This window comes from Pelagimonas sp., from assembly GCF_050633425.1.
Classification (GTDB): domain Bacteria; phylum Pseudomonadota; class Alphaproteobacteria; order Rhodobacterales; family Rhodobacteraceae; genus Pelagimonas.
Genome location: NZ_JBOEGM010000020.1, coordinates 113221 through 170569 on the forward strand (window position 1 = coordinate 113221; position 57349 = coordinate 170569).

Here is a 57349-nt window from a genome sequence, read left to right on the forward strand (position 1 = left end):
TGGATCCAGATTCAAAAACCGTTTCCAAACAGGATGTTACCCTCGGAAACGCAAGGGGTGATATGATTGAAGTTGCCAGCGGACTAACGGATGGCGACATCGTCATCACAGCCGGTCTTAACAAGCTGCAAGTCGGCATGACCATCCGCCCGATCACAAAGATCGGGGGCTAAGCGCATGGATCTCGCTCGCTTTGCGATTGATAAACGCCTGATCTCGGCGATCGCCACGCTTTTGATCTTGGTGGCGGGCTATTTCGCCTACACCAAACTCCCGCGGTTCGAAGACCCTGAATTTGTCATCCGACAAGCCCAGATCGTTACCCCCTACCCCGGTGCCAGCGCTGCAGAAGTGGCCGATGAAGTCACCGAAGTCATAGAAAATGCGCTTCAACAGCTTCAGGGCATCAAAGAAGTCCGCTCCGTTTCCTCCCCCGGTCTCAGCAACGTCACGGTTGAATTCACCATTCAGTCGACACCAGATTACCCCGAACTCTACGAGCGCTTTGCACAGATGCGCGCCAAAATTGATGACATCGGGTCTGAGTTGCCACCAAACGCGCTGCCTCCGCAGGTTTATGATGATTTCGGCGATGTTTATGCGCTGTATTTTGCGGTGGTGGGCCAAGGCTATTCCATGCCCGACCTGCACGCCTATGCCGAGGAATTGCAGCGCGAGCTGGTCACCGTCAAAGGCGTGTCCAAGGTCATTCTCAACGGCGTTCAGGACGAAGTTATTTACGTCGAATACGCCCCCGCACGCTTGATTGAACTCGGCCTGTCGCCGTCACAAATCGGTCAGGTCCTCGAAGGGCAAAACCTGGTGACACCCGCAGGCTCGGTCAAAGCGGGCACCCGTCGCATCACCATTCGCCCTGAAACGGCCATCAATTCCCTTGATGCCATCAGCAATCTGGTGATCTCCAACGCCCAAACCGGCACGTCCTTTCGTCTCAAAGACATTGCCAGCATATCGCGTGGCCTCGTCGATCCTGCCAAAAGCTTGCTCTATCGCGATGGCCAGCCTGCTGTTGGGATCGGGATTTCCAACACCCTTGGCGGCAATGTCGTCAACATGGGCGAAGCGGTCAAAGCCCGCATGGACGAGCTGATCAAAGATCGCCCTATTGGCATCGAAGTCCTTGCGATCTCTGATCAATCTGACTCGGTCAAGACCTCGGTCAACGATTTTGTCATGAACGTTATTGTGGCGCTGATCATCGTTGTTGGCACATTGCTCCTGTTTATGGGCTTGCGCTCGGGCATCTTGATGGGGGGGATTTTGCTTGTCACTGTCGCCGGGACATTGTTTGGGATGTACCTCTACGGCCTTGATATGCAACGTATTTCCCTTGGCGCGCTGATTATCGCGCTGGGTATGCTTGTCGATAATGCCATTGTGGTCGTCGAAGGAACTCTTGTGCGTGTGCATCGCGGTGAAAACCCCCGAGAGGCGTCGATCGCTGTCGTCAACCAAACGAAATGGCCGCTCTTGGGCGGGACCATCGTTGGCTTTTTGGCTTTCTCGCCCATCGGGTTTTCCCCTGACAATACTGGCGAATATGCGGGCAGCTTGTTTTGGACGATCTCAATCGCCCTGCTGTTTTCATGGCTCGTCGCAATCTGGCTCACCCCTTACTTTTGCACACTTCTGCTCAAATCGGATAGCAATCCGGTCGAGGAAAAAGAGAACATTGTTTTGCGCTGGTACCGCGCAATCTTGGCGCGCGCGATCCGAGTTCGCTTTTTGACCATCGGTGTTGTGATCGCGATGTTTGTCTCAGCAATCGCAAGCTTTAGCCTTGTACCTCCAGGCTTCTTCCCGTCCTCTACCCGTGCGCAGTTTGTGATCGATTACACCTTGCCCGAAGGGAGCGACATTTCGCAGACCCAAAGCGATTTGCTTGAAATTGATCAACACGTCCAGGCGCTTGACGGCGTGACCAGCACCAACTTGATGGTTGGCACCGGTCATACCCGGTTTATGCTGATCTACGAAGCGGCAGACAGCAACCCAGGCTATGGTCAGATTCTTGTTGATGTCGAAGATTACTTGCAAATTGACGAATTGCGGGGCTCGCTTCAGGATTGGATTGATGAAACCTATCCAGCGGCCAATGCCAAAGTCTGGCGCTTTGTGCTTGGTCCCGGTGGCGGATCAAAAATCGAAACGCGCTTCTTTGGTCCTGATCCTGTCGTGTTGCGCAGCTTGGCAGCCGAGGCCAAGGCGATCTTTGCCAACGCAGGTGCCATCGCGATCAAAGACAACTGGCGTGAACAGATCCAAGTCATGCGTCCCGTCATCAACACTGAAAACGCCCGGCGTCTTGGCTTAACCCAAGGCGAGATTTCCAACGCGCTCTATTCCCATTTCAATGGGGCCAATATCGGCGTTTATCGTGAAAATGATAAATTGCTCAACGTCACGATGCGCCCTTTTGAAGGTGACAGAAATGACATTGGCATGTTGCGTGATGTGCAAAACTACAGCCAGGCCATTGGCGGATATATTCCGATAACTCAGGTGGTTGATCGCTTCGATCTTGTCTTCGAAGAAGGCAACCTGCGCCGAATTGATCGCAAGCTCGCGATCACGGCCCAGGCGGACAACGCGCCAGGTGTGCGGTCTGGCGATTTGTTTGAAGAGGTGCGCGGACCGGTCGAAGCCATCCCGCTTCCTCCTGGGTACTCAATGGTTTGGAAGGGTGAATTTGGCAGCAGCACAGAAGCCAATGCCGGTCTTGCTTCGACAATGCCTTTGGGGTTTGGGGCCATGATCCTCGTGGTGCTCTTCTTGTTCAATGCCATTCGCCAGCCCTTGATTATTTGGCTGACAGTGCCTCTGGCGTTGATCGGGGTGATTTGGGGCCTGGCCGCAACGCAAACCCCGATGGAGTTCATGGCGATCCTTGGCATCTTGTCGCTGACCGGGATGTTGATCAAAAACGCCATTGTTTTGATTGACGAAACGGATTCGCAGATTGCGGATGGCAAGGCCCGTATGCAGGCGATTGTCGACTCGGCCGTCAGCCGCGTCAGGCCGGTCTCCTTGGGGGTTTTGACCACAGTTCTTGGGGTTGTGCCTCTGATTTGGGACCCGTTCTTCAAATCGCTGGCCGTGGTGATCATCTGTGGGCTTAGCTTTGCGACCATCCTGACGCTCATCATCGTTCCGACACTCTATGCGGTGTTTTTCCGCGTCCGCAATGATGAGATCACAAGCGACTAAACCCCTATTAAAAATGTAAAAAACGCCCCGCGAAACCTTTTGGTTCGCGGGGCGTTTCTATACCAGGGCATCTGGTCCTGCCCTCTTTGCTCAATTGCGCTTAGCTCAAATCAAACCGGTCCGCGTCCATAACCTTGGCCCATGCTGCAACGAAATCAGCAACAAACTTGCCTTCGTTGTCCGCCTGGCCATACACTTCAGCCAGAGCACGCAATTGCGAGTTTGATCCAAACACAAGATCAACCCGCGTCGCTGTCCAGCGCAGCTCTCCCGACGCAGATTTCCCCTCATAGACACCGTCGCCCGCATCCGACCAACGGGTGCCCATATCCAAGAGATTGGCAAAGAAATCCGCCGACAGCGTACCAACCCGGTCGGTCAAAACACCATGCGCACTGCCGCCGTGATTGGCCCCAAGAACGCGCAAACCACCAACCAGAACCGTCATTTCCGGTGCCGTCAACGTCAGCAATTGCGCCTTGTCGATCAACAACTCCTCCGGCGAAATCGTATAGGCCCGCCGTTGGTAATTGCGAAACCCATCCGCCTCAGGTTCCAGATAGCCGATGCTCTCCACATCCGTTTGTTCCTGGGTCGCATCACCACGCCCCAAAGTCACCGGAACAGTCACATCATGCCCACCGGTTTTTGCAGCCTGCTCAACAGCAGCCGCGCCACCAATCACAATCAGATCGGCCAACGATACCGGCTTGGCAAACTCCGCCTGCACCGTTTTCAAAACCGCCAAAACCCGTGCCAGATTTTCCGGCTCGTTGGCGTCCCAACGGTTCATTGGCTCCAACTGAATCCGTGCCCCATTGGCACCGCCGCGCATATCCGAACCACGGAAGGTCGACGCCGAGGCCCAGGCTGTCTTGATCAGATCAGCGCCAGAAACATCCGCCTCCAAAACCGCAGCTTTCAAAGCGCTCACATCACCGTCTGCCAGATCGGTTTGTGACGCGGGCACCGGGTCTTGCCAAACCAACTCCTCGCTTGGAACCTCGGCCCCCAAATACCGGGCCCGTGGCCCCATATCGCGGTGGGTCAGCTTGAACCAAGCGCGGGCAAAGGCATCGGCGAAGTCCTCAGGGTTTTCATGGAACCGACGCGAGATTGGCCCATAAATTGGGTCCAACCGCATGGCCATATCCGCCGTGGTCATCATGGTTTTGACCTTTTGCGACGCATCATGCGCGGCGGGGGCCATATGCTCTTCGTCCACGCCAACCGGCTCCCAAATCCAGGCACCTGCCGGGCTCTTGGTCAGGTTCCAATCATAGCCAAACAGCAGATCAAAATAACCATTGTCCCATTTCGTCGGGTTTGCGGTCCATGCGCCTTCAATACCGCTTGTCGTGGTGTCGCCTCCTTTGCCGCTGCCATGTTGATTGCGCCAGCCAAAGCCCATTTCCTCGATTCCAGCGGCTTCAGGTTCCGGGCCAACAAGCGCCGGATCACCCGCTCCATGCGCCTTGCCAAATGTATGCCCCCCCGCCACTAGCGCCACGGTCTCTTCGTCATTCATCGCCATGCGCGCAAACGTCTCGCGAATGTCACGCCCTGACGCCAGAATGTCGGGCTGACCATCCGGCCCTTCCGGGTTCACATAAATCAGCCCCATTTGCACCGCAGCCAAAGGGTTTTCCAAGTCGCGATCACCGGAATAGCGGCTGTTGGGGTTGTCGGTTTCGGCCAACCATTCGGTCTCCTCCCCCCAATAGACGTCTTCTTCAGGTTCCCAGACATCGGCCCGCCCCCCGGCAAAGCCAAAGGTGGTGCCCCCCATGCTTTCAATCGCACAGTTGCCTGCCAAAATCATCAGGTCAGCCCAGGAAATCGCATTGCCGTATTTTTGCTTTACCGGCCACAACAAGCGCCGCGCCTTGTCCAAATTTCCGTTATCTGGCCAAGAGTTAAGAGGCGCAAATCGCTGTTGCCCTGTTCCCGCGCCGCCGCGTCCATCGGCTGTCCGGTAGGTGCCTGCGCTGTGCCATGCCATGCGAATAAACAAGCCGCCATAATGGCCATAATCCGCAGGCCACCACTCCTGACTGTCCGTCATAAGCGCCACCAAATCGGCCTTGAGCGCCTTTAGATCCAGCCCCTTGAACGCCTCAGCATAATCGAAATCCGCATCCATTGGATCGGATTTAGCGGTATTCTGGCTCAGAATCCGAAGGTTGAGTTGGTTGGGCCACCAGTCCTTGTTTGACCGCATGCTGACATTCGTCGCCCCGTGTGCAACCGGGCATTTCCCGACACTGTTTCCGTCCATGTGATCTCTCCTCAGCTAAAGTCTACTCTGGGTATGCGCACAGCCTAGAAGGGAATCTTCATAAAAAGAAATTGCATTTTCAGATAGCTTTGATAGCTTTTTCTAATGAGTAACATCACCCTGAAACAACTGCGCTATTTCGATGCTTTGGCCCGGCATGGCCACTTTGGTCAGGCCGCTGACACCTGCGCGATCTCTCAACCTGCGCTGTCGGTCCAAATCAAGGAGCTGGAACATCGGCTTGGCGGGCCGCTTTTTGCGCGTGAACCGCGCCGCGTGCATCTCACACAATTGGGGGCCGAATTGCTCAGCCGCGCGCGTGACATCCTGAAATCCGTTGATGATCTCGAAGACCTCGCTCGCGCCGCGCAGACCCAATTGCAAGGCCAGTTGCGCATAGGCGTGATCCCGACCATTGCGCCCTATTTGCTCCCTGCGATCTTGGGCACGCTGTCCACCGCCTATCCGCAGGCTGACATCCATATACGCGAAACCATGACCCCAACCTTGCTGCGCGAATTGTCCGATGGCGTGATCGACACCGCCATTTTGGCCCTGCCGATTTCGGAATCCTGGCTGACCGAATATCCGCTTTTTGACGAAAACTTCGTCTTGGTCCGCCCGCAGTCCGACGCGAATAATCCGGTGCCTGACCCGACAGACTTGCAACGAATGCGGCTGTTATTGCTCGAAGAGGGGCATTGTTTTCGTGACCAAGCCCTGTCGTTTTGCCACGTACCGGCCACGGCCCGCACCAACACCTTGGACGGGACGACCCTGTCGACACTGGTTCGCATGGTGGATGCGGGCTTTGGGGTCACGCTTTTGCCGCAGATGGCGATTGCGACGGAAACCCAATCCGCCCAAGTCTGTATTTCGCAGTTCCAAGACCCGCAACCAAGCCGAACCATTGGAATGATTTGGCGCAAGTCCAGTCCGCTCACCCCCCATTTCGAAGAGATGGCCAAGTTGATCACCGAAGCGGCGCAGGGCCAGCCCAGCTTGTAATACCTGCCCATTTCGGCAAGAATAGCGACCAAACCGCTCAGTTACCTCATTCAAAAGGCAACCAATTTGGATCGTCGCATCAAGATCAGACATATCCAGTGTTTTGTTGAAATCGCCCGCGAGGGCAGTTTGAAGCGCGCGGCACAAAAGCTGTTCCTCACCCAACCCGCCATTTCAAAAACCCTCAAAGAGCTCGAAGACATTCTCGCGGCGCAGCTGATGACCAGAAACAGGTCGGGCGTGTCGCTGACCCAACAAGGCGAGGTATTTCTGCATTTCGCCCAAATGTCGCTCGCCAGTTTGCAACAGGGGCTCAACGGGCTCGAACAGATCGGCAAGGATGCAAGCCAGCATATCCGTGTTGGCAGTCTACCCAGCGTTGCGGCCTCCCTTATGCCCGATGTTGTCCATGAATTCAGCCAATTGGCCCCGCGCGCCACGCTCTCCATGACCGATGGCCCCCACAGCCATCTCATCGACCGCCTGCGCCTGGGTGAGCTTGACGTCGTCATCGGCCGGCTCGGTGCTCCTGACACGATGCAAGGCGTTAGTTTCACGCAAATTTATACCGAACAGGTCGAGTTTGTCGTGCGCGCCGGGCATCCGTTGCTGGAAGCCCCTGACCTGCAGCGCATTGGCGAATGGCAGGTGCTTTACCCGCCGCGCGGATCGGCGATCCATCCCCTGATCGAACGCTATTTGATCGCCAATGGCGTCGGCGACATTCCTAATCGGATCGAAACCGTGTCCGGGGCGTTTGGCCGGGTCTACACCCGCAACACCGATGCCATCTGGATCATTTCAAGTGGCGTTGTCACCCGTGAAGTCGCCGATGGGGTCTTGGTCAAGCTGCCGTTTGACACGTCCTTGACCCACGGCCCAGTTGGCATCATGGCGCGGCCCGACGCCCCCGAAACTCCGGTCACACAGGTCTTTCACCTCGCGGTGCGCAACGCCCTTGCCAGCCAACACACAACCCCCATGCCCCCTTTGCAGGCGAAATGACCTACCCCCCCATCCGATCATTGGCGAAGGCCCAAATTTCTGTCACATCTCCCTGGCATGGTTGCGAAAACCGGCAGTCAGGGAGAACGGAAAATATGTCAGACTATACGCGTTTCGGTATCTATTACCTGCCGCCTCATGGCGATCTCGCGCGCTTTGGCGCGCAGTGGCTGGGCTGGGATATCGAGACCGGCGCGCCTTGTGCGCAATTTGATGTGCCTGACATCAATACGATCACCGCCACCCCTCGAAAATACGGGTTTCACGGCACACTCAAACCGCCCTTTCGGCTCGCCACAGGCTCAGACCTGACCGGGTTAACCCAAGCGGTGTCCGATCTCGCTGCTGATCTCGCTCCGGTTCAAATTGCCAAATTACAACCGGCAAAACTGGGCCGGTTTTGGGCACTGGTTCCCCATGGCGACACCGATGGCTTGGCTCAGCTCGCGGCGCGTATTGTTCAAGACCTAGACGCCTTTCGCGCCCCCCCAACCGAGGCCGAGCTTGAAAAACGCCGGAAATCCAATCTCTCACCGGCCCAAGAAACGCATTTGCAAACATGGGGTTACCCCTACGTGCTTGATCAGTTCAAGTTTCACATGACCCTGTCGGGCCGTTTATCAGCGGATCACTCTGAAATCGTCCAATCCGCTCTGGCTCAGCACTTGCCGCCCCTGCCCCAGCAACATGACGTGAACCAGATCTCCTTGGTGGGGGAACGCATCGACGGGCGTTTTGAAACGATCAAGCGCTTTGATCTGACGGGCTAAACCTCGTTTTCGGAAAGGCGGCATGTCCCCGCAATGGCTCATCGCTTGCTTGCCATGCAAACCTTTCCGAAAGCCCGTGACCCGTCACAAGTGACCGGTATCAATCGCAACCAAATGGTTGTCAAAAGCCAGATCCCGATGCGTCGCCACCATGTGGTCATCACGCCAAAGCGTGCCGTGGCCGGTCGTCGTCACTATATGCGGGCCAAGCGCTGCAACGCCGCAAACATCGGCTTGGTCGCGGCGCAGGCCCAGCACCAGATCAGATGCACCAAGCTGCACAACGCGCCCGCCGCGCGGCGATGTCACCACAATGTTTTGGCCATTTTGGCTAAAACTAACGCTGCCCACATAGCCCTTCATGTCGCGCCACACCGGGTTTTCCCCTGCCACAACAATGTCCTGACCACGCATATGCGCCCCAACAAGAGGCGGTGTTCGATCTGTATCGCCTTGCCATTGCATCCCAAACGCAACCAACCCATCCGCGCGAACATCCAAATGGCGGATCGAGTTGCGGCGAAATTCTTTTGGCAACTCCTGTGTTTCAAGAGACCCGCCCCCAAGGTCAAAATAGCTTAGATTGGGGCGCATCTCGGGAATGTTCAGCTTGGCACGGCCGCTATCAGGATGGGTGTCGATCCCGCCATTCGCAACGACAAGTGTCTGCCCATCCGGCATAAGAGCCAGCTCATGCGGACCAACACCACCTGACGAAAACTCCCCGATCCGCGCATAATCGCGTGTCGCATCCCAGACACCGATCACACCACGCCCGGCCTCATAGTCGTTTTCCGAGGTAAACAGCCGCGTGCCATCGCCGGAAAACGCCCCGTGACCGTAAAAATGCCGCTCGCTTGGGGCTTGCATCTGCGCCAGCACATCGCCGTTTCGACAATCAAGCACAAGCGCATAGGTTCCCGGCCGTCTGGCAAAGGCCACCGCTTCGGGGCGCGACGGATGTGCCGCGGCGGCATGGCCCCGGCTGGGCAATGGCAGACGAAACAGCGCCTCCAAATCCGCGTTCAGGCCGACCAGAACATAGGCCCCCTGCGCGGTTTTGGCGGCGGTTATAAGGGCGGGCGAACCGACGTCAGCCCAGCTTGGCACCGGGAAAAGGCTTGCCGACAATAACCCGGTTAAAAACCCGCGCCGACCGGTCATCTTAGTCCCCATCCAGCGCGTTAAATCCTGTGCCAACACCCAAGGCGGGGCCAAGTTCGGCCAGCAAAAGATCGCGCACTTCGTTGATTTGAATCTGGATGATCTCAATATGCAATCGGCCCTGGATGCCACCCACCCCAGCAAAGCTTGTGTCTTCAAGATTATCAATCAAATCATCAACTTGGTCATAGGCCTTCACGATCCGTGCTTGCATCGCCGGGTTGACCTGCGCCAAAATCAAAACCAATTCCCTGGTGCCATCCACCGACATTTGCACTTGCCGCAAGGGGCGTCCCGAGCGGCGCAGCTCGGCCCGTTTGGGGCGTGGGCGATCAAAGGTTCCAAGCGGGCGACCAAGCCGCGTGTCGGCCGTGAATTGCAGACCGGTTATGGCCGCCTTAAACAGCTCCTGCACCGCTTCGGACGTGTGGTGAAACGCTTTTTCCGGTCCCGGCTCTGTCAGCTCGGTGGCATAGTTGCCCTGCCAATCCGCCGCAATCGCACCCGCGTTATAGGCAATGTCATCTGCGACCGCAGCAATCACCGCGCACCTCCGCGGGGCATCCCCAACAGCCTGTGTTGGCGCATCAAACAGCAAGAATTCCATCGCATAAAGCCCGCGCCCCGCGATTGACACCTCGCGAAAAGTCTCAGCCTCCAACCCGCCCTCAGAGCCAAGCAAACGCGCCAAAACCTTTGGTGTTTTTCCGCGCCCGTCTGGCCAAAACGCCAGGGCAAAGGCCCGATCATCCGCTTCCGTCGGGCCAAATCGTAGATGGCTCATCGCCGTCCAGTCATCCATCGCGTGATGAAACCCGGCTTCAAGCGTCGACTGGCCCGCGACGCAATCGCCCTGCGCGGCCTCCGACAACGCTTGGGCCGACATCGCAAAGGCCTGAACACGCGGCACAATATGATCGCTGACAGCCTGCGCAACCAGGGGGGCAATCACCTCCTCAGACGGGCCATCCGCCCAAACCGGTTGCACGCTCGTCACAGCGGCCAAAACCAACGATAAAATGCGTGTCATCACAGGCTCTCCAGAAATGCGATCAGGGCATCGCGGTCAACGCGCGGCATCTGAGCGACGTTATCACGGGCCGCTTGCCCTTCGCCACCATGCCACAGCACCGCCTCTAACAGGCTGCGCGCCCGCCCGTCATGCAGAAAATAGCTATGACCGCTGACTTGCTGGGTCAAACCGATCCCCCAAAGCGGTGGTGTGCGCCATTCGCGCCCATTTGCCACAGCTTCGGGCCGCTCATCCGCCAACCCCTCACCCATGTCATGCAGCAATAAATCGGAATAAGGCCAAATCAGCTGGAAGCTTTGTTCCGGCTGATCCACCAGGCGATGCGTTACAAATTTGGGCTGATGGCAGGCCGGGCACCCCGCCTGATAAAACATCTCTTTGCCGCGCAACACCTGCGCATCATCCACATTGCGCCGTGACGGAACCGCCAGATTGCGACTGTAAAACGTCACCAAATCCATCGCAGTTTGATCAACTTCAAACCCATCCCGCTCCGGGTCTTCTCCATCTGGAGCCGCCAGACATCCGACCTGCAACGCCGTGCAATCCCCACTCTCGGCTGGGAACAACGGTGTCGAAATCCCGATATCGCCTGAAAAGGCCGCCGCCGATTGTTCATGGACCGTCGGCATCCCGGCCTTTAACCCAAATCGCCCCAACATCGCGCGGGCAAACTCACGCGACCAAACCACATTTGGCCGCCCTGAAATCCCGTCGCCATCCGCATCCTCCGGGTCCGCCAGCGCCAAGATATCCGCCGCCGGGATCGCTTCGAGCAAGCCAAGGCCAATCATTTGCGGGGCAACACGCGGACTAAACATCGCCTCGCCCCCAAAGGGCCCATAACCGGGGTTTGCCGCCTCATAGCTGGGTGCGCGGAGCTCAACCCTCTCTCCATCGGCTAGAAAGGTCTCAATCTCTTGATAACTGACCTTCAACCGATACTCAGACGGCAGGCCTGCAATGGTGAAATCTTGCAATTGCCCGCCATAGGAAGGATGCGGCTGTGTGGCGTGAAACCCTTCAATATCAGGGACATCCCCGCCGGGCACCGAAATCCGCAAAAACATCGAAATCGCATTTTCGTCATTGGCTTCGGGTGGATGCCCGCGCCCATCCTTAATGTGACAGCGCTGGCATGAGCGCGCATTATAGAGCGGCCCAAGCCCATCAGATGCCCGTGTCGACGATGGCGATGACACCCAAATTTTCTTGAACAAACCATTGCCGACCCGAAAATTGAGCTGCTTGTCAAACTCCATGTTTTCAGAGGGTTGCGAAAACGCATCACGATTGCGCCGCACCCGGACCGTCGCTTTTCCAGCGCTCAGGGTTTCAAAGGCTTCCGGTTTTGAAAAATCCACCGCAAGGGCTGTGACATCAGCAATCCGCGCATGCTCTTCGACGGTGCGCGGGATCGTGTCCAAATGCACATCTTCAAGCGTCGAAATCCGCGTTTCAGCCTGCGCAACGGCGGCCGCGAAAACAAAAACACTTGCAAGCGGCAAGTGTATCATATCGGCCAAGTCGGCCCGATGAAACGTCATCATATCAGTACCTTCGCCCGAAAGTAGGAGCGTGGGTTGGTGCCGGAGAACCCCCGGCACCAAGAGAAGTTATTCGAACACTGCGCTCGGGTCATCCAAGCTGTCTGAACCTTCAAACGCAACGTTTTCGAGGCCCAATGCGGTCACTGCGCGCTCAATTGATTTGGTCTGATCAACCAGGCCATTCACGCCGCCCATGATCAAGGCTTCGCCCTTTTCATTGCCTGCCTCAAGCATTTGGTCATAGGCAAAACCGCCGTCCGCTGCCGCTTTCAATGCGCCAAGCGCGGCCATGGTTGTGGCCAGTTTTCCGGTCAGCTCGGCGTCCAAATCCGCGTCCGACGCGGCAACCAGCGACGACAAAGAGGCGCCTGAAATTTTGGTGCCGTCGACGCGGGTGTAGCTGCCCAAATAGACGTTTTGGATGCCCTGTCCGTCGTAGAAATGGCTGTTATGAGTGTTGTCAGAGAAGCAATCATGCTCTTCTTCAGGATCATTCAGCATCAGGCCAAGACGCATGCGCTCACCCGCTTGCTCGCCATAAGACAGCGACCCCATCCCGGTTAGAATGGTGACAATGCCCTTGTCCTCATCCGCCAGAACGCCGGCGCGCGCGGCACCACCTTCGGCCCACTGTGCCGTCATCCAATCCAGATCCGACACCAGCAAATCCGTCGCCGCCTGCAAATACTGACCACGGCGATCACAATTGCCCCCGGTACAGCCCTCACCAGCCGCAAAATCAGTCGCCGGACGTGCGCCAGCGCCCGCACCGTGACCGTTCAAATCCTGCCCCCAAAGGAGGAATTCAATCGCGTGATACCCAGTGGCGACGTTGGCTTCGACACCATCCGCCTCATGCAGGGTTTCCGCCAGCAACTCAGGTGTGATTGTCGTTGCATCGACCTCAGTGCCGCCAATGGTAAACGTGGGATTGGCCACGATATTCAGCACTGCCAGCTCGTTTTCATCGGTCGCGCCGCCATATGAGGCGTCGACATAATCGATCAATCCTTCGTCGAGCGGCCAAGCGTTCACTTTGCCTTCCCAGTCATCCACAATCGCGTTGCCAAAGCGGTAAACTTCGGTCTGCTGATAGGGCACGCGCGAGGCCAGCCAAGCGTCTTTAGCGGCCTGCAAATTGGCTTCTGTTGGATCGGCAATAAGCGCCGCAACGGCGGTTTGCAAAGCCTGTGCGGTGCTCAGGCTGTCACCGAATTTGGCCGCAGCGATGTCGGCGTAATTGGTCAAAACATCGGTTTTGGTGTTGGCAAATGCCGATGTTCCCAAAACGACCAAGGCTGTGGTCAGGAATGCGCGTTTCATGTGGTCATGTCTCCGTAGAGTATTAAAATTCGGTTACGATTTCGGGGCAAAACCAATGGGTTTGCACGCCCTGACTCGCGTCTCGCGCAACCTGAGTGATTTACTCAACAAAGTCAATCAGAGTATTTTACTCAACTTACAAAGGGTTAATAACCAACAATAAAAAGGCCGCGCACCCAGGATGCACGGCCTCTTGACCACTGCTGCAATCGCCTGTTTTACAAGCTCGCTTCAAAAAGCGCTCGCAAGTTGACAGCTGTCAACTTTACCGGGTTCCCACCACAGGATGGATCCTCCAATGCCATCGCAACCAGATCGTCCATCCGATCGCCGGTCACCCCCAATTCGGTCAGGGTGCGGGGGATGGCAAAGCTGTCATTGAACTCCTGCACAAAGGCGCGGAAACCATCATAGCCGCCCGCGATCCCAAGATAGCCCGCCGCCTGGTCAAACCGGTCGCGAATAAGCGCTTCGTTCAAGTCCAAAACCGCCGGCATGCAGACCGCATTTGTCGTGCCGTGATGGGTGTTGAAAACTGCGCCAATCGGGTGGCTCATTGCGTGAATGGCACCCAGCCCCTTTTGGAAACCCGTCGCCCCCATCGCCGCTGCGCTCATCATATTGGCGCGCGCCTCAATGTCTGTGCCGTCGGCATAGGCGCGTGGCAAATTGTCGATCACCAGCTTCATGCCTTCAAGGGCGATGCCTTGGCTCATCGGATGGTAATGCGGGCTGGAAAACGCCTCGACGCAATGGGCAAAGGCATCAAGCCCGGTGCCCGCCGTGATGAATTTGGGCATGCCAACCGTCAGTTCTGGGTCACAAATCACCACCGAAGGCAAAACCTTGGGGTGGAATATGATCTTTTTGACGTGGGTTTCTGAATTGGTGATGACGCTGGCGCGCCCGACCTCTGATCCGGTGCCCGCCGTCGTTGGCACGGCCACAATCGGGGCAATCGCATCCGCATCGGCGCGCGTCCACCAATCGCCAACATCTTCAAAATCCCAGATCGGGCGGGTTTGACCGGCCATGAAGGCAACCATTTTGCCAAGATCCAAACCCGAGCCACCGCCAAAGGCAATCACACCGTCATGCCCCCCGGCCTTATAGACCTCAACGCCTGCGTCCAGGTTCTTTTCATTCGGGTTGGGATCAACCTCGGAAAACACCCCGCGACCAAGGCCTGCGGCCTCCAGGATATCCAGCGCCTGCGCCGTGATCGGCAGATTGGCGAGGCCTTTGTCTGTCACCAAAAGCGGTTTCGTCATACCCGCCGCCGCACAGGCTTCGGGCAATTCCTTGATCCGGCCTGCGCCGAATTTGATGGCGGTCGGATAGGACCAGTTTCCAACAAGGCTCATGATGTCACCTTTTTCAGATGGTAAGATTTCGGACGTGTGAGGTTGTGAAAGCCAATCACCGATAGGCCCCCGCCCCGTCCTGTGTTTTTGCACCCCGTCCAGCACAGACCCGGATCAAGGTAATCGGCCCGGTTCATAAACACGGTCCCGGTTTCGAGCTGATCACCAATGTGCGCAGCCCGGTCCAAATCCTGTGTCCACAGGCTTGCGGTCAGGCCAAATTCGCTGTCATTCATCAGCGCGATCGCCTCGTCGTCCGACGACACTTTCATAATGCCAACCACGGGACCAAAGCTTTCGTCGCGCATCACACGCATGTCATGGGTGACATTGGTGAGGATTTGCGGCGTGAGATATGCCCCGCCATCATCCTGCGCAAAGCTCTCTATATGCGTGGTCGCGCCCGCGGCCACCGCTTCGGCAATTTGCAATCGCACTTCCGTGGCAAACCGTTCATGCGCCATCGGGCCAAGGGTTGTTTCAGGGTCCAGAGGATCGCCGAGTTTATAGCCCTTCACAATCGCCACGGCCTTTTCGACAAAGCTGTCAAACAGGCTCTCGTGCACATAGATGCGTTCGATCCCACAACAGCATTGCCCGGAATTGAACATCGCGCCGTCAATCAACGTGTCGACAGCGGCATCCAGATCGGCATCCTCCATGACATAGCCCGGATCTTTGCCACCAAGCTCGGTGCCGACACCGATAAACGTGCCCGCCGCCGCGCGTTCCATCGCCTGACCGCCGCCAACTGACCCGGTGAAATTCACAAAATCAAAGGCCTTTTCCGCGATCAACTTTGACGTCACATCATGATCCAGGAACAGGTTCACAAACACATCCGCAGGCACCCCGGCCGACGTGAAGGCCTCGACCATACGTTCGCCCACCAACAGGGTTTGCGTGGCATGTTTCAGCGCCACCACATTGCCCGCGATCAAAGCCGGGGCAACGGTGTTAATCGCTGTCATATAGGGATAATTCCAAGGCGCGACCACAAAGACCACCCCGTGCGGAACCCGCTTGATGTAACGCTTGAACGTCTCATCCTCACCAACGGAAATGTCCGCCAAAGACTCCGCCGCGATAGACGCCATATGGCCTGCGCGTTCTTCGAAGCCGCCAAATTCGCCACCATAGCGCACCGGGCGGCCCATCATATGGGCCAGCTCTGGTACGATTTCGTCATTCATCGACCCAACGGCTGCGACACCGGCCATGACAAGCTCAACCCGCTCTGCCAAAGGCCGCGCCGCCCAAGCCGCCTGCGCCGCCCGCAACCCTGCGACCTCGGCCCTTGCGGCCTCCAATGACAACACGTCACGTTCGGCAAAAACCGATCCGTCAATCGGCGAAATGCACTTCAATGTCTGGCCCATCGCCAAACCTCCATCCTGCTCAACCAGACCCCTGGTTTCTTCTTTCCAAAAATATCCCGGAGAGCGAGAGGCTGGCCTCTCGCTCTCCAACCGTTAAACGCGCTCAAACCCGCGGGCAATTTCCCAATCGGTCACAACGCGATCAAATTCTTCAATCTCGACTTCGGCGGCACGGGCGTAATGTGTGACCACATCTTCGCCAAAAGCGGCGCTGAGCATGTCGGAACTCAGCAAGGCTTCGCGCGCCTGCCGCAGGTTCACCGGGATCATGCCGGTGTCACCAGAATAGGCGTCGCCGATGGTCGGCGGATCAAGCTCAAGCCCCTCTTCAATCCCGGCAATCCCAGCCGCCAACAGCGCCGCCATCGCAAGATACGGATTGATATCCGACCCACCAATCCGGCATTCCATCCGCACCGCTTTGGTGCCATCCCCACACAAACGGAAGCCCGCCGTGCGATTGTCGACCGACCAAATGATCCGCGTCGGAGCGAACGTTCCCTTCATGAAGCGTTTATAGCTGTTGATATAAGGGGCCAGGAAGTATGTGTAATCGCTTGCATATTTCAACATGCCCGCCACATAGTTCTTCATCAAAACGCTCATCCCCAATTTGTCACTGGGGTCATAAAACGCATTCTGCCCGTCTTTCCAAAGCGACTGATGCACATGAGACGACGAGCCAACCTTGTCATGGCTCCACTTGGGCAGGAAGCTGGCGGCGTGCCCCTGTTGCCAGGCGATCTCTTTGATCGCGTGTTTGGCAATGGTGTGATATTCTGCCGTGTCCATCGCAGCGGCGTATTTGATATTCAGCTCTTCCTGACCGGCCTCGGCTTCCCCCTTGGAATTCTCAATCGGGATGCCAGCGTTCCACAGATGGTTGCGCACCGGGCGCATCACATGCTCTTCCTTGGTGGTCTGAAAGATGTGGTAATCTTCGTTATATCCTGAAATCGGTTCAAGGTCGCGGAAACCGGATTTGCGGATTTCATCAAGGCTTTTCTCGAAAAGGAAGAACTCCAATTCGGTCGCCATCATCGGCGTCAGGCCCATATGCTCAAGCCGCTGAACCTGCTTTTTCAGGATCGCACGCGGCGAATGGGTGACTTCTTCGTGGGTGTGGTGATCAAGGATGTCACACAAGACCATGACGGTCCCCTCAAGCCAGGGAACCGGGCGCAGCGTGGCAAGGTCAGGCTTCATGACATAATCGCCATAGCCGCTTTCCCAGCTGGTCGAAGCAAAGCCTTCGGGCGTGGCCATCTCAAGATCGGTGGCCAGCAGGTAATTGCAGCAATGGGTTTCAGCGTAAGCCCCGGCAACAAAATGCCCGGCATGAAACCGCTTGCCCATCAGGCGGCCCTGCATGTCCACCAAACACACAAGGACGGTGTCGACCGACCCGTCCGCAACCTGGCTCTTGAGAGCCTCAAAGCTCAAAACCTGACTCATATCCGTGATCCCAATCCTGAAGGTGCTGCGCCTTGAAATCGCTCCAAGAAATCGCCCCAAGGCGCAGCAAAGTTATTTAGCCGTAGCGGTAAGGGCGTCCAGCCTTTTGCATGTCGGCGTTGTACTTTTTGATGATTTCAACAACCTTGGCCTTGGTGGGGCTTTCGGCGGCGATTTCATCCCAGAACTCCATGGCCGCGCTTTCGACAGTGGCCCATTCTTCGTCTGGAATCGTGGTCAGTTCCATCTTGGTGCCATCGACACGCAAGGAGGCTTCGCCGCCCCAATACCACCACTGACGGTAGTAATGCGACTGATCACAGCAGACGCGGAACAGGGTCTGAAGGTCTTCTGGCAGCTCATTCCAGCGGTCTTGGTTGGCAAAGAACGACCCGGCCCATGCGCCCGAAATGTTGTTGGTGAGGAAGTAGTTTGTCACATCGGCCCAACCAACGGTGTAGTCTTCGGTGATGCCCGACCAGGCGATGCCGTCAAGTTCGCCGGTTTGGACCGCGACTTCGATGTCTTCCCACGGCAGGGTCACAGGAACCACGCCGAATTGGGTCAGGAAACGACCCGCAGTTGGGAAGGTGAAGATGCGCTTGCCCTTCAGATCAGCGAGCGAGTTGATCGGATCTTTGGTGGCGAAATGGCACGGATCCCAGGCACCGGCGCTGATGTGTTTGACGCCGACTTTGGAATATTCTTCGTCCCAGATTTCGTTCAGGCCATATTGGTTGAACAGCACTGGCACATCGAGAGAGTAGCGCGAGGCAAAGGGGAAGTAGCCGCCAAACACGGTGACATCGGTGGGCGAGGCCATCGAGTCATCATCGGACTGCACCGCATCAATGGTGCCGCGCTGCATGGCGCGGAACAGCTCGCCCGTGGGCACCAGCTGATCGGCAAAGAACAGCTCGATCTGCATGCGGTCGCCCGCAATTTTGTTAAACATATCAATGGCAGGCTTGACCACATGCTCGGCCAATGCGGGCCCCGCATAGGTTTGCATGCGCCATTTGATCGTGCTTTGTGCCAAGGCCGGTGTCGCCAGCGGAGCCGCCGCGAGACCCGCGCCAGCGGTGGTGATAAACTTACGTCTTGTGGTCATGTTAAGTCCTCCAAGTGGGTTTATAGGGTCACCCGTTAACCGGGTCTTTTGTTGTTAATTTCCATACACATAGTTCGGGAGCCACAGGGCAATCTGTGGAAAGAAGATCACCAGACTAAGGGCCAGCACCATCACCAGGACAAAGGGAAGGATCGAGCCATAAATGTCTTTGAGCGTGATTTCCGGCGGGGCCATGGCGCGCATCAAAAACAGGTTATAGCCAAAGGGCGGCGTCATATAGGCAATTTGTGTGGTGATCGTGTAGAGCACGCCGTACCAGATCAGATCAAAGCCAAGCGCCTTGACCAGTGGCACATAAAGCGGCGCAACGATGACCAGCATGGCGGTGTCGTCCAGAAACGTACCCATGATGATGAAGCTGAGTTGCATCAGGATCAGCACCACCCATGGATCAAGATCGAGCTGATCGGTGAAGAGATCCTTGATCGCATTGACCGCACCAAGCCCGTCAAACACCGCCCCAAAGGCCAGCGCAGCAAGAATGATCCACATGAACATGCAAGAAATGCCGAGGGTCATGCGCACTGAGTTTTCAAAGACTTGGCGGGTCATTCGGCCTTTTAGGACAGCCGCGACAAAGGCGGTGATGGCCCCAATCGCCGAGCTTTCAACAAGGGAGGTCCAGCCGTTCACAAAGGGCACCATCATCGTAGCAAAGATCACGACGGGCAGCAGGCCCGCGCGCAACAGTGCCAGCTTTTCGGCGCGCGGCATGGCCCGTTCTTCTGCGCTCAGCGCCGGGCCAAGCGATGGGTTAAAGTGGCACCGCACCACGATATACAGGATGAACAAGGCCGCCATCATCAGGCCCGGAACAACCCCGGCCAGCCATAGCTGCCCCACCGGTTGGCGCGCAATCATCGCATATAGGACCAAAACGACCGATGGCGGCACAAGGATGCCAAGCGACGATCCGGCCTGGATCACGCCTGTCACCATCTTCTTATCGTAGTTGCGCTTGAGCAATTCCGGCAACGCAATGGTCGCCCCAATTGCCATCCCCGCCACCGACAAGCCGTTCATCGCCGAAATCAACACCATCAGGCCAATCGTGCCAATGGCAAGGCCGCCGCGCAGCCCCCCCATCCAGACGTGAAACATCTTGTACAAGTCGTCGGCAATCTTGGATTCCGACAGGACGTAGCCCATAAAAATGAACATCGGCAGCGTCAAAAGCGGATACCATTTCATCAGCTTCATCGCGCTGGAAAAGGCGATGTCATAGCCGCCCCGATCGCCCCAAAGCACAAGGGCCGCGATCACGGCAACAAAGCCAATCGCACCAAAAACACGCTGCCCGGTCAGCAGCATCGCCATCATCGTGGCGAACATAAAGATGGCGATCATCTCATATGACATGCGGAATTTCCTCTCCGCGCAGACGCAGAATATCTTTGGCAAGTTCGGACAGGGCCTGCAAAAGCATCAGAGTAATGCCGGTGCACATGATCACTTTGATCGGCCATAAATAGGGGCGCCACGCGGTTGGGCTCCGCTCGCCTCCGTATTGGAATGCGTACATGGTACTGTCGATGCCGCCCCAGAGCAGAACGACCAGATAGAAGATCAGGAACATCACTGTAACGATATCTACAGCGGCCTTGCGGCGGGGTGACCACGCGCCATACAGAAGGTCCATTCGGACGTTTGAGCCCATCTGGATCGAATAGGGCCCGCCCAGAATATAGTACGCGACCATGGCAAATTGCGCCATTTCCAGCGTCCAGAGCGAAGGATTAAAGAAAGTTTTTGAGATCGAGGACCACAGCAAAATCGCCATCATCACGAAGATCCCATACATCGTGACCCGCCCGATGCGGTAATTGATGGCGTCGACGACGCGGATAAACTTGTGCAGCACGCTCACTCCAGCACCTCTTTTTTGGCCGCAATCAGCGTGGCGGCAAGGTGATCGCCAACAGCCTGAGCCTTGTGGGCGGTGTTGATCAAATCATTGCGCACTTCGATCATCACATTCAAAAGGCCGTGCGCCTCGCCGTGTTTTTGCAAACTATAGGTCACACCATCTGTCGCAGAATAGGGTTCATCCAAAGCCGCTTTCATACGGCCGCGCTTGTGTTCCTGTGACAAGCAGGCCTTGGCCATGCGGTCATCCGAATGGCTTAGATACCCGATCTCTGTCACCCGCGGAAACCCGTTGTAAACCGGCGTAAAGCTATGAATTGTCGCCAAAATCACATTCGGACGCGCCGCTTTTATCACCTGAGAAACGGTCTCGTGAAACGGATTGTGGATTTGCTCAAACCGGTCGCGCCGGCAATCGTCGCTTATCTCGGCATTGCCGGGCACGTTATAGATTTCGCTGCGGGTCGGAATACAATCATGGGCCTCAAGCGGGCGATTGCAGTCGTAGACAAGGCGCGAAATCTGTCCGGCAATCAAAGGCGAATTGAGCCGTGCGCTCAGACGTTTGGCCAAATCAAGCGCGCCGATATCCCAAGCCGCATGCGAACGCTTGGCCTCGGGTGACAGGCCAAGCCCATCCGCATAGGGCGGAATAAAATCAGAGGCATGTTCGCAAACCAACACGAAATCACCCTGCCCCGGCGTGCCAAACACGGCAGCAGCGGGCCAACCCCAAGTATCTATATGTTGTTCAGCGAGCGTCATCGTGTAATGATCACTACAGCACCCCCCTCTGTGTCAAGGGCATTTCTGTAACATTCTCTACAAACAGAGAGACAATGAATAAGAAACCATCAAATCCAGCGCCGCAACGCCTCGTGCTTGACCGAATTCGCGACAAACAATCGGAGCTGACCGCCGCCGAACGCCGGCTGACCGCTGTGCTGATGGACGATTCTTTGGTCGCCGGATTGCAATCCATCACCAAACTGGCCGAAAGCGCCGATGTATCGACGCCGACCGTGATCCGATTGGCGCGCAAACTGGGCTATGACGGGTTTCCGGTGTTTCAAGCCGCGATCCGCGAAGAAATCGCCGCCCGGATGAAAGAGCCATTGGCCAAGCTTGATGAACCTTCGACCACCGACAACAAGGATCACATCGTCAGCCGGTTTGCCATGGCGGTGTCGCAAAATATCAATGCCACGATTGACCGGCTGGATCCGGCCGAGTTTGACACAGTGGCCCGGCTAATGGCCGATCCGGCCCGTGCGCTTTATGTGTTGGGCGGGCGGATCACCCGATCAAATGCGCACTATTTTTTCAACCATCTGCAAATTATTCGACCGGCTGTGCAATTGCTCGACAGCTCTCCCTCGGTCTGGCCGCAATCGCTTTTGGATATGAATGAAAACGCGACGCTGATCGTGTTCGACATCCGGCGCTATGAAAAAGAGCTGCTGAGATTGGCGAGTTTAGTGGTGGGGCAAGGCGCGAATATTGTGCTGTTCACCGATCAATGGGGATCGCCGATTGAGAAATACGCGGCCCACACATTCCGCACGTTGGTTGAAGTGCCCTCAAGCTGGGACAGCACGCTGGCGATCAACTTTTTGATCGAAGCGCTGGTGGCGGAAATCCAATCACTACATTCGAGTTCTGATCGGATTGCAGCGCTGGAAGAGATGATCGGCGAGAGCCGGATTTTCCGCAGCAATTGACGCCGATTTAGGCGAGATGGTGGCCGGGTGCCCCCCCGCCCGCTCGGATCGAGAGGTTAAGGGGGGCGACCAATGGTTTAGGCCGGGGTTTGGGCCGGATTAAAAGGCCTTGAAGGTCAGCGTGGTGAAGGTGCGCTCAATGCCGTCAATATCCATCAATTTGGCGTTGATGTATTTGCCAACATCCTCATCTTCGGGAACATAAAGCTTCATCAAAAGCTCATATTGGCCGCTGGTGGAATAGAGTTCGGAGTGAAATTCACGCAGGGCGATTTCATCGGCGACCTTGTAAGTGGTGCCCGGGCGGCATTGGATTTGAACAAAGAGGCAGGTCATCGGCTGTCCTTAGGTTACGCGCGAAACGGTCTGATATTTGGCGTCGCGCCAGAGTTCGTTGTTGATCACATCTTCGATGATTTCGGCGGCGGCGACCACGTCTTTTTCATCCAAGTAAAGCGGGGTAAAGCCAAAACGCATGATATTTGGCGCGCGAAAATCGCCGATGACACCGCGATCGATCAAGGCTTGCATGGCCGCGTAGCCGTGCTCAAAGCCGAACGACACCTGAGAGCCACGGCTTTGCGGATCCCGTGGGCTGGCAAGGGAAAGCTGCGGACAGCGTCTCTCGACCTCGGCGATGAAGGTTTCAGAGAGGGTGATAGAGGCGGCGCGCAGATCGGCCATCTGGACACCGTCCCAAGCCTTAAGCGCTTGTTCTAAAACAGCCAATTGCAAGATTGGCGGGGTGCCAACACGCATGCGTTCGGTGGACATGGCCGGGCGATAGGCGAGTTCCATGGCGAATGGTGCGTCATGTCCGAGCCAACCAGAGAGCGCCGGTTTGATGGAGTCAACGATGTCGGGCCGCACATAGATAAAGGCCGGGGCACCGGGGCCTCCATTGAGGTATTTGTAGCTGCAACCGACGGCAAACTCGGCGTTGGACGCGGTGAGATCAACCGGAACCGCCCCTGCAGAATGGGCCAAATCCCAGATCATCACAGCGCCCATCGCGTGGGCCTTTTCGGTGATGGCTTTTATGTCATGCATGCGGCCAGAGCGATAATCGACCTGGGTGATCATCACCACTGCGACCTCTTCGGTGATGGCACCGGCGACGTCTTCGGGGGCCGGGGTGCGCAGCTCGTACCCTTTGTCGATGGTATCAATCAGCCCCTGCGCCATATACAGATCGCTGGGAAAGTTGCCGTTGTCCGACAGGATAACCCGGCGATCAGGACGCATTTTCAACGCCGCCGCAAGGGCTTGGTAGACTTTGATCGACAAGGTGTCGCCGGTCGCAACGGAACCGGCGGGCGCGCCAAGCAAGCCCGCAATCGTATCACCAACCACCTGCGGCAGCGCCATCCAACCGGCGGTGTTCCACGCCTTGATCAACTGGCCGCCCCATTCGTTTTCGATCACCTGCGTGGCACGGGCGGCGGCCCCTTTGGGCAAAACTCCGAGCGAATTCCCATCAAGGTAAATCACCCCCTCGGGGATATCGAAAAGCTCTTTGCGGGGCAGTGTCACACCGGTCATTGTTGCGCTCCAGTTGTGGTCGGGGGCGTGATATGGGCTGTGGCTTCGATCTCAAGCAGGGCCTCGTCTTCGATGAGATCCGCGACCACCAACATCGACATGGCCGGAAAATTGCGGCCCAGAACTTTGCGGTAGGTCTGACCGACTTCGGCCTGATGGGCGAGATAGGTTTTCTTGGATTTGACGAACCACGTCAGGCGGGTGATGTCGGCTGCGGTGCCGCCTGCGGTCTCAACCACCGCCAGAATATTACGAAGGGTTTGTTCCATTTGCCCAATGAAATCATGTGCTTCGAACTTTTGCTCTGCGGTCCAACCGATCTGGCCGCCGACATATAAGACCCCATCAGATGAGAGCACGCCATTGGCATACCCCTTGGCCGGGGCCCATCCTGCAGGGTGAATGATCTGATTGCTCATGTGCTCTCTCCGGTGAAGGCGTCGAGTTTGGATTTCAGCGCTGCGGTCCATGGCTGTGACCGGCCCTGCGCATCGGTGTAAACAAGGGTCGATTGTGCGGTGAAGCGCGGTGAGCCCGCGCAAGTTGCTTCGATCGACAAGGTGAAACTTTTGGTGCCAGAGCGCTGCCCCTTTAGGGTCAAGACAAGAGCGTCGCCGTGGCGGCTTGGGGCGTGAAACCGGGTCTGGATTTCCGCGGTCGGAACGCCTGCTGTCTGCAAAAGCACTTCAAACGGGCAGTCCAGAACTTGGTCGAAAAACGCCTCAACACAATCGTTGATCATCTCAAAATAACGCGGGTAAAAAACGATCCCGGCCGGGTCGCAATGTTTGAACAGCACTTTTTGAGGATAGTTGAACGCCATAACCTAAACCCCCAAAAACCGGTTGGTAACATCGTCATTGAGATCGGTCATAGCACCGGTCCAGACATCTTCTCCGCGTTGCAAAATCGTAGCGCGATCAGCAACTTGACCGAGTTCGCGCAGGGATTTATCGACCACCAGAATTGACATACCCGTGTCGCGTTTCAACTTGGCAATGGCCGTCCAGATTTCCTGTCTGACAAGCGGGGCGAGGCCTTCGGTGGCTTCATCCAATATCAGCAGGCGCGGGTTTGTCATCAGCGCGCGGCCAATCGCCAGCATTTGTTGTTCCCCCCCGGACAGCGACACGGCTGCCTGATCCCGGCGCTCGCGCAGTCGTGGAAAGAGTTCGGCCACGCGGGCTTCATCCCAATGGCCTGCACGCGCGGCGGCCAAGAGGTTTTCGGCCACGGTTAAGCTGGCAAAACAACGCCGCCCTTCTGGCACCAGACCAACCCCCAGCCGCGCCACTTTGTGGGCGGCAAGCCCCGCCAGGTTTTGCCCCGACAACGTGACCTTGCCAGACGACACCGGAAGCAGTTTGCAGATCGTTTTGACGGTGGTGGATTTGCCCATGCCATTGCGGCCCATCAGGGCCAGGACTTCGCCCTCTTGCAAGGTGAGCGAGACACCAAAAAGGGCCTGCGTTGCGCCATAGGACGCGGTGATATTATCGACCGTGAGAAGGCTCATTCTTCGTCCCCCAAATAGGCGGCGCGGACATCGCTGTTGCGGCGAATTTCCTCGACTGTGCCAGTGGCGATCACCGCGCCATAGACCAAAACCGAAATACGATCGGCCAAGGCAAAAACCGCGTCCATGTCATGTTCCACAAGCAAAATCGGGGCTTGGGCCCGCAAACCATCAAGGAAACCGGTTAGGCGTTTTGAGCCTTCCGTCCCGAGGCCAGCCATTGGCTCATCCATGACAAAAGCCTTTGGTTTCAGTGTCAAAGCAACGGCGACTTCGAGTTGTCGGCGTTGACCATGCGACAGTTCTGCGGTGCGTTTGTTGGCATAATCTTGCAGCCCAACTCGGGCAATTGCCTCTTGTGCTGTGGCGCGCAACCCTGCGTCTTTTAACGCGGATCGCCAAAACCGGAACGGCGAGCCCCCTGCCCCAAGCGCCCCCAACACGGCGTTTTGCAGGACGGTGTCTTCCATCGCCAAAGCAGAAATCTGGAAGGTTCGGCCAAGGCCGAGACGCGCCCGCGCGGCGGTGTTGAGATCAGTGACATTTTTCCCTTCAAGCAAGACCTGCCCTGCATCGGGGCGTAGCCCGCCGGCGATCTGTTTGATCAGGGTCGATTTTCCGGCTCCATTGGGGCCAATCAACGCGTGGATTTCACCGGGGCGGAGGTCAAGCGAGACATCCTTGCTGGCCTGCAACGCACCAAAGGATTTGGAGATATTGCGGACCTCAAGAACGGGGGTGGGTGTGGCATTAGTCATGGCCTGCCTCCTTGCCGACCAACGTGCCGATGACACCACCGCGCGCGAACAGCACAATCAGAAGCAGTAACACGCCGAGATAGATGTGCCAGTACTCCGACAGCCCGCCAAGAACATGTTCGAGCACGATAAAAAGCACCGCGCCAACGACCGGCCCAAAGAGCCGCGCCACACCGCCCAGAATGATAAACACCATGATCTCTCCGCTGGTTTGCCAGCTGAACATGGTCGGGCTGACAAATCGGTTGAGATCAGCAAAAAGCGCCCCGGCCAACCCAGTGATCATGCCGGAAATGGTGAAGGCAACGAGGCGGAGTTTGTAGGGCGAAATACCAACGGTTTCAACGCGCTCAGCGGTTTGGCGTGCCGCATTGAGCGCAAGCCCAAAGGGAGATTTGGCAAGGCGAGCGCTAAAGATCAAAACCAGCGTCAGGATTGCGAAACACAGTCCGTAGAACTGGATCGGATCTAGTGTGTTGAGGCCCGGAAAACTGTTGCGCACATAGATCGACAGCCCGTCTTCGCCGCCATAGGCAGGCCAGCTTATCGAGAAAAAGAACAGCATTTGCCCAAAGGCCAGCGTGATCATGATGAAATACACCCCGGTTGTGCGCAGGCTCAGCGCGCCGATGGCCAGCGCCGCGAGGCCCGAGCTGAGGATCGACAGCAGCCAGATAACCGGCATGGATTTGGTGCCTTCGATCAGAAACGGGGCTTCGAAGATCGGGCTATAACTTTGGGCGTGGCTGGCGAGAATGCCCATGGCATAGCCGCCGATGCCAAAAAACGCGGCATGTCCAAGGCTCACCAAGCCGCCGAGACCCAGCGCAATGTTCAGACCGACACCGGCCAATGCCAGGATAACCGCTTTGGTTGCAAGGGTGATCATAAACGGCTCATCCGAGAGCCAAGCCCAAAGGGGAAAGAGAAGAAGCGCCGCCATCATGGCAAAGTTGAACAACGTTTCACGAGACATGTGGCGGGTCATGAGCGTGCTCCGAACAGGCCGGTCGGGCGCACGATCAAAACGCAGGCCATCAGGATGTAGATCAGCATGGACGAGAGGGAGGAGCCGACGGATGTCGCGGCTGACGCCTCCATGATGTGTTTGAACAATGCAGGCAGCAAAACGCCCCCCAGCGTGTCGGTCAGCCCTACCAGAATGGCCGCGACCAGCGCACCCTTGATTGAGCCGATACCCCCGATCACGATCACCACAAAGGCAAGGATCAAGACGGGTTCGCCCATGCCAACCTGAACAGATTGGATCGCCCCAACAAGCGCGCCTGCAAGGCCGGCCAGACCTGCGCCAATGGCAAACACAATTGTATAGAGTTTGGAAATATCGACGCCCAGAGCCGCGATCATTTCACGGTCGTTTTCACCGGCGCGGATTTGGATACCAAGGCGGGTTCGGTTGATCAGCACATACAACCCAAGCGCAATGAACAAGCCAACGGCGATTAACATCAGCCGATAGAGCGGATATTCAATGCCGCCTGGCAAAGAAACCGGCCCTGCAAGATAGGGCGGGATGTTGAGAAAGAGAGGGAAGGACCCAAAGAGCCAACGGGTGCCTTCGGAAAAGATCAGGATCAGGGCAAAGGTCGCCAAGACCTGATCCAGGTGGTCGCGGTTATAAAGCCGTCGAATGACGATGACTTCAACCAAGGCCCCCACCGCCGCCGCCGCACTGAGCGCGGCGATCAAGGCAAGCAGGAAAGACCCAGTCGCGCCCGCCACCGCGGCGGCCGCAAACGCCCCGATCATAAACAGCGATCCATGGGCGAGATTGATCAGGCCCATGACGCCGAAAACCAGCGTCAGGCCAGCAGCCATGACAAAAAGCATGACCCCAAGTTGCAGGCCATTCAGGACCTGTTCCGCAAGTAAGATCAAAGACATGAGGGGATTTTCCGTGAATGGTGATCCGGGCACCCATGCGCCCGGATCAATGTCAGTTCAGAGTTTGCATTCAGCGGCATAAACGTCGCTGTGTTCGGTCAGGGCGGTGCCGATGATCTTGTTGGTGTAAACGTCACCTTCCTTGATCACTTCCCGCACATAGATGTCTTGGACCGGGTGGTTGTTTGAGCCGAATTTGAACGCTCCACGGGTGCTGTCAAAATCCGCAGCTTGCAGCGCTGTACGGAAGGCATCGGCGTCGTTGACATCCGCCACATCCATCGCGCTCATCAACAGGTTGGCCGTGTCAAATCCTTGCGACGCATAGAGCGATGGCAGGCGGCCATATTCGGCCTGAAAGGTTTCGACAAACATCGCATTGGTGTCGTTTTCGATGTCTTTGTTCCACTGCGACGTGTTCACAACACCGACCGCCGCGTCACCGACCGCTTGCAAAATGCCCTGGTCAAAGCTGAAGGCGGGGCCAACGACGGGAATGTCGAGACCGCTATCGGCATATTGCTTGAGGAAGGAAATCCCCATGCCGCCGGGCAGGAAGAAGTAAACGCTATCGGCACCCGAGGCCCGGATTTGGGCAATCTCAGACGCGTAATCGGTCTGGCCGAGTTTGGTGAACAATTCGCCCGCCAATTCGCCGTCATACATGCGTTTGTAGCCCGTCAACGCATCCTGACCCGCCGGGTAATTCGGCGCGAGGATGAAGGAGTTTTTGTAGCCTGCGGTGTTGGCATAGGCCCCACCCGCTTCGTGCAAATTATCGTTCTGCCATGCGACGTTAAAGTAGTTCTGATTACAGCCCTTACCGGCCAAAACCGAGGGGCCAGCGTTGGGCGACAGATAGAATTTCCCCTGCGCCACAGCGCCTGGCACCACGGCCATGGCAAGGTTGGACCAGATGATGCCGGTCAAGACGTCGACCTTTTCAGATTGGATCATCTTGTCGGCCAGCTGCACGGCGATGTCGGGCTTGCGCTGATCGTCTTCGATGACAACTTCGATGTCCTTGCGATCCGCTTGGGACACGGCCAGCATAAAGCCGTCGCGCACGTCGATGCCAAGGCCAGCGCCGCCGCCAGACAGGGTGGTGATCATGCCAACCTTGAGGCTGTGTCCATCGGCCAAAGCGGCCATGGGCACCGCCGCCATACAGGACGCGAGTGCGAGTGATTTCAATTTCATGTGTCTTCCTCCGTGTTGATCCACGTCTGCCCTCTTGGTGGGGTGTGTTGTGGTTTTCGTCAGGTTCGGTTCAAATCTTACGATGATTGCCAAGTGCGCATTCATCTATGCGCAGGCGTGAGCGTCAACATAAAAATCGTTTTTCGTCTTGGGCTTCTGGGGCATTTGCGCCTCATGCGGCACCTCCTGGCTTCAATTGAAACCGTTGGATTTTGCCGGTTTGGGTTTTGGGAAGCGCATCGCAATACACAATAGAGCGCGGGTATTTAAACGGTGCGATCGTGGCTTTGACATGGGTTTGCAGATCTTTGGTCAGCGTGTCGCTTGGATGCCCAGCCTCCAACACAACATGCGCTTCTACGATCATGCCCCGCGCCACATCCGGGGCACCAATGACGGCGCATTCTTTGATTGACGGATGTGACAGCAGGGCCGCTTCGACCTCAGGACCGGCAATATTATAGCCCGAGGAAACGATCATATCATCATTGCGGGCGGCAAAATGCAGATAGCCATCGGCGTCCATTGAAAACGCATCACCAGTGATGTTCCAGCCGTCTTGCACATAGGCCTGTTGGCGGTCGTCATCCAGGTATCGACAGCCCGTTGGCCCGCGCACGGCCAATCGACCGACCTCTCCGGCAGGCAGGGTGCCCCCATCTGGGCCGATTATTTTGACCTCATATCCGGTGACAGGTTTGCCGGTACAGGCCGGGCGATGATCGTCAAATCGGTTCGAAATGAAGATATGCAACATCTCGGTCGCGCCGATCCCGTCCAGCATCGGTTTGCCGGTTTTGGCCTTCCACTCATCATAGACGGGAGCCGGGAGCGTTTCGCCCGCAGACACCGCTGCGCGCAGGGAGGAGAGATCGGCCCCTTGCTCCATCGCCGAGAGCATGGCGCGATAGGCCGTCGGGGCGGTAAAGCACACCGTGGCTTTGTATTTTTGAATGATTTCAATCATCTGGGGCGGGGATGCATTTTCCAAAAGCGTCGCCGCAGCACCAAAGCGCAACGGGAAAATCGCCAAACCGCCAAGCCCAAAGGTAAAGGCCAGCGGGGGCGATCCGACAAACACATCGTCGGGCGTGACACCCAAAACCTCGCGCGCATATCCGTCGGCTATGATCAACAGATCGCGGTGGAAATGCATCGTGGCCTTGGGCGAACCCGTGGTGCCAGACGTGAAGCCGAGCAGAGCAACATCATCGCGCCCGGTCGGCACAGCGTCAAACTGCACCGGTTTTTCCAAGGCCAAACGATCAAGATCGGCATCATGGTTGGAGGTGCCGTCAAACCCGGTGAGCGAGGTCAGGAAATCAGAGGTCTTGGCGCAGGTTTCCAGCTCGTCCAGCAGGCGGGTGTCACACAAAGCGTGGCTGATTTTGGCCTTGTCGACAATGGCCGTCAGCTCCCCTGCGCGCAGCATCGGCATGGAGTTAACGACAACCGCCCCGGCCTTTGTTGCCGCCAGCCAACAGGCCACCATCGCCGGGTTGTTCGCAGATCGGATCAGCACCCGATTGCCCGGTTTGATGCCCAGATCGTCAACCATCACATGGGCCAAACGATTGGTCCAATCGCTGAGCTCTTTGTAGGTGCGCCGGCGCCCGTTGCCGATCAGCGCCGTATGGTCACCAAATCCACGCTGGACCATTTTGTCGGTCAGTTCTTGGGCGACATTGATCTGGTCGGGATAGTCAAACCCGCCCAAAAGAAAATCTGGCTGATGCTCGGGCGACGGCAAGTTATCCCGGCAAAACGTATCGATATGCGCGCTATGTCCTAACATGAGATCCCCCTACAGCTCGGTCCGAACGTGCCACAGCTCAGGGAAGAGCTCGACCGATAGCATCTTCTTGAGATAATCGACCCCGCCTGTGCCGCCGGTGCCGCGTTTGAAACCGATCACCCGCTCGACCGTGGTCACATGGTTGAATCGCCAGCGACGGAAATAGTCTTCAAGATCAACGAGCTTTTCGCCCATTTCATAGAGAGTCCAGTGGGTTGCCGGGTCGTTGTAAACCGTCGCCCACATCGCCCGCACCGCATCATTGGCTTGGTGGGGGGCATTGGCCGGGGCGGCGATCAAATCACCGGGCACGTCATGCCCTTGGCCCGCCGCAAGCGTCAGAACCGTTTGGTACAGTGACATTTCCGAGAGCTCAGCCTGCAATCGCGCGCTGGCTGTAACGTCATGCGCATGCGGCTTGAGCATCGCCAGATTACGGTTGCCAAGCGCGTATTCGATCAACCGATATTGCAGGGATTGAAAGCCCGAGCTCATCCCCAATTGGTCGCGAAAGGTGGTGTAATCGCTGGGTGTCATGGTGCGCAAAACGTCCCACGCATTGTTGAGCTGCTCCATAATCCGCGACACGCGGGCCAGTTTCTTGAACGCCTCAGGCAGGTGGTTGGCCGCAATATTGGCACGGGCCGCGGCCAATTCATGCAGCATCAGATGCATCCACAGCTCAGACGTTTGATGCTGGATGATGAACAGCATTTCATCATGGGCATCCGACAGCGGATGCTGGGCCGACAGGATCGTGTCGATGTCCAGATAATCACCATAGGACATCTTCTTGGCGAAATCGGTCTGCGCGCCATGTTTTTCCGGATCGGTTGTCATAGATTGGACTCCAATTGCGCCAAAGTCTGGCGTGCGATGATGACGCGTTGGACGTCAGATGCGCCTTCATAGATACGCAACGCTCTGATTTCTCGGTATAAACGTTCAACAGTTTCGCCCGAGCGCACCCCATCGCCGCCATGCAATTGCACGGCTTTGTCGATGATGTTTTGGGCGTGATCCGTGGCGAAAAGTTTGGCCATAGCCGCTTCTCGGGTGATGCGCGGCGCACCGCTGTCCTTGGTCCAGGCCGCACGGTAAATCAGCAGGGCGGCGGCGTCGATATCAAGTGCCATATCGGCGATATGGCCCTGCACCATCTGCAAATCCGCCAGGGGCGCGCCTTGGACATGACGGGTGGTAACGCGGGCGACGGCCTCATCCAGCGCCCGACGGGCAAAGCCCAATGCGGCCGCGCCGACGGTGGCGCGAAATACATCCAGGACCGACATGGCGATTTTGAAGCCCTCCCCCGAGGCACCGATCAAGGCGCTGGCCGGAATGCGGCAGTTTTGGAAGGAGAGTGTCGCCAAAGGATGCGGCGCGATGGTGTCGAGCCGCTCTGCTACGGTCAAACCCGCAGTATCGGCCGGGACGACAAAGGCGGACAGGCCCTTGGCCCCAGCGGCGTCTCCGGTTCTGGCGAAAACGGTGTATACATCAGCGATGCCACCGTTGGAAATCCACGTTTTTTCACCGTCCAACACATAGTCATCGCCGTCCCACGTTGCGGTCATCGTGGAATTGGCGACATCCGATCCCGATTGCGGCTCGGTCAAAGCAAAGCCGGAAATGGCCGATCCATTGCGGGTCTTTGTCAACCAGTAGGACTTTTGCTCATCCGTTCCAAAAAGTGAGATCGCGCCAGTTCCAAGCCCCTGCATAGCAAAGGAAAAATCTGCAAGCCCATCATGGCGCGCCAGTGTTTCGCGGATCAAACACAGGGTTCGGACATCCAGGCGCCCGTCGAAAGCACCGCTATGGGCCAGCCAGCCGCCCTTGCCCAAGGACGCGACCAAATCACGGCAGGTTTGATCGGTGTCGTCGTGATTAAGCTGCGCGAGCTGCGCCTTGGCCCAAACCTCCAAGTCCTGCGCCAAGACGCGATGGTGGTCTTCAAAAAACGGCCAAGATAGAAAGCTGCGATCCGCCATCAGTTGCCCTCAAACTCTGGTTTTGACTTGGCAACAAAGGCGCGGTATGCCCGTTCAAAATCAGCGGTTTGCATACAAATCGCCTGGGCTTGGGCTTCGGCTTCAATCGCTTGTTCAATCGACATTGACCATTCTTGAGCCAGCATGGTTTTGGTCATCATGTGACCGAAATTCGGGCCTGAAGCGATGCGACTGGCCAAATTTTCGGCCGCTTGATCCAGCTCTTCCGCAGGAACGACCGAATTGTAAAACCCCCATGCGGAGCCTTCGTCTGCTGACATGGATCGGCCGGTGTAAAGCAACTCAGCCGCGCGTCCCTGCCCGATGATGCGGGGCAATATCGCGCAGGCCCCCATATCGCATCCCGCCAGACCAACGCGGGTAAACAAGAACGCGCATTTGGCTTGGGGCGTGGCGATGCGCAGGTCAGAGGCCATGGCGATGATCGCGCCAGCCCCAACACAGACCCCGTCAATCGCCGCAATCACCGGCTTGCCGCAATTGACGATGGCCTTGACCAAATCGCCCGTCATGCGGGTAAAGGCCAACAATTCCTTCATCGACATCTTGGTCAGCGGGCCGATAATGTCATGCACATCGCCCCCCGAACTAAAGTTCCCACCGTTTGAGCCAAACACAACCGCATGCACGTCATCGGCATAGGCCAAGTCGCGAAACCAGTCGCGCAATTCTGCGTAACTGTCGAAAGTCAGAGGGTTTTTACGGTCGGGCCGATCAAGCGACACAAAGGCAATGCCGTCCCGAATGTCGCATCGAAAATGGGTTACATCCGTTCGCATCATGGTGCGTCCCCTTCTGTGAGTGAGCCGACCAATTCATCCAATCGACCGGCCAGTTGAACCGCTTCGTCCTGCTCAAAACTGGCAAGCATGTGATCGACCCAAGTTTCATGCGCCGCGGCCTGGCGGGCAAATTCGGCGCGCCCTGTCTCGGTCAAGCGCACAAGCGAGGCACGTCGATCACCGGGCACGGGCACCCGCACCACATGGCCTTCGTCAGTCAACCGGTCGATAATGCCGGTGACATTGCCGTTTGAAACCCGCAGAACGCCGGACAAGGCGCTCATTTTCAGGCCCTCATCATAGCGTGACAGCGCCGCCATCACATCAAAGCGCGGCAGGGTCGCGCCAAATTCGCGACGTAGATTTTCGCGCAATTCAGCCTCAACCAAACGGCTGGTTTTCAACAATCGCAGCCACAATCGCAGCCGATCCTTGGAAGCAGGTTCGCGAGTCATATCTCGCCCCCGGTGAGGCTTAGCGTGTGGCCGTTGACCGAGCGCGCCGCATCAGAGCATAGCCACAGAACCGCGCCGGCGACCTCATCCGTTTCGATGAAACGCTTTTGTGGATTGCCGCGTTTCAAGGATTTGGCCGCGTCCTGTGCGCTCATCCCGGTCTTGTCGCTGATCGTCGCGATGGAGCGTTCCAGCATCGGTGTATCGACAAAACCGGGGCAAATGGCGTTGACGGTAATACCGGTGCTGGCCAACTCCTGGGCCAAGGACCGTGTCAGGCCAACGACGCCATGTTTTGCTGCGCAATAGCCTGCCACATAGGGGTATCCTTTGAGGCCTGCTGAGGAAGCGATCGAGATGAAATGCCCCGTTCCGGCGCGTTCCAGATCGTCCAGCGCTGCCTGAAAGCTGTTGAAAACGCCGTTCAAATTGACGTCGAGCATGGCTTGGAAAGCCTCAGGCGTGGTTTTTGAAAACGGCATGCTTTGCGCGGACCCGGCATTGGCGATCACGCCGGAAATCGGGCCGTTCAATGCGCGCGCTTGGGCATAGGCCGCCTTTACGCTGGCGGCGTCGGTGACATCACAAATAACCCAACCAATGAACTTATGCTGTTTGGCAACCTCGCGGAGGGGCGCTTCTTGTCGGCCCAAAATCGTCACTTTGGCCCCAGCATGCGCCAATGCCTGAGCCACCGCAGCCCCGACCCCAGAGCCGCCGCCCGTGACAATAAAGTGGCGATCTAAAACGCTCATACGCGGCCCGCCGTTTCCGTTTCTTTGTCCGCCAATCGCCACGCCTGATCCCGTCCGGCCTCATAGGGTTGGGGCCAGATTTCGCGCCGGTCGCCCAAATCGGTTGCCGCATGCAGCGTCCAATAGGGATCCGCCAAATGCGGGCGACCAAGGCAGACCAAATCGGCCCGGCCTGCCATCAGGATCGAGTTGACATGATCGGCTTCATAGATGTTGCCGACCGCCATGGTTTTGATCCCAGCCTCGTTGCGAATCCGATCTGAAAACGGCGTTTGGAACATGCGCCCATAAACGGGCTGTGCCTCGGTTGAGGTTTGTCCGGCGGACACATCAATAATATCTGCGCCTGCAGTTTGGAAGGCCTGCGCAATCCGCACCGCCTCTTGAGGGGTGACACCCCCATCGCCAAGCCAATCATTGGCCGAAATGCGCACGGACATCGGTTTCTCAACCGGCCAAACCGCCCGCATGGCCTCAAAAACCTCCAATGGGAACCGCAGACGGTTGTCGAGGCTGCCGCCATAATCGTCGGTACGTGTGTTGGACACCGGCGTGATAAAGGAGGAGATCAGATAGCCATGGGCCGCATGAAGTTCGATCATGTCAAACCCGGCTCGATCCGCCATTTGTGCGGCCGCTACAAATTGATCCCGCACCAGATCCATATCGGCCCGCGTCATCGCCTTGGGCATCGCATTCCCGTCGGACCAAGGGATCGCCGACGCGTTAAGCAAGGGCCAGTTCCCAGTTTCCAGCGGGACATCCATCCCCTCCCAGCCCAGACGGGTCGAACCTTTGCGCCCCGCATGACCAAGTTGGCAACAGGTTTTGGCACCGGTTTCGCGATGCACAAATTCATTCAACCGCGCCCATGCAGTTTGGTGTTCGGGCGCATAAAGTCCCGGACAACCCGGCGTAATTCGCCCATCTGCGGATACACAGGTCATTTCGGTATAGATAAGCCCAGCCCCGCCCTTGGCGCGTTCGCCGTAGTGGATCAAATGCCAATCAGTGGGGCAGCCATCCTCGGCTTTGTATTGCGCCATGGGTGACAAAACGATCCTATTTTTCAAGGACATATCGCGCAGTTTGAACGGCGCAAACATCGGCGCGCGGGGGGCTGTGCTGCTTGGGGCACCTGCCTGAACCTGAAACCAATCTTCGGCCTGAGCCAACCAGTTTGGGTCACGTTCCCGCAGGTTTTCATGGCTGATACGCTGGCTTCGGGTGAGCAGGGAGTAATTGAGTTGTACCGGATCGAGATCCAAATACCGTTCGACATCTTCGAACCATTCCACCGAATTGCGCGCCGCCGATTGCAGACGCAACACTTCGAGCCGCCGTTGGGTTTGGTACTTTTCAAACGCATCGGCAAGCGTTGGCTCTTTGTCGATGTATTCGGCCAAGGCCATAGCGCTTTCGAGGGCCAGTTTGGTTCCCGAACCGATAGAGAAATGGGCCGTAGCCGACGCATCTCCGAGCAAGACAATATTGTCAGCGCTCCAGTTTTGGCAAAGCACCCGAGGGAACTGTAACCACGCCGATCCGCGAATATGATTGGCGTTGGTCATCAGACTATGACCCCCCAAATGATCCCGGAAAATATCCTCGCAAACGGCGATGCACTCTTGTTGGCTCATGTCTCCAAAGCCATAGGCATCAAAGGTTTCTTGCGTGCATTCAACGATAAAGGTCGCTGTGTTATCGTCGAATTGATAGGCATGCGCCCAGAGCCAGCCCTTGTCCGTTTCTTCGAAGATAAAGGTGAAGGCATTGTCGAATTTCTGCCGCGTTCCAAGCCAGACAAATTGACATTTCCGCGTATCAATCTCGGGCTTGAAGACATCCGCCAGCTCACTGCGTGTTCGGGAATTCAAACCATCGCTGGCGATCACAACATCATAGTCTTTCGCATATTCAGACGCGGGCCGAGCCTCCTGTTCGAACTTTAGTTCGACACCCAGGGTCCGGGCTCTTTCTTGCAGGATCAAGAGGAGCTGCTTGCGGCCAATTCCGCAAAACCCATGCCCCGTCGAAAGCATCTTTTGGCCTTGGTGATGCACGGCGATATCATCCCAATAGGCGAAATTCTGACGGATATCAGCAGCGCTGTGTTGGTCGTTTTCAGCCAGATTATCCAATGTCTCATCAGATAAAACGACACCCCATCCAAAGGTGTCATCCGCCTTGTTGCGTTCAATCACAACCACTTCAGAGCTTGGCTGACGCAACTTTATTGAGATCGCAAAATAGAGACCAGCCGGACCGCCACCGAGACAGACATAACGCATTTTCAGCTCCTGAATACTGTCGATAGATGAAAGCCTAGCCATGGTTCAAATCTATTTCAAGTAAAAATATTTTATACCTAAAGTAATTTCTTAGTACTTGTTTTAAAATGAAAAACGGGAGGGCATCCTGTCAAAAGCTGCAAAATCTAACTTTTGAAAGGCTGAACCAGAGAACAGTTTAGCGCGCTCATCCGTGCCAAAATGGCCACGGACAGAACCTGCGCCTTCCATAGGGCGAAGGCATGTAGCGAAGATTCCCCCCAAGGGTGCCTGCGGGTTTGTGCGGTAACGGCCAAAAACCGGGGTGAGCAAGGTCGCGCCAGCTAGGCGTCCGTTTTGGGCCACCTTGGATGCGCATCATCAATGACGAATTTGTGCTGGTGACGGTAGCCGCCGGTATCGCCAAGAATGGCATTGAGACCTGAATGCGCCGCCGACACCTGATGATCGGTGTGACTGTGCTCCAGAATCTCAGGATCGACCCTAGGCCATAGCCGCGCCGCGCAAAGGGTTGCCACCAAAGAGAGGGCCGTCATGGTGGCGAAAGCAATCGCCATGCCGGCCCAACTCCCCACACTTCCTGCCAACGGATAGGCCAGCAACCATGCAGCGTGCGACAAAGCAAATTGGGCTGCAAACACCGCCGGGCGGTCGGCCTCGTGGCAAGATCTTATCAGCAAAAGCCCCGTTGGCGTTTGGATCAGGGACGCCCCTGCGCCGATCACAAACCATAAGGCCAAACCGACGCCGAGATGGAAATCGCCCCCAGTCATGCCATACGCCGCGAGGCCCAAGCCGGTCGTCAAAAGCCCCCCACCCGCAAGCATGACAGAGCGGGGCGACGCTTCTCCCAGCAGTTTGGGCAGCGAGACGGCAACCAACATGGACCCCAGACCGCTGGCGGCAAAAAAGAGTGCCACGACACCATCGCCTTGGCCCATCCCCTCTTTGACAATGACAACCGTGTTGACGATGACCATGCCCGTTGCTGCCGCGACCGCGACATAGAGGCTCAGAACTCCTCGTAATCGTGGTGTTGCGAGATAAATCCAGATGCCCCGCGTGATCCGTTTTGAAAACCGGACTGACGACGATTTAAGCGCGCGCACCGGGAGTGTGACGCTCATCACCAAGAATGCGGATGCCAAGAAGCCAAGCGCCGTCCCTACAAACAGGCTGTTAAAAGAAAACACGGCCAACAAGGCCCCCGCCAGCAGTGGCCCCAACAGCGCCTCGAGATCGTAAGTCAGCCGAGAGAGTGACAGCGCTTGGGCATAGTCCTTTTTCCGCGTCAAAACATCCGGGATAATCGCCTGAAAACTCGGGGTGAACGCAGCCGAAAACGCCTGAAACCCAAAAACCAACACGTAGATGTGCCAAACCTCGGTGACGAAGGGCAACAACAAGACCAACAGGGCCCGCGCCAAATCCAAGCTGATCAGAAACGTTTTGCGTGGAAGTCGTTCCGCCAAGGCAGTCGCAATTGGGGCGATGCTGACATAGGCGACCATTTTGATCGCCAAGGCAAAGCCCAAGACCGCGCCGGCATTGCCGCCTGCCAACTCAAACGCCAATAGACCCAATGCGATAGTTGTGAGCCCCGATCCCAGAACAGACAAAATCTGGGCCAACAACAGGCGGCGATAAACCGCGCTATTTAAGGCAGCTTTCATCCCCCAAGACTACTGTCATGTCCAAGACAATCAACCCGCAAACCAATCGGGCCACCACCCTAATCACGCAACGTGAAAAAGTGGTCGGTCGGCCCAACCCCGCCCCCAACACAGAGGTGACGCCCCCCCGAAATGGCGTGGTTTGTATAAGTCTTGGCCGCCTCAATCGCCTCAGCAAAACTGGCCCCATGCGCCAGATGTGTCGCCAAAGCCGCCGCCAAAGTGCACCCTGTGCCATGGGTTTGGCCCAGATCCAAACGGTCAGCCTCAAACCATGTTTCATCCTGAGCACTGACCAGAAGATCAGGGCATTGCGCGCCTGGCAAATGCCCGCCTTTGATCAGAACCGCCGGGCCCAGCCTGTCTAACGCGCAGGCCTGTTTCAGCATGCCATCGCGTGTTTGCGCCTCTTGTTCCCCAAGCAGTGTCGCGGCTTCGGGCAGGTTTGGGGTTAAAATCGTTGCAAGTGGCAGAATGCAGCGGCGAAAGCTGTCTAACGCATCGGATCCGGTGAGGATACGGCCGCTTGTCGATGACAACACCGGGTCCACAATGATCGGACATTCGCGCTCTTGCAGGGCCGCGGCCACCGCTTCACAAATGGGCCCCGACCCTAGCATTCCGAGTTTTACGGCATCAACGCGGATGTCCGCAAAAATCGCGTCAATCTGATCGCGCACCAGTTGGGGATCAACCCCCGTGACCGATTGAACGCCTTGGGTGTTTTGCACGGTAAGGGCCGTTATCACGGCCATTGCATAGCCGCCATTGGCGCTTATCGCTTTGATATCGGCCTGAATTCCCGCCCCACCCGATGGATCGGACCCGGCTATAGAGAGGATGTTGGGGATCATTGTATCGCCTCATCGAACTGCCCTGATCTGGCCTTACCGAAGGAGCGTAACACTGTCCAGAAATGCCTATCCAGGGTTTGAACCTATTCTTCAGTCAGGCTTAGTGGTGCGCCGTCCTAACCATGACAGGTGTCGTGACTTCGGACAGCAAACCACTGAACTCGTACAGGTCGCTTTGCCCTGTGGGCGGCGTGGAATTATTCGGTTGAGACCCTAGATTGCCCAAGGCTTCGGCACATGTTAGGGTGAACGCAAACAGAGGCAGAGCAGCCCAGATGACAGCACTCAAGCAATTCGACCGGCTCGAAGCGACCGGGCTATGGCGCCCCAATACGGCGGAGCAACGACGAGAAGTTGTTGTATCGTTAGGAGACGCGACGCTAACCATAACCGACATTCCCGGTCGGGTTTTGGCACATTGGTCTTTGGCGGCGGTTGTTCGGTCCAACGGCACCGCCCTGCCCGCAATTTTTCATCCCGATGGCGACCCGGACGAAACGCTGGAACTCGCTGAAGATGAAGCCGAAATGATCAACGGTATTGACCGATTGCTCAAGGCGATCGAACGCCGACGTCCGCATCCCGGAAAACTGCGACTGTTGTTCGGGGTGACTGCCATTGGTGCCACGATAGCAGCCGCAGTCTTTTGGGCCCCCGGCGCGCTTCGCAGCTATACCGTAAAGGTGGTTCCGCCGGTGAAACGCGCGGAAATCGGCGTTGAGCTTCTTAAGCATATGTCCCGCGTCACCGGCCAGCCTTGTATGACGGCTGAGGCGCGCCCTGCCCTGCAAACGCTGGCCAAACGCGTTCTTGGACCCAAGCGTGATGACACTGTCATAGTGGTGCGCGATGGTGTGATCGACAGCACGCATTTGCCAGGGGGGATCGTCGTGCTGAACAAATCCATTCTCGAGGATCACGAAGACCCAGACGTGCCTGCCGGGTATATTCTGGCCGAGGAAACAATAGCCAAATCCCATGACCCGCTCGAACGGGTATTGGACCATGTCGGCATTGTCGCCAACGTGCAATTGGTCACAACCGGGCAGCTTCCTGCAGACGCCCTGTCTGCTTATGCCGAATACCTTTTGACGCAGCCCAAACCGGAGATCGATCCCGATCGTTTGCTTTTGGCCTTTGAAGAAGCCAAATTACACAGCTCGCCTTATGCCTACGCCCGAGACCTCACGGGTGAAAGCACATTGGCCCTGATTGAGGCAGACCCGATGTCAGGCCAACCAAGCCAAGACATTCTGAGCGATGGAAACTGGCTTCGGCTTCAAGGCATTTGCAGCGGCACATAAAAAAGGCCTGTCTGAAAGATCAAACAGGCCTTTTTATGAAATGATGTCTGGTATTTAGCGCGTATAGGCGCGGGTATAGCCAGCGGCTTTTACTGAATTCAGCGCGACGGTCAGCGCCCTTGGTGAGGCATATGGGCCAACCATCACACTGCGCATTTTCTGTCCACCGCGGGTATAGGTACCGTATTTGACCGGCAGACCAGAGCGGCTCAAACGCGCCGCAGCGGCACGCGCTTTGGCTTCGGTCGTGAACACACCGATCTCCACATAGCGCGCGTCGGTTTTGACGCTACGCGGTTGCGAACGTGTCGAAATCACCGGGGCCTTGGCAACTGGGCCATTGCGGGTTGAGACAACGGGACGAGAGCCCTTGGCCGAATAGGCAATAACCGGGGCTTTGATTTTATGCCTTGGGTTCTGAACGGCCAATTCGCGCGGAACCGTGTTCGTCCAAACGCGCTGAGTATCCATATAACCCGCAACGGTCTGATAGGCGCGGCGGGTGTTCAGACGATCATCTTCCCAAGCAGGACGATACCCTTCGGGCACCGCAGCCACAGCCGTATCGCGTTTTTCGTAAACATGGCGTGGAACAATCACAGTATTGCCGCGTAACTCGCTGCCCTGCCAACCGCGATTGTGATACACTTTTTTACCAGGTCCAGGTGCTTCTCCCCGGCGGATCACCGTGACATGCGGTGCTTTTTGCGGGCCACAGCGCAATGCGACAGTCACACCATCCACAACCTTGGTTCTATGACCGTTTGCGCAGGCATCGTAACTTGGAATGACGCGACGCACTGTTGTTGTTGGGGCTTGCGTTCTTGGGGCGGCGCGCGGAACTTGACGCACAACACGTGGTGGCTGAGCGGCCACCGGCTTGGAGGCAGGCGTTCGGACAACTTGTGTTCCTGAACGCTGAGCGGCCCGTGCCTTGGGTTTCGGGGCGGGTGCAACCGCGACTGGAACCGGCTTGCGCTTGGGTTTAGGCGCGGCGGTAACGACCGGTTTTGGCGCGGGTCTTGCGGCGGGTTTGGGCTTTGGTGCAGGCGCAGCAGCCACTGGTTTGGGCGCGGGCTTGGGTGCTGGTTTGGCCGCAGGCGCAGCCACAACCGAGCCGAAAGTCGGCTTCTGACCACAGATTTGCGTGCGTTGCCGCGAGACACGCGGCACCCAGTTTACAGCCCCGTCAAACCCGGCTCGTACAAAGACGCAACCACGGTTGTCAACGAATTGCTTTCCAGAGAACGAAGCCGGTGGAAAGTTGGCCGGAACGTTGTTGATCTTGGATTGAGCCATGGCCGGATCGGATGCAAATCCGAATCCCGCTGCCAAAACCGCAAAAATAGTTAAAGATTTCAATGTCATGTCTGCCCCCACAGATGTGAAGGCCAGAATGCCAAATCAACAACGCTCTGTAAAGCTTTGAAATCGTTTATTTCGTTCCAAACATGCGGTCACCCGCATCTCCTAGCCCCGGAACGATGTAGCCGAGTTCATTGAGTTTTTCGTCAAGAGACGCCGTTACGATCGGAACATCGGGATGCGCCTCTTTCATCCGAGCCACACCTTCGGGGGCCGCGAGCAGGCACAAGAACCGAATATCTTTGGCTCCAGATTGCTTAACCAAGTCAATCGCCGCAGCCGATGAATTGCCGGTCGCAAGCATCGGATCAACCACAATTGCGGTGCGTTCTTCCATGCGTTTGGGCAGTTTGTTGTAATACTGAACCGGTTGCAGGGTTTCTTCGTCCCGATAGAGCCCAACAAAGCCGACCCGCGCCGCCGGGATCAGCTCTAATATGCCGTCCATAAGACCATTCCCGGCCCGCAAGATCGACACCAAAGCCAGTTTCTTGCCTTCGATCACCGGTTTTTGGGTGGTGCAGAGCGGCGTTTCGATTTCGCGCTGTGTCACCGGCAATTCACGTGTGACCTCATAGGCCAACAACAGGCTGATTTCGCGCAGAAGCTGGCGGAACGAAGCGGTTGAGGTATCCTTTTCGCGCATCAACGTCAGCTTGTGCTGCACCAAGGGGTGATCAACGATGGTCAGATGTTGGGTCATGACGTCTCCAATGCTTTGCGAATCCGGGTCTTTGTATCTGCGTCACAGAAGGCCGCGTCCATCGCATTTTCGTCTATTTGGTCAAAGATTTCCGCATCCCAGCCAAAAACCCGCGCCAAATTGGCATATTCTTTGCGCATGGTGGTGTGAAAAAACGGTGGGTCATCGGTCGACACCGTGACTTTGACACCGCGATCACGCAGTTTTTCAATCGGATGCTGATCAAGCCGGTCGTACACGCCTAGAAAAACATTCGATCCCGGACAAACTTCCAGCGTGATGCCCCGTTCAATCAACATATCCACGACGGCCAGATCTTCGCTCGCGCGGACGCCGTGACCAATACGCTCAACACCCAGATCTTCGATCGCCTCGCGCACCTCTTGTGGGCCGCGCCATTCCCCCGCATGAGAGGTCAGATGTAACCCCGCCTCGCGGGCCATATCAAAACTATAGGCAAAGTCCTTTTGTTTGCCTTGGTTTTCATCCCCTCCCATGCCAAGACCGACGACAAAACTGCCCGCCGTTTCAGCAGCACAACGCGCGGCTGGCTTGGCCTTTTCAGGGCCGAAATGACGGATCGGCGTTGCGATTCCGCGCAGGGTGATGCCCAAATCCCGTTCAGCCTCATCGGCGGCGGATTGGATTGCATGCAGGTATTCCTGCCAGGCCGACAGATCGCTGTTCCCACAAAAATCAGGGCTGATAAAGCTCTCGATATAAACGACATCGCTGGCCGCTGCCTGTTCGAGAACCGCGCGCGTCATGCGGGCAAAATCCTCAGGTCCGGTCAAAACGGACGTGGCCGCTTCGTAGACGGAAAGGAAATGCACAAAGTCGCGATAATCATAGGAACCGTCTTCGCGAAAAATCTTGGACAGGTCGACATTCTTTTCCTGTGCCAGCCCGCGAATGAACGCCGGAGGAGCCATGCCTTCGAGATGAGTGTGCAGCTCAATTTTCGGCCGTGTCACAAGGGCATGCAGCCCTTCTTCGTCGATCATAGAAAACTCCTTCCCGGACCCTGTGCCGGGATATTCAGGTGCTTGGCGATGCTGGCGGCAACATCCGCAAAAGCGATTTGACCAATTTCGCCAACGCCTTTGCCCGCGACCAATACCGGAACGCGTTCGCGGGTGTGATCGGTGCCCGGCCAACTGGGATCATTGCCATGATCGGCGGTGATCACGACCATGTCACCGGGGCGCAATTTCGCCAACACATGACCTAGTTCAATATCAAACCATTCAAGGTGGCGCGCATATCCTGCGATGTCGCGGCGGTGGCCATATTCGGAATCAAAGTCGACAAAATTGGCAAAAGTGAAACTGCCATCCTTGGCCGTTTCAACCAAATCTGACAGCTGTGTCATCAACACCTCGTCAGGGCCTTTGCGCACCTCATCTATGCCGGTCATGGAAAAGATATCCCCAATCTTTCCAACGGCGTAAACCGCGCGCCCGGCATCCTGTGCCCAATTGGTCAGAACCGGTTTCGGCGGTGTTATCGCAAAATCCTTGCGATGTGACGTGCGCTGAAAACCACCGGGGGTCCCCACAAAGGGGCGTGCAATCACACGACCAACTTTGAGCTTATGCAGCATCGGGGCCAACCCTTCGCACAGCGCGTATAGGCGGTCCAATCCAAAGGTGTCTTCATGTGCGGCGATCTGGAACACACTATCCGCGGATGTGTAACAAATGGGGTGCCCAGTCGCGATATGCTCGGCACCAAAGCGATCAATCATCACCGTGCCCGAGCCATGACAATCGCCCAGAATCCCGTCGGTTTGCGCCAGTTCACAGACTTTGGCGGTCACGTCTGCCGGAAACGCAGGCGTTGCATCAGGGAAATAGTGCCAATCCCATGGCACCGGCAAGCCAGCAAGTTCCCAATGACCGGAGGGGGTGTCTTTGCCTTTCGACACTTCGGTCGCGGCGGCGTATTTACCTTGCAAATCAACAGGATCGGAGCGGGTTCCGCTCGCTAAATCCATGGCATGAAACAAACCCAATGACGCCAGATGTGGGACAGCGAGCGGCCCGCTGCGCCCCACCTCCGCCTCTCCGGCAGCGCAGGCCTGAACGATGTGGCCCAAAGTGTTGGCTCCGGTGTCCGGCAGCCCCCTGTTGAAATAGCGTGCCGCATCAGGGGCCCCGCCAATGCCCACAGAATCCATGACCACCAAAAAGGCCCGCATCACGCCACCCGTTCGATTGTCAAAGGTTGGTCTTTTGGCGCTTCGGCCCCAAACGTCATCGCGCCTTGGACCATCTTCGCAGCCGCATCCGCCTGTTCTTCGCGGGCAGCATGGACCACGGCAATGGGTTGACCCTTGGCCACTTGCTCGCCCAATCGCACCACATCCGTGAGGCCGACGGCGGGGTTGACCTGATCTGTTTCAACCCGGCGCCCGCCCCCCAAATCGACAACAGCCAGGCCCAAGGTCTCGCCATTTATGGCGGTGACACATCCGGCTTGTTCCGCGACCACTTCCCGGATCACCGGGGCTTCGGGAAGGAAACGTCGCCAATCGTCAACAAAGCTCAGCGGCCCGCCAAGCGCATAGACCATCTTGCCAAACCGTTCAGCAGCTTGCCCCGATGAGATCGCCGCGCGCAGTTTCGGCTCACCATCCTCAATACCGGCGGCTTTCAACAGCTCAACCCCGAGGTCAACGCTCAACTCCAACAGCGGCCCTTTGAGCTTACCGGTCAGCACCCGCATGCACAGATCAACCTCAAGCGCATTGCCAAGCGAGGGGACCAAAGGTTGGTTCATATCGGTGATTAAGGCCGTGGTCGGACACCCGGCCGCATTGGCCGTCGACACCAGTGACTGGGCCAAAGCCCGCGCATCTTCGGGGGTTTTCATAAAGGCACCCGATCCGGTTTTCACATCAAGAACAAGCGATTGCAGCCCAGCCGCCAATTTCTTGGACAGGATCGACGCAGTGATCAAATCGAGGCTTTCGACCGTCCCGGTCACATCCCGGATCGCATAAAGCCGCTTATCCGCCGGAGCGATATTGGCCGAGGCGCTGACAATCGCACAGCCCGCGTCGCGCACAATGTCACGAAAGCGCGTTTCATCCGGTGTCACCGAATAGCCGGGGATCGCTTCTAATTTGTCCAGCGTGCCGCCGGTATGGCCAAGGCCCCGCCCCGAAATCATCGGGTTGTACACACCGCAGGATGCCAGCATCGGCGCGAGAACCAAGCTTACACAGTCGCCAACACCACCGGTAGAATGCTTATCGACCACCGGCGCATCCAGGTCCCAATCCAGCACATGCCCCGAATCGCGCATCGCAAGCGTCAACGCGACACGACTGCTTTCGGACAGGCCTTGCAGGCAAACTCCCATCGCAAAGGCCCCCGCTTGGGCATCACTGACCCGTCCATCCGCTAAACCATGGGCAAACCAAGACAATTCCGATCGGGTTGGGTCTTCGCCTTTGCGCAATGAGGCGTTAATTGCGCGGGCATCCATTATGATTTTTCCATGTGATCACGACCAAAAGCGCCGGGCAAAAGATCGCCAACCAGAACGCTTTGCTCGGCCCCATCAATGGTGGCCAAGGTCACAGTCACGCCTGACTTTGCAAATTCCGCCAGTTTTTGACGGCAGCCACCGCAGGGCGGAACGGGATGCCGGCTGTCTGCGATCACATACGCCTCGGTGATTTCGGTTTCACCGGCGGCGACCATGGCCGCAATCGCCCCCGCTTCAGCGCAGGTACCCTCGGGGTAGGCAACGTTTTCTACATTACATCCGGTATAGATAGCACCAGACGGAGTGCGCAATGCGGCCCCGACTTTGAAATGTGAATAGGGGGTATAGGCGTTCTCGCGCACGGCGCGGGCCATATCAGACAACGACTCAGGTCGGGACATCATACTCTCCGGTGATCAAGGCGGCAGTTTGCGAAGCGGTCCACCAGAATGCAAGTCCCTCGCCCCTGCGTCAATTCAGTTTTCAATTAATGCGCGAAACTGATAAGTCACATGTAACCGGCGAACCAAAATGCAATTTGGTTTAACGCTAAACCATATTGAAAATCAGGACCTAAGCATGCCCGACTCAGCCAAGGAAACGTTGCGCCAAGCCGCACTTTTTTACCATGAAAACCCCAAGCCAGGTAAATTGGAGATCCGCGCGACCAAACCTTTGGCGAACGGCCGCGACCTCAGCCGGGCATATTCCCCCGGTGTGGCCGAAGCGTGCCTAGAGATCAAAGACGACGAAGCAAACGCCGCGCGCTACACATCTCGGGGCAATCTCGTCGCAGTTGTTTCCAACGGAACCGCTGTCTTAGGCCTTGGAAACATTGGGGCTTTGGCGTCAAAACCGGTGATGGAAGGCAAGGCCGTCCTGTTCAAAAAATTCGCCGATATTGATTGTTTTGACATTGAAGTTGATCAATCTGACCCAGAAAAGCTTGCTGAGATTGTTTGCGCGCTTGAGCCAACATTTGGCGCGATCAACCTCGAAGACATTAAGGCACCAGATTGTTTTATCGTTGAACGAATTTGCCGTGAGCGGATGAATATCCCGGTGTTCCATGATGACCAGCACGGCACGGCCATTGTTGTTGGGGCCGCCGCCACCAATGCGCTGCATGTGGCGGGCAAGAGCTTCGAAGATATTAAAATCGTCTCAACCGGTGGCGGCGCTGCGGGCATTGCCTGCCTCAACATGTTGCTGAAACTGGGCGTGAAACGCGAGAATGTCTGGCTGTGTGACATCCACGGGTTGGTCTATGAAGGCCGCACCGAAGACATGAACCCGCAAAAGGCCGCCTTTGCACAAAAATCCGATCTGCGGACATTGGATGACGTCATTGATGGTGCTGATCTTTTCCTCGGCCTGTCTGGTCCACGTGTTTTGAAACCGGAACATGTCGCCAAAATGTCCAAACGCCCGATTGTTTTTGCCTTGGCCAACCCGACCCCGGAAATCATGCCCGACCTCGCGCGGGAGGTTGCCCCGGACGCCATCATCGCCACAGGTCGCAGCGATTTCCCCAACCAAGTCAATAACGTGCTTTGCTTCCCCTTTATCTTCCGCGGGGCATTGGATGTCGGGGCCACGGAAATCAACGACGAGATGCAAGTGGCCTGTGTCGAAGGGATTGCCGCCCTCGCGCGCGCCACAACCAGCGCCGAAGCCGCCGCCGCCTATCGCGGTGAACAGCTCACATTTGGCGAAGATTACCTGATCCCCAAGCCGTTTGACCCGCGCCTATCCGGCGTTGTTTCGACTGCTGTGGCCAAGGCTGCGATGGCAACCGGTGTCGCCCAACGCCCTGTTGCCGATCTTGAGGTCTATAAGCAAAAGCTAGACGCCAGTGTTTATAAATCCGCCCTGCTGATGCGCCCGGTTTTTCAGGCTGCTGCAACGGCCTCGCGGCGCATCGTCTTTGCCGAAGGTGAAGATGAACGTGTTTTGCGATCCGCCCAGGCGATCCTGGAAGAAACCACGGAAACACCGATCCTGATTGGCCGCCCCGAAGTGATTGCCAATCGATGTGAAAAACTTGGCCTTGAAATCCGGCCAGAGCGGGATTTCAACATCGTGAACCCGGAAAATGACCCGCGGTATCGTGATTATTGGGAGGCCTATCATCAACTCATGTGCCGTCGCGGTGTCACCCCCGAAACCGCCCGCGCCATCATGCGCACCAACTCGACCGCCATTGGTGCGATCATGGTGCATCGAGGTGAGGCAGACAGTTTGATTTGCGGCACCTTTGGGGAATTCCGCTGGCATTTGAATTATGTAAATCAAGTGCTTGGCAGTGAAACCATGCGTCCGCACGGGGCCTTGTCGATGATGATCCTTGAGGATGGGCCACTGTTCATTGCCGACACTCATGTTCGGTCCCTCCCCTCGCCCGAGGAACTTGCCGAAAGCGCAATTGGCGCGGCGCGGCATGTGAAACGCTTTGGTCTTGAGCCCAAAATCGCCTTTTGCTCGCAATCGCAATTTGGCAACCAGGCCGAAGGCTCCGGCAAGCGTCTGCGCGAGGCGATGGCCATTCTCGACAAGAAACAACATGATTTCTGCTACGAGGGTGAGATGAACGTCGACGCCGCCCTTGATGAAAATTACCGCGAGATCGTCTTGCCCGGAAACCGCATGAAAGGCAGCGCCAATGTGTTGATCTTTGCTCATGCTGATGCGGCCTCGGGTGTGCGTAACATCTTGAAAATGAAGGCCGACGGGCTTGAGGTTGGCCCGATCCTGATGGGCATGGGTAACCGCGCGCATATCGTCACGCCCTCAATCACTGCGCGCGGCTTGCTCAACATGGCCGCCATCGCTGGCACCCCGGTCAAAGCCTATTCCTAAGCAAGGTTGGGCGGGTGTCCCCCGCCCACCTCATTATTCAAGCGGCACCAGATCGTTGTTCTCAACCGTAAAGCTTTTGCGGCACCCGGCCGCTCCGATTTTGCCACAGGCGGAACCGTGCAAGTTCAAGGTGATCACCGGTTTCACCGTGACCTGATAGCCATACATATGGCCGCCACCGATACGTACAAAACCACCATCTTGCTGTTGGCGATAGAACTCCATCGGGCACCCCGCACTGCCACAAAATAGCGACGCCGCCTTGTCGCAGGTGATCTGAGCGTAATCAATCACCTCATCCACCAGCCCGTCATGATCAAAATCCTCTTTGATTACGGCCCCGTCTTCCACTGTCACCGTCCCATCAAGGGTCTGGCAATCTTTCTCCACCCTTGCCTTGGCCAAAGCCAGCGGTTCCTGAACCGGTGGAGGCGGTGGCAGGGAGCACTGCCGCACCGCGCTATCCAGCGCCTTGGACGACCCGCGCAACGACATCGCCGTCCTATTCACAACCTCGCCACTCGTGCCATCCATCAAAACCAATTCCGCCCGCGTGCCAGATTTCAAGGCTGCAATAAGCGCTCCATGGGCTGCAAGGTCATAGGGCGCGTGGTAATCCTCGTAATCCGTTTGCCCCGTATGGGAAAACGTCATGTGCCCTGCGTCTCTTCCATCGACCAAAACACGGGCCTGAATGGATTTTGGCAACACCCCACCGTGGAAAAAGACACGATGCGCCAGTGGCTTTTGGTTTTGACAGCCGACCATGTAGCAAAAATAATTTGCTTGCTCCTTGTCATCGACGGGGCAAACAACCGCGCCTTTGAACCCGGTGTTGGCGTTGTTAAACGCCTCCCATCGCCCCTGCGCTGCTGCTGAGTTGCTGATAAATAAAACCGTCAACAGTGCAATCATCGACGCTTGTGTCAAACGCATTTTCACCCCCTCAAAACACCCATCAATCAACCTAAAGATGCCGGGTTTTGCCATTTCTGGCAACGGGTTTGAGATTCGCATCTTAGACAGTGACAAATTCGCAGTCTAAGTTTGCAACTTTGCATTTCCATCGGAAATTTGCAGCCAAAGGGCTAGAACACAGGGCTTTGCAAAAATTTGCAAGGGTCATTCTGAAAAACCACATATTCATCTGCGGTAATCTGTCCACATCACGCCCTAGACACTTGCCCGGATCAAGGCGCGCCGCTTATGCCTTTGCCAGAGGATGGAATTTGTGGAGGACACCATGGGCTACCAAGAGGTTTACGACAGCTGGAAATCCGATCCCGAAGGGTTCTGGATGGACGCCGCCAACGCAATCGACTGGGACAAGAAACCCAGCAAAGCGCTCAGCGATCTCGGCGGTGACATGTATGAATGGTTCGCCGATGGCATGGTCAACACCTGCTATAACGCCGTTGACCGTCATGTCGAAAATGGCCGGGGCGAGCAAACCGCGATCATTTATGACAGCCCGATCACCCACACAAAACGCGAAATCACCTATGTTGAGCTGCGCAACCGCGTTGCCAATCTTGCCGGTGCTTTGCGTGCCAAGGGCGTCGAAAAAGGCGACCGCGTCATTATTTACATGCCGATGATCCCCGAGGCGCTTGAGGCTATGTTGGCCTGCGCCCGCCTAGGTGCAATCCATTCGGTTGTGTTTGGGGGCTTTGCCGCCAACGAATTGGCGGTGCGTATTGACGATGCCAAGCCCAAGGCGATCATCGCCGCCTCTTGCGGGTTGGAGCCGGGCCGCGTGGTTCACTACAAGCCGCTCTTGGATGGTGCGATTGACCTTGCCGATCACAAGCCAGATTTCACCGTCATTTTCCAGCGCGAACAAGAGGTTGCCGACCTAAAAGAGGGTCGCGACTTTAACTGGCATGGCTTTCAATACGGTGTTGAGCCGGCCGAATGTGTTCCGGTTGAGGGCAATCACCCGGCCTATATCCTCTATACCTCTGGCACCACGGGCGCACCCAAGGGCGTGATCCGCCACACCGGCGGGCAGCTCGTGGCGCTGAACTGGACGATGAAAAACATCTATAACGTCGATCCCGGCGATGTGTTTTGGGCCGCCTCCGATGTGGGCTGGGTCGTTGGTCACAGCTATATCTGTTATGGTCCGCTGATCCATGGCAACACCACCATCGTGTTTGAGGGCAAGCCCGTCGGCACCCCCGATCCCGGCACCTTCTGGCGGGTGATCGAAGAGCACAAGGTCAAAACCTTCTTCACCGCGCCGACCGCCTTCCGCGCGGTGAAACGCGAAGATCCGACCGGTGAATACGTTAAGAAATACGATCTCAGCTGTCTTGATCAGGTGTTCTTGGCCGGTGAGCGCGCCGACCCCGACACCATCGTTTGGGCGCAGGATCAGTTGAAAAAGCCGATCATCGACCATTGGTGGCAGACCGAACTTGGCTATCCCGGCGTGTGTAACCCAGTTGGCATCGAACTTTTGCCGGTCAAGCTTGGCTCGCCTTCTGTACCGCTCCCTGGGTATGAAATGAAAATCCTCGATGATGCGGGCAACGAATTGCCGCCCGGCGAATTGGGGGCCATTGTCACGCCGCTGCCCCTGCCGCCCGGCACATTCCCGAACCTTTGGAATGCCGAAGATCGTTTTAAGAAAAGCTATCTGACCAATTTCCCCGGTTACTATGAAACCGGCGATGCGGGGATGATCGACGAAGACGGTTATCTATACATCATGGCGCGCACCGATGACGTGATCAACGTCGCCGGTCACCGTCTTTCGACCGGCGGCATGGAAGAAGTGCTGGCCGATCACCCCGATGTTGCCGAATGTGCGGTGATTGGTGTGGCAGATCAGCTCAAGGGCCAGATGCCTCTTGGCTTCTTGTGCCTCAATGCCGGAACGACCAAGCCCGATGACGATATCGTCAAAGAGGTGGTCAAGCTGGTGCGCGAAAAGATCGGCCCGGTTGCGGCGTTCAAACTGTGCTGCGTTGTGGATCGCCTGCCCAAAACCCGGTCGGGTAAAATCCTGCGTGGCACCATGGTGTCGATTGCCGATAGCAAAGAGTACAAGATGCCCGCCACCATCGACGATCCGGTTATTCTGGATGAAATCAAGGTTGCGCTTCAGGGGCTTGGCTACGCCAAGGGGTAAACCGCCTGTCCCAAATACCAAAAGGCCCGGCGCTATCTCCGGGCCTTTTGCACCTTTGCCAATCTGACACCGTCAGATCAGCGGATCATACGACCATTGCAACAGGCCTTGGCGCTGTCGCGGTCTGCAAAAGATATCGCCGGAATGGCAATTGGCGCGGATTTGCCCGGCATGTCGCGCAAACGCCCGCCAACGTTTAACCTGAATCGCGTCGATCTCAGGCAAGCGGCGGCCCATAAAATAGCGGCAATACCACTGAAACCAGCCGCGCAGGTCCGGCCCGTAAATCCAGCCTTTCTCACGCCAAGTGCTCAGCGGCTGTCGGCTTTTGATCCCGAAATAATTTAGCGAAACATCCGGCTTTTCGCTGATTTTGGCGTTTTCAAACCAATCACTTGGAAGCTCGTCTGTGCAGTCATTGCAATACTTGCCCTCAAAGACCCCCATCTCAAGCATCTGCTTGGGGCTGTAAAATGGGGCAAAGCCATCGGCGAACTCCTCGCCCATGGGGGCTGATAGCTGATAGCGATACCCCGACTGCATTTTGTCCGACACATCTATTACCTGACCAACGTCCATTCCCGCTCCTTGTATTGAACCACGTGTCGCACCGTCTTACACATCGCGCCTCCGTGGATTTCTACCCCGTGGGTTCTTAATGGGGCCGCGACGCTCCCACGCATCCGATATGCGCAGGGCTTTTTCGAATTTCCGCTTTTTGCGTTCCCGAAAGAAGACCCAGACCGACGACAGCAGAGAATAGAGCAGACCAAGTAAAACCAAGCCGCCCAAAAACGCCATTGCGGGATCTGAAACCATGACACCCTCTTAGACAAATTGCTCCCGGATCAGCCGCTCTTCCAAGCCGTGCCCCGGATCAAACAACACACGATGTTCGATCTGTGGCTCGGATTTGATATGAACCTGCAATACATCACGCACACTGTCGCCGTCCGCTTCGGCCATCACAGGCCGCTTTTCAGGGTCCAAAACCTCCATCGACACTTCGGCGGATTTTGGCAGCAAAGCCCCCCGCCACCGCCGTGGTCGAAAGGGGGCAACGGCGGTTAAGGCCAAAACATCCGACCCTATCGGCAAGATGGGACCGTGGGCAGAATAGTTATAGGCCGTCGATCCCGCAGGCGTTGCAACCAGCGCCCCGTCGCAAACAAGCTCTGACATCCGCACCTGGCCATCGACGCTAATACGCAACCGCGCCGCTTGGGGCCCGGCGCGCAGGATCGACACCTCGTTGATCGCCAGAGCCCGATGTTCAGCGCCATCCGCACAGGTTGCGCGCATCACCAAGGGGTTGATCACCGTCTGCTCTGCTGCTTTCAGGCGTTCTTCCAGCCCATGCTCCGAATATTCGTTCATCAGAAAACCGACCGTGCCCCGGTTCATCCCATAAACAGGGGCCGGATTTGCTTCGGTCCGATGCAGGGTTTGCAACATAAACCCATCGCCGCCAAGGGCGACAACAACGTCCGCCCCCTGTTCGGCATGATCGCCATAGCGCCGCGTGAGCCCGGCCAAAGCCGCCTGTGCAATCGGCGCGCGCGAGGCGCAAAATGCAATTCGAAGGGACATGGCTGTTTCCTGTCTGTCGCTTTTGTCTCCGAAACAATCACAAGTTCACCCGGCGCACCAGTGATGCCGCAAGAATATTGCGTTTCGTCGCTTTACTCTCTTTGCCTTATGTGCCGTTTCCGATAGGAAACATCGCAATTCGAATCCCTTTCCATCCCGCTACCCATCAAGGAGCAGCCCAAATGACTGCATCTCGTGATTTCTTTTCTCAGCCTCTGGCCGACCGTGACCCCGAACTCTTCGGCTCGATCACCAGCGAACTCGGTCGCCAGCGCGATGAGATCGAACTGATCGCTTCGGAAAACATTGTGTCCCGTGCGGTGATGGAAGCCCAAGGGTCGGTGATGACCAACAAATATGCCGAAGGCTATCCCGGCCGTCGCTATTACGGTGGGTGCCAATTCGTTGATGTGGCTGAAAATCTCGCCATTGATCGCGCCAAAGAGCTGTTCAACTGCGATTTCGCCAACGTTCAGCCGAACTCAGGTTCGCAAGCCAACCAAGGTGTGTTTCAAGCGCTGATCCAACCTGGCGACACCATCCTTGGCATGTCGCTTGATGCCGGTGGTCACCTGACCCACGGCGCGCGTCCCAACCAGTCGGGTAAGTGGTTCAACGCCGTTCAATATGGTGTGCGCAAGCAAGACAACATGCTCGACTATGATCAGGTTGAAGAGCTCGCCAAAGAGCATCAGCCCAAGATGATCATCGCCGGTGGCTCTGCCATTCCGCGCCAGATTGATTTCAAACGCATGCGCGAAATCGCCGACATGGTTGGCGCTTACCTGCATGTGGACATGGCGCATTTCGCCGGTTTGGTTGCGGCGGGTGAACACCCCTCGCCCTTCCCCCATGCGCATGTGGCGACAACAACCACCCATAAAACCCTGCGCGGTCCACGTGGCGGCATGATCCTCACCAATGACGAGGCCATCGCCAAGAAAATCAACTCGGCGATCTTCCCCGGCATTCAGGGCGGCCCGCTCATGCACGTCATCGCCGCCAAAGCGGTTGCCTTTGGTGAGGCGTTGCGTCCTGAGTTCAAAGACTATGCCAAGCAGGTCATCGCCAATGCCCAAGCGCTGTCTGATCAGCTGATCAAAGGCGGTCTGGATACGGTCACACACGGCACCGACACCCATGTTGTTCTGGTTGATTTGCGCCCAAAAGGCGTGACCGGCAATATCGTCGACAAGGCCCTTGGCCGTGCGCATATCACCTGCAACAAAAACGGTGTGCCATTTGACCCTGAAAAGCCAACCGTGACTTCGGGTATCCGCCTTGGGTCGCCCGCGGGCACAACGCGCGGCTTTGGTGAGGCCGAGTTCCGTCAGATCGCCGATTGGATCATCGAAGTGGTTGACGGCATCGCAGCCAATGGCGCGGATGATAACGGCGCGGTCGAAGAAAAAGTCCGTGGCGAAGTCGCAGCGCTCTGCGCCAAATTCCCGCTGTATCCTGATCTGTGATCAGACTGATCAACGAAGACCCAAAGGGGGCGCGGCCATCACCGCGTCCCCTTTTTGTTTGAACTTCTGGTCTCAAAAGCGAAGGAGAACGACGCCAGCTTGGCCCCCCCCAGACTGATCATCCATGCGGCAATCTGATCGAACGGTAAAACACGGTCCAGTTCGGAACTTTCGTTGGAACGTTTCTTCGCCGCAGGACCGGCCACTTTAGCCGGGGGTTAACAGACGTCGCAAGTTTTGAACTGTGGAACAGGCGGGTGCCAGTCTTCACCGGACCAGCAGCCTCCCCCAAGGAGGCTACGATCCGAGGGGTGGTTGTTTCATCGACATCAATGGTGCCAACGATACGCCTGACATCGAATAAATTCGAAACCTCCCGCTGTTTCACAGCCAATTTGCCATGGATTTACAATGAACCGGGCGGTTCAGGCTTTGTCACTTTTCATCGGCCCGAAACAAGATGGTTCCACGCTGTGCGATCAGCTTTACGTCGCCAGTCACGGGATGAAAGTAGCCTTCGACACGACGCCCCTCTGGGTCTGTGCCGTAGACTTCCCAACAGCCACCGTCGACCTTCATCCGTCGCACTGTCCAGCCATCACCTTTGAGCTTTTCAGTGAGCTCTTCTGAACTGAGCCAGTCCGATTGTGTCGTTGCTTCGCAGCTATACAATCCCGTTGCGCTCGCGCTGGTGCCAAACAAGAGTGCAACAGTCATTGCGGTCCAAAGAGTTCTTTTCATGGGAGGTCCTCATATTGGTTGGTGAGAGCGGCGCACCTTGCGCCAAATACGATAGGATTCAAGCAGCGCTAGCGGCACAAAATGAACAAGGGCCGGGCCCAGATTGTTGTGCACAAAGATCCAGTGCAGCAGGGTCGCCACAGCCGCCGCATAGACCGCGCGTTGAAGCGTTTTCCAGGCCGACCCCATACGGCGCACAAATCCGGCGGTCGAGGTCATGGCCAGCGGGACAAAGATCACCATAGCAAGCCAACCGGTCCAGATGCCCAAGGCCGTGAACTCCGCCAGCATCGCGCGCAGGCTGCCCATGTCGACGATGTAAAGCAGCGTGTGGAATGCGGCATAAAAGAACGCAGCGACACCAAAATAGCGGCGGCGTTTCATCATCCAGCGTAAAAATCCCGAGCTGGGAAACAGCATCCGCAGCGGCGTGAGCATCATCGCAATGATCAGGAAACGGGCCGAGAATTCGCCGGTGGGGTGAAGCAGGAACTCGGTCGCAGGCATCCCATCGGGCCCCTCGGCACCGGACAGCAACGCCATAATCATGGGCGCCGTAGGTAGGGCCATAAGGAGCCAGAGAAAGTAAGGATGATCGACTGTTTTCTTCAACATGAGCGACCCTCCCAAATCCAAGTTTTCTGTGGCTTAAACACTGCGCAGCGTGACATCGACGCTGGCCTCGACTTGGCCGTTCGCCTCGACGAAAACCATTGAAACGGCGGCAGCGTCACTTGCTGACAAGCGCCGGAAAATTCGATCGCGGTCGTTTGCTGGATGCCCGTCGATATAGAATTGGCTGGTCAGAAGCTCGGTTGTCCCGTCGAAAAGCTTCACATGAATATGCGGGGTGCGGCCCGGATAGGTCAC

General features: G+C 56.8%; 53 protein-coding genes (2 of these 53 running past the window's edge). 10 read left to right on the forward strand and 43 right to left on the reverse strand.

What is annotated here, in order from left to right:
* Positions 1-173, forward strand: the end of a protein-coding gene (locus ACRBB0_RS16290) for an efflux RND transporter periplasmic adaptor subunit (protein WP_431375508.1). It extends 1072 nt beyond the left edge of the window; the window shows 173 of its 1245 coding nt (coding positions 1073-1245); its start codon lies off the left edge, out of view; it ends in the stop codon at positions 171-173.
* Between the two features lie 4 nt (positions 174-177).
* Positions 178-3228, forward strand: a complete 3051-nt coding sequence (locus ACRBB0_RS16295) for an efflux RND transporter permease subunit (RefSeq protein WP_431375509.1) — start codon at positions 178-180, stop codon at positions 3226-3228.
* 100 nt (positions 3229-3328) lie between these two features.
* Here the strand turns inward: ACRBB0_RS16295 and katG are convergent, their stop codons facing one another.
* Positions 3329-5506, reverse strand: coding sequence for a catalase/peroxidase HPI (gene katG, locus ACRBB0_RS16300; RefSeq protein ID WP_431375510.1), 2178 nt, complete (start codon positions 5504-5506; stop codon positions 3329-3331).
* A 105-nt stretch (positions 5507-5611) separates the two neighbouring features.
* On the opposite strand from katG, the gene ACRBB0_RS16305 reads away from it, so the two are divergent.
* The 3 genes from ACRBB0_RS16305 to ACRBB0_RS16315 all read left to right on the forward strand — a co-directional run bounded on the left by ACRBB0_RS16305 (position 5612) and on the right by ACRBB0_RS16315 (position 8289).
* On the forward strand, positions 5612-6514 hold the full coding sequence (locus ACRBB0_RS16305) for a LysR substrate-binding domain-containing protein (RefSeq protein WP_431375511.1): 903 nt from the start codon (positions 5612-5614) through the stop codon (positions 6512-6514).
* A gap of 66 nt (positions 6515-6580) precedes the next feature.
* Positions 6581-7519, forward strand: coding sequence for a pca operon transcription factor PcaQ (gene pcaQ, locus ACRBB0_RS16310; RefSeq protein WP_431375512.1), 939 nt, complete (start codon positions 6581-6583; stop codon positions 7517-7519).
* Between the two features lie 95 nt (positions 7520-7614).
* Positions 7615-8289 (forward strand): DUF1045 domain-containing protein, encoded by a 675-nt coding sequence (locus tag ACRBB0_RS16315; RefSeq protein ID WP_431375513.1) that lies wholly within the window; start codon positions 7615-7617, stop codon positions 8287-8289.
* 84 nt (positions 8290-8373) lie between these two features.
* On the opposite strand, the gene ACRBB0_RS16320 is transcribed toward ACRBB0_RS16315, so the two are convergent.
* From ACRBB0_RS16320 to ACRBB0_RS16370, 11 genes are all read right to left on the reverse strand, one after another.
* Complete coding sequence (locus tag ACRBB0_RS16320) at positions 8374-9453, reverse strand: DUF1513 domain-containing protein (protein ID WP_431375514.1); 1080 nt, start codon at positions 9451-9453, stop codon at positions 8374-8376.
* 1 nt (position 9454) lies between these two features.
* Positions 9455-10483 (reverse strand): imelysin family protein, encoded by a 1029-nt coding sequence (locus ACRBB0_RS16325; protein WP_431375515.1) that lies wholly within the window; start codon positions 10481-10483, stop codon positions 9455-9457.
* Positions 10483-12003: a di-heme oxidoredictase family protein gene (locus tag ACRBB0_RS16330; protein WP_431375811.1), complete on the reverse strand. Its 1521-nt coding sequence runs from the start codon at positions 12001-12003 to the stop codon at positions 10483-10485. Before ACRBB0_RS16330 ends, ACRBB0_RS16325 begins: the two co-directional genes overlap by 1 nt.
* 99 nt (positions 12004-12102) lie before the next feature.
* A complete protein-coding gene (locus ACRBB0_RS16335; protein WP_431375516.1) occupies positions 12103-13359 on the reverse strand; it encodes an imelysin family protein in 1257 nt (418 codons plus the stop codon).
* Between the two features lie 218 nt (positions 13360-13577).
* Complete coding sequence (locus ACRBB0_RS16340) at positions 13578-14723, reverse strand: iron-containing alcohol dehydrogenase (RefSeq protein ID WP_431375517.1); 1146 nt, start codon at positions 14721-14723, stop codon at positions 13578-13580.
* Positions 14720-16102 carry an aldehyde dehydrogenase family protein gene (locus tag ACRBB0_RS16345; RefSeq protein ID WP_431375518.1) on the reverse strand — a complete coding sequence of 461 codons (1383 nt, stop codon included), beginning with the start codon at positions 16100-16102 and terminating at the stop codon, positions 14720-14722. Before ACRBB0_RS16345 ends, ACRBB0_RS16340 begins: the two co-directional genes overlap by 4 nt.
* Before the next feature lie 93 nt (positions 16103-16195).
* Positions 16196-17557: a glutamine synthetase family protein gene (locus ACRBB0_RS16350; protein WP_431375519.1), complete on the reverse strand. Its 1362-nt coding sequence runs from the start codon at positions 17555-17557 to the stop codon at positions 16196-16198.
* Between the two features lie 76 nt (positions 17558-17633).
* Complete coding sequence (locus tag ACRBB0_RS16355) at positions 17634-18668, reverse strand: TRAP transporter substrate-binding protein (protein ID WP_299924476.1); 1035 nt, start codon at positions 18666-18668, stop codon at positions 17634-17636.
* A 54-nt stretch (positions 18669-18722) separates the two neighbouring features.
* Positions 18723-20048, reverse strand: a complete 1326-nt coding sequence (locus tag ACRBB0_RS16360) for a TRAP transporter large permease (RefSeq protein ID WP_431375520.1) — start codon at positions 20046-20048, stop codon at positions 18723-18725.
* On the reverse strand, positions 20038-20490 hold the full coding sequence (locus ACRBB0_RS16365; protein ID WP_431375812.1) for a TRAP transporter small permease subunit: 453 nt from the start codon (positions 20488-20490) through the stop codon (positions 20038-20040). The genes ACRBB0_RS16360 and ACRBB0_RS16365 overlap by 11 nt, the downstream gene beginning before the upstream one ends.
* A 62-nt stretch (positions 20491-20552) precedes the next feature.
* Entirely contained in the window at positions 20553-21320 is a 768-nt protein-coding gene (locus ACRBB0_RS16370) for an N-formylglutamate amidohydrolase (RefSeq protein WP_431375521.1), read from the reverse strand.
* A gap of 74 nt (positions 21321-21394) precedes the next feature.
* Between ACRBB0_RS16370 and ACRBB0_RS16375 the strand changes: the two genes are divergently transcribed.
* Positions 21395-22276 (forward strand): MurR/RpiR family transcriptional regulator, encoded by an 882-nt coding sequence (locus tag ACRBB0_RS16375; protein ID WP_431375522.1) that lies wholly within the window; start codon positions 21395-21397, stop codon positions 22274-22276.
* Between the two features lie 99 nt (positions 22277-22375).
* Here ACRBB0_RS16375 and ACRBB0_RS16380 read toward each other — a convergent pair whose 3' ends face one another.
* From ACRBB0_RS16380 to thiD, 18 genes are all read right to left on the reverse strand, one after another.
* The gene (locus tag ACRBB0_RS16380) at positions 22376-22612 is read right to left on the reverse strand and encodes an Lrp/AsnC ligand binding domain-containing protein (RefSeq protein WP_299924458.1); all 237 of its coding nucleotides are present in this window, start codon (positions 22610-22612) and stop codon (positions 22376-22378) included.
* A gap of 9 nt (positions 22613-22621) precedes the next feature.
* Positions 22622-23818: a kynureninase gene (gene kynU / locus ACRBB0_RS16385; protein WP_431375523.1), complete on the reverse strand. Its 1197-nt coding sequence runs from the start codon at positions 23816-23818 to the stop codon at positions 22622-22624.
* Positions 23815-24237 carry a RidA family protein gene (locus ACRBB0_RS16390; RefSeq protein ID WP_431375524.1) on the reverse strand — a complete coding sequence of 141 codons (423 nt, stop codon included), beginning with the start codon at positions 24235-24237 and terminating at the stop codon, positions 23815-23817. Before ACRBB0_RS16390 ends, kynU begins: the two co-directional genes overlap by 4 nt.
* Positions 24234-24641, reverse strand: a complete 408-nt coding sequence (locus ACRBB0_RS16395) for an acyl-CoA thioesterase (RefSeq protein WP_431375525.1) — start codon at positions 24639-24641, stop codon at positions 24234-24236. The genes ACRBB0_RS16390 and ACRBB0_RS16395 overlap by 4 nt, the downstream gene beginning before the upstream one ends.
* A 3-nt stretch (positions 24642-24644) precedes the next feature.
* Positions 24645-25334, reverse strand: coding sequence for an ABC transporter ATP-binding protein (locus tag ACRBB0_RS16400; RefSeq protein ID WP_431375526.1), 690 nt, complete (start codon positions 25332-25334; stop codon positions 24645-24647).
* Positions 25331-26092, reverse strand: coding sequence for an ABC transporter ATP-binding protein (locus tag ACRBB0_RS16405; protein ID WP_431375527.1), 762 nt, complete (start codon positions 26090-26092; stop codon positions 25331-25333). Before ACRBB0_RS16405 ends, ACRBB0_RS16400 begins: the two co-directional genes overlap by 4 nt.
* The gene (locus ACRBB0_RS16410; RefSeq protein ID WP_431375813.1) at positions 26085-27068 is read right to left on the reverse strand and encodes a branched-chain amino acid ABC transporter permease; all 984 of its coding nucleotides are present in this window, start codon (positions 27066-27068) and stop codon (positions 26085-26087) included. The genes ACRBB0_RS16405 and ACRBB0_RS16410 overlap by 8 nt, the downstream gene beginning before the upstream one ends.
* An 8-nt stretch (positions 27069-27076) precedes the next feature.
* Entirely contained in the window at positions 27077-27997 is a 921-nt protein-coding gene (locus tag ACRBB0_RS16415; RefSeq protein ID WP_431375528.1) for a branched-chain amino acid ABC transporter permease, read from the reverse strand.
* Between the two features lie 57 nt (positions 27998-28054).
* Positions 28055-29197 (reverse strand): ABC transporter substrate-binding protein, encoded by a 1143-nt coding sequence (locus ACRBB0_RS16420; RefSeq protein ID WP_431375529.1) that lies wholly within the window; start codon positions 29195-29197, stop codon positions 28055-28057.
* Between the two features lie 172 nt (positions 29198-29369).
* Positions 29370-30992 carry an AMP-binding protein gene (locus ACRBB0_RS16425; RefSeq protein WP_431375530.1) on the reverse strand — a complete coding sequence of 541 codons (1623 nt, stop codon included), beginning with the start codon at positions 30990-30992 and terminating at the stop codon, positions 29370-29372.
* Between the two features lie 9 nt (positions 30993-31001).
* Positions 31002-31832: a tryptophan 2,3-dioxygenase gene (kynA, locus tag ACRBB0_RS16430; RefSeq protein WP_431375531.1), complete on the reverse strand. Its 831-nt coding sequence runs from the start codon at positions 31830-31832 to the stop codon at positions 31002-31004.
* Positions 31829-32986 carry an acyl-CoA dehydrogenase family protein gene (locus ACRBB0_RS16435; protein WP_431375532.1) on the reverse strand — a complete coding sequence of 386 codons (1158 nt, stop codon included), beginning with the start codon at positions 32984-32986 and terminating at the stop codon, positions 31829-31831. Before ACRBB0_RS16435 ends, kynA begins: the two co-directional genes overlap by 4 nt.
* Positions 32986-33789 (reverse strand): enoyl-CoA hydratase family protein, encoded by an 804-nt coding sequence (locus ACRBB0_RS16440; protein ID WP_431375533.1) that lies wholly within the window; start codon positions 33787-33789, stop codon positions 32986-32988. The genes ACRBB0_RS16435 and ACRBB0_RS16440 overlap by 1 nt, the downstream gene beginning before the upstream one ends.
* Positions 33786-34244 (reverse strand): MarR family winged helix-turn-helix transcriptional regulator, encoded by a 459-nt coding sequence (locus ACRBB0_RS16445; RefSeq protein ID WP_431375534.1) that lies wholly within the window; start codon positions 34242-34244, stop codon positions 33786-33788. The genes ACRBB0_RS16440 and ACRBB0_RS16445 overlap by 4 nt, the downstream gene beginning before the upstream one ends.
* Positions 34241-34999 carry an SDR family NAD(P)-dependent oxidoreductase gene (locus tag ACRBB0_RS16450; RefSeq protein ID WP_431375535.1) on the reverse strand — a complete coding sequence of 253 codons (759 nt, stop codon included), beginning with the start codon at positions 34997-34999 and terminating at the stop codon, positions 34241-34243. The genes ACRBB0_RS16445 and ACRBB0_RS16450 overlap by 4 nt, the downstream gene beginning before the upstream one ends.
* Positions 34996-37290, reverse strand: a complete 2295-nt coding sequence (locus ACRBB0_RS16455) for a bifunctional salicylyl-CoA 5-hydroxylase/oxidoreductase (protein WP_431375536.1) — start codon at positions 37288-37290, stop codon at positions 34996-34998. The genes ACRBB0_RS16450 and ACRBB0_RS16455 overlap by 4 nt, the downstream gene beginning before the upstream one ends.
* A 323-nt stretch (positions 37291-37613) precedes the next feature.
* Positions 37614-38963: an MFS transporter gene (locus ACRBB0_RS16460; RefSeq protein WP_431375537.1), complete on the reverse strand. Its 1350-nt coding sequence runs from the start codon at positions 38961-38963 to the stop codon at positions 37614-37616.
* Positions 38964-39022: 59 nt separating this feature from the next.
* Entirely contained in the window at positions 39023-39817 is a 795-nt protein-coding gene (thiD, locus tag ACRBB0_RS16465) for a bifunctional hydroxymethylpyrimidine kinase/phosphomethylpyrimidine kinase (RefSeq protein ID WP_431375538.1), read from the reverse strand.
* 275 nt (positions 39818-40092) lie between these two features.
* Here thiD and ACRBB0_RS16470 point away from each other — a divergent pair, with 275 nt between their 5' ends.
* Positions 40093-41121 carry a hypothetical protein gene (locus tag ACRBB0_RS16470; protein WP_431375539.1) on the forward strand — a complete coding sequence of 343 codons (1029 nt, stop codon included), beginning with the start codon at positions 40093-40095 and terminating at the stop codon, positions 41119-41121.
* A gap of 54 nt (positions 41122-41175) precedes the next feature.
* Here the strand turns inward: ACRBB0_RS16470 and ACRBB0_RS16475 are convergent, their stop codons facing one another.
* The 6 genes from ACRBB0_RS16475 to ACRBB0_RS16500 all read right to left on the reverse strand — a co-directional run bounded on the left by ACRBB0_RS16475 (position 41176) and on the right by ACRBB0_RS16500 (position 47085).
* Complete coding sequence (locus tag ACRBB0_RS16475; RefSeq protein WP_431375540.1) at positions 41176-42489, reverse strand: SPOR domain-containing protein; 1314 nt, start codon at positions 42487-42489, stop codon at positions 41176-41178.
* A 67-nt stretch (positions 42490-42556) separates the two neighbouring features.
* Positions 42557-43189 carry a uracil phosphoribosyltransferase gene (gene upp, locus ACRBB0_RS16480; RefSeq protein WP_431375541.1) on the reverse strand — a complete coding sequence of 211 codons (633 nt, stop codon included), beginning with the start codon at positions 43187-43189 and terminating at the stop codon, positions 42557-42559.
* Positions 43186-44163, reverse strand: a complete 978-nt coding sequence (locus ACRBB0_RS16485; protein ID WP_431375814.1) for an adenosine deaminase — start codon at positions 44161-44163, stop codon at positions 43186-43188. Before ACRBB0_RS16485 ends, upp begins: the two co-directional genes overlap by 4 nt.
* A 26-nt stretch (positions 44164-44189) precedes the next feature.
* A complete protein-coding gene (locus ACRBB0_RS16490) occupies positions 44190-45392 on the reverse strand; it encodes a phosphopentomutase (RefSeq protein WP_431375542.1) in 1203 nt (400 codons plus the stop codon).
* Positions 45389-46681 (reverse strand): thymidine phosphorylase, encoded by a 1293-nt coding sequence (locus ACRBB0_RS16495; protein WP_431375543.1) that lies wholly within the window; start codon positions 46679-46681, stop codon positions 45389-45391. The genes ACRBB0_RS16490 and ACRBB0_RS16495 overlap by 4 nt, the downstream gene beginning before the upstream one ends.
* Positions 46681-47085: a cytidine deaminase gene (locus ACRBB0_RS16500; protein WP_431375544.1), complete on the reverse strand. Its 405-nt coding sequence runs from the start codon at positions 47083-47085 to the stop codon at positions 46681-46683. Before ACRBB0_RS16500 ends, ACRBB0_RS16495 begins: the two co-directional genes overlap by 1 nt.
* A gap of 178 nt (positions 47086-47263) precedes the next feature.
* Here ACRBB0_RS16500 and ACRBB0_RS16505 point away from each other — a divergent pair, with 178 nt between their 5' ends.
* Positions 47264-49543, forward strand: a complete 2280-nt coding sequence (locus ACRBB0_RS16505; RefSeq protein ID WP_431375545.1) for an NADP-dependent malic enzyme — start codon at positions 47264-47266, stop codon at positions 49541-49543.
* Between the two features lie 33 nt (positions 49544-49576).
* On the opposite strand, the gene ACRBB0_RS16510 is transcribed toward ACRBB0_RS16505, so the two are convergent.
* Positions 49577-50479, reverse strand: a complete 903-nt coding sequence (locus ACRBB0_RS16510; protein WP_431375546.1) for a hypothetical protein — start codon at positions 50477-50479, stop codon at positions 49577-49579.
* A 307-nt stretch (positions 50480-50786) separates the two neighbouring features.
* On the opposite strand from ACRBB0_RS16510, the gene prpE reads away from it, so the two are divergent.
* Positions 50787-52679 carry a propionate-CoA ligase PrpE gene (prpE, locus tag ACRBB0_RS16515; RefSeq protein ID WP_431375547.1) on the forward strand — a complete coding sequence of 631 codons (1893 nt, stop codon included), beginning with the start codon at positions 50787-50789 and terminating at the stop codon, positions 52677-52679.
* A gap of 72 nt (positions 52680-52751) precedes the next feature.
* Here prpE and ACRBB0_RS16520 read toward each other — a convergent pair whose 3' ends face one another.
* From ACRBB0_RS16520 to ACRBB0_RS16530, 3 genes are read right to left on the reverse strand one after another with little or no spacing between them, the layout of a single operon-like run.
* Complete coding sequence (locus ACRBB0_RS16520; protein WP_431375548.1) at positions 52752-53258, reverse strand: hypothetical protein; 507 nt, start codon at positions 53256-53258, stop codon at positions 52752-52754.
* Positions 53259-53294: 36 nt separating this feature from the next.
* The gene (locus tag ACRBB0_RS16525; protein ID WP_431375549.1) at positions 53295-53498 is read right to left on the reverse strand and encodes a hypothetical protein; all 204 of its coding nucleotides are present in this window, start codon (positions 53496-53498) and stop codon (positions 53295-53297) included.
* Positions 53499-53507: 9 nt separating this feature from the next.
* Positions 53508-54269, reverse strand: a complete 762-nt coding sequence (locus ACRBB0_RS16530; protein ID WP_431375550.1) for an NAD kinase — start codon at positions 54267-54269, stop codon at positions 53508-53510.
* 182 nt (positions 54270-54451) lie between these two features.
* Between ACRBB0_RS16530 and glyA the strand changes: the two genes are divergently transcribed.
* Complete coding sequence (gene glyA, locus ACRBB0_RS16535; RefSeq protein WP_431375551.1) at positions 54452-55738, forward strand: serine hydroxymethyltransferase; 1287 nt, start codon at positions 54452-54454, stop codon at positions 55736-55738.
* A gap of 435 nt (positions 55739-56173) precedes the next feature.
* On the opposite strand, the gene ACRBB0_RS16540 is transcribed toward glyA, so the two are convergent.
* The 3 genes in view from ACRBB0_RS16540 to ACRBB0_RS16550 are tightly spaced (at most 33 nt apart) and all read right to left on the reverse strand, a layout consistent with a single transcriptional unit that may run on beyond the window.
* Positions 56174-56479 (reverse strand): PepSY domain-containing protein, encoded by a 306-nt coding sequence (locus ACRBB0_RS16540; RefSeq protein WP_431375552.1) that lies wholly within the window; start codon positions 56477-56479, stop codon positions 56174-56176.
* 9 nt (positions 56480-56488) lie between these two features.
* A complete protein-coding gene (locus ACRBB0_RS16545; RefSeq protein WP_431375553.1) occupies positions 56489-57094 on the reverse strand; it encodes a sulfite oxidase heme-binding subunit YedZ in 606 nt (201 codons plus the stop codon).
* Between the two features lie 33 nt (positions 57095-57127).
* Positions 57128-57349, reverse strand: partial view of a hypothetical protein gene (locus tag ACRBB0_RS16550; RefSeq protein WP_431375554.1) — the end only. It continues 414 nt past the right edge of the window; 222 of the gene's 636 nt are visible here — the last part of the coding sequence; its start codon lies beyond the right edge, outside the window; it ends in the stop codon at positions 57128-57130.

Coding starts and splice junctions, on each gene's coding strand:
- ACRBB0_RS16335 (WP_431375516.1), bottom strand. CDS start 13,359: ATGAAACGCGCATTCCTGACCACAGCCTTGGTCGTTTTGGGAACATCG.
- ACRBB0_RS16340 (WP_431375517.1), bottom strand. CDS start 14,723: ATGAGCCTTGTTGGAAACTGGTCCTATCCGACCGCCATCAAATTCGGC.
- ACRBB0_RS16305 (WP_431375511.1), top strand. CDS start 5,612: ATGAGTAACATCACCCTGAAACAACTGCGCTATTTCGATGCTTTGGCC.
- ACRBB0_RS16330 (WP_431375811.1), bottom strand. CDS start 12,003: ATGATACACTTGCCGCTTGCAAGTGTTTTTGTTTTCGCGGCCGCCGTT.
- katG (WP_431375510.1), bottom strand. CDS start 5,506: ATGGACGGAAACAGTGTCGGGAAATGCCCGGTTGCACACGGGGCGACG.
- ACRBB0_RS16405 (WP_431375527.1), bottom strand. CDS start 26,092: ATGACTAATGCCACACCCACCCCCGTTCTTGAGGTCCGCAATATCTCC.
- ACRBB0_RS16315 (WP_431375513.1), top strand. CDS start 7,615: ATGTCAGACTATACGCGTTTCGGTATCTATTACCTGCCGCCTCATGGC.
- kynA (WP_431375531.1), bottom strand. CDS start 31,832: ATGACAACCGATCCGGAAAAACATGGCGCGCAGACCGATTTCGCCAAG.
- ACRBB0_RS16525 (WP_431375549.1), bottom strand. CDS start 53,498: ATGGTTTCAGATCCCGCAATGGCGTTTTTGGGCGGCTTGGTTTTACTT.
- ACRBB0_RS16380 (WP_299924458.1), bottom strand. CDS start 22,612: ATGACCTGCCTCTTTGTTCAAATCCAATGCCGCCCGGGCACCACTTAC.
- ACRBB0_RS16395 (WP_431375525.1), bottom strand. CDS start 24,641: ATGGCGTTCAACTATCCTCAAAAAGTGCTGTTCAAACATTGCGACCCG.
- thiD (WP_431375538.1), bottom strand. CDS start 39,817: ATGATCCCCAACATCCTCTCTATAGCCGGGTCCGATCCATCGGGTGGG.
- ACRBB0_RS16400 (WP_431375526.1), bottom strand. CDS start 25,334: ATGAGCCTTCTCACGGTCGATAATATCACCGCGTCCTATGGCGCAACG.
- upp (WP_431375541.1), bottom strand. CDS start 43,189: ATGACCCAACATCTGACCATCGTTGATCACCCCTTGGTGCAGCACAAG.
- ACRBB0_RS16325 (WP_431375515.1), bottom strand. CDS start 10,483: ATGACACGCATTTTATCGTTGGTTTTGGCCGCTGTGACGAGCGTGCAA.
- glyA (WP_431375551.1), top strand. CDS start 54,452: ATGACTGCATCTCGTGATTTCTTTTCTCAGCCTCTGGCCGACCGTGAC.
- ACRBB0_RS16410 (WP_431375813.1), bottom strand. CDS start 27,068: ATGTCTCGTGAAACGTTGTTCAACTTTGCCATGATGGCGGCGCTTCTT.
- ACRBB0_RS16295 (WP_431375509.1), top strand. CDS start 178: ATGGATCTCGCTCGCTTTGCGATTGATAAACGCCTGATCTCGGCGATC.
- ACRBB0_RS16495 (WP_431375543.1), bottom strand. CDS start 46,681: ATGGATGCCCGCGCAATTAACGCCTCATTGCGCAAAGGCGAAGACCCA.
- ACRBB0_RS16545 (WP_431375553.1), bottom strand. CDS start 57,094: ATGTTGAAGAAAACAGTCGATCATCCTTACTTTCTCTGGCTCCTTATG.
- ACRBB0_RS16500 (WP_431375544.1), bottom strand. CDS start 47,085: ATGTCCCGACCTGAGTCGTTGTCTGATATGGCCCGCGCCGTGCGCGAG.
- ACRBB0_RS16505 (WP_431375545.1), top strand. CDS start 47,264: ATGCCCGACTCAGCCAAGGAAACGTTGCGCCAAGCCGCACTTTTTTAC.
- ACRBB0_RS16365 (WP_431375812.1), bottom strand. CDS start 20,490: ATGTATGGGATCTTCGTGATGATGGCGATTTTGCTGTGGTCCTCGATC.
- ACRBB0_RS16425 (WP_431375530.1), bottom strand. CDS start 30,992: ATGTTAGGACATAGCGCGCATATCGATACGTTTTGCCGGGATAACTTG.
- ACRBB0_RS16455 (WP_431375536.1), bottom strand. CDS start 37,290: ATGCGTTATGTCTGTCTCGGTGGCGGTCCGGCTGGTCTCTATTTTGCG.
- ACRBB0_RS16320 (WP_431375514.1), bottom strand. CDS start 9,453: ATGACCGGTCGGCGCGGGTTTTTAACCGGGTTATTGTCGGCAAGCCTT.
- ACRBB0_RS16540 (WP_431375552.1), bottom strand. CDS start 56,479: ATGAAAAGAACTCTTTGGACCGCAATGACTGTTGCACTCTTGTTTGGC.
- ACRBB0_RS16530 (WP_431375550.1), bottom strand. CDS start 54,269: ATGTCCCTTCGAATTGCATTTTGCGCCTCGCGCGCGCCGATTGCACAG.
- ACRBB0_RS16375 (WP_431375522.1), top strand. CDS start 21,395: ATGAATAAGAAACCATCAAATCCAGCGCCGCAACGCCTCGTGCTTGAC.
- ACRBB0_RS16435 (WP_431375532.1), bottom strand. CDS start 32,986: ATGGCGGATCGCAGCTTTCTATCTTGGCCGTTTTTTGAAGACCACCAT.
- ACRBB0_RS16440 (WP_431375533.1), bottom strand. CDS start 33,789: ATGATGCGAACGGATGTAACCCATTTTCGATGCGACATTCGGGACGGC.
- ACRBB0_RS16360 (WP_431375520.1), bottom strand. CDS start 20,048: ATGTCATATGAGATGATCGCCATCTTTATGTTCGCCACGATGATGGCG.
- ACRBB0_RS16420 (WP_431375529.1), bottom strand. CDS start 29,197: ATGAAATTGAAATCACTCGCACTCGCGTCCTGTATGGCGGCGGTGCCC.
- ACRBB0_RS16445 (WP_431375534.1), bottom strand. CDS start 34,244: ATGACTCGCGAACCTGCTTCCAAGGATCGGCTGCGATTGTGGCTGCGA.
- ACRBB0_RS16390 (WP_431375524.1), bottom strand. CDS start 24,237: ATGAGCAATCAGATCATTCACCCTGCAGGATGGGCCCCGGCCAAGGGG.
- ACRBB0_RS16350 (WP_431375519.1), bottom strand. CDS start 17,557: ATGAGTCAGGTTTTGAGCTTTGAGGCTCTCAAGAGCCAGGTTGCGGAC.
- ACRBB0_RS16510 (WP_431375546.1), bottom strand. CDS start 50,479: ATGCGTTTGACACAAGCGTCGATGATTGCACTGTTGACGGTTTTATTT.
- ACRBB0_RS16470 (WP_431375539.1), top strand. CDS start 40,093: ATGACAGCACTCAAGCAATTCGACCGGCTCGAAGCGACCGGGCTATGG.
- kynU (WP_431375523.1), bottom strand. CDS start 23,818: ATGACCGGTGTGACACTGCCCCGCAAAGAGCTTTTCGATATCCCCGAG.
- ACRBB0_RS16460 (WP_431375537.1), bottom strand. CDS start 38,963: ATGAAAGCTGCCTTAAATAGCGCGGTTTATCGCCGCCTGTTGTTGGCC.
- ACRBB0_RS16475 (WP_431375540.1), bottom strand. CDS start 42,489: ATGACATTGAAATCTTTAACTATTTTTGCGGTTTTGGCAGCGGGATTC.
- ACRBB0_RS16520 (WP_431375548.1), bottom strand. CDS start 53,258: ATGGACGTTGGTCAGGTAATAGATGTGTCGGACAAAATGCAGTCGGGG.
- ACRBB0_RS16450 (WP_431375535.1), bottom strand. CDS start 34,999: ATGAGCGTTTTAGATCGCCACTTTATTGTCACGGGCGGCGGCTCTGGG.
- ACRBB0_RS16370 (WP_431375521.1), bottom strand. CDS start 21,320: ATGACGCTCGCTGAACAACATATAGATACTTGGGGTTGGCCCGCTGCT.
- ACRBB0_RS16355 (WP_299924476.1), bottom strand. CDS start 18,668: ATGACCACAAGACGTAAGTTTATCACCACCGCTGGCGCGGGTCTCGCG.
- ACRBB0_RS16415 (WP_431375528.1), bottom strand. CDS start 27,997: ATGTCTTTGATCTTACTTGCGGAACAGGTCCTGAATGGCCTGCAACTT.
- ACRBB0_RS16345 (WP_431375518.1), bottom strand. CDS start 16,102: ATGGGCCAGACATTGAAGTGCATTTCGCCGATTGACGGATCGGTTTTT.
- prpE (WP_431375547.1), top strand. CDS start 50,787: ATGGGCTACCAAGAGGTTTACGACAGCTGGAAATCCGATCCCGAAGGG.